The organism is Dickeya sp. ws52 (assembly GCF_007210685.1).
In the GTDB taxonomy this organism is placed as follows: domain Bacteria; phylum Pseudomonadota; class Gammaproteobacteria; order Enterobacterales; family Enterobacteriaceae; genus Dickeya; species Dickeya chrysanthemi.
In genome coordinates this window covers 1-56,834 of the sequence record NZ_SZVX01000009.1, presented here as the reverse complement: position 1 = coordinate 56,834, position 56,834 = coordinate 1, and the positions used below count along the sequence as shown (strand labels likewise).

Here is a 56,834-nt window from a genome sequence, read left to right as displayed (position 1 = left end):
CGTGGCCGGTTCAGCAATTTTCGGCCAGCCGGATTATCGTGCGGTGATTGACAGTATGCGGCAGGAACTGAAGGCAGTGCGTCATGACTGATTTTGCTGCGATTCGTGGGTTGGCGTTTGATCTGGATGGTACGCTGGTCAACAGTGCGCCGGGGCTGGCTAAAGCCGTGGATATGGCATTAGGTGCGTTGTCGCTGCCCCATGCGGGCGAAGAGCGGGTATCGACCTGGATTGGCAACGGCGCCGATGTGCTGGTGGAACGTGCATTACGTTGGGCGGGGATGGAGCCGACGGACAGGCAGATTCAGGACGCCCGAACGCTGTTCGATAAGTATTATGCCCGCACGGTAGACAGCGGCAGTCTATTGTTCCCAGAGGTGCAGGACACACTGGCCGAACTGGCCGGACGCGGTTTTCGTATGGCGGTGGTCACCAATAAACCGACGCCGTTTGTCGCGCCGCTGCTGGATATGCTGGGGATTGGGCGCTATTTCTCGCTGATTTTGGGCGGCGATGACGTAACCGAGAAAAAACCGCATCCGGCACCGTTATATATGGTGCTGGGTAAGTTGGGTCTACGGGTGAACGAATTGCTGTTTGTCGGCGACTCGCGTAATGATATACAGGCAGCCCGCGCTGCCGGATGTCCTTGCGTCGGTATGACGTACGGTTATAACTACGGCGAGGCGATCGCCCTGAGTCACCCTGACGTGGTGTTGGATCGCTTTGCGGATTTATTGACCCTTGACGGGTTACCCTTTTTAAACGATCAGGAAGCATGACATGAGTAAGCCCATTGTATTTAGCGGCGCACAGCCGTCAGGCGAGTTGACCATTGGTAACTACATGGGTGCGTTACGTCAGTGGGTCAATATGCAGGATGATTTTCACTGCATCTATTGCATCGTCGATCAGCACGCGATCACCGTACGTCAGGATCCGCAGCAATTACGCAAGGCGACGCTGGATACGCTGGCGCTTTATCTGGCCTGTGGCATCGACCCGCAAAAGAGCACGATTTTCGTTCAGTCGCATGTGCCGGAACACGCACAGTTGAGCTGGCTGCTGAACTGCTACACCTATTTCGGCGAGCTGAGCCGCATGACCCAATTCAAGGACAAGTCCGCCCGTTATGAGGAAAACATCAACGCCGGGCTGTTCGACTATCCGGTCCTGATGGCGGCCGATATCCTGCTGTACCAAACCAATCAGGTGCCGGTGGGTGAAGATCAGAAACAGCATCTGGAACTCAGCCGGGATATCGCCCAGCGCTTCAACGCGATTTACGGCGACGTTTTCCGTGTGCCGGAGCCGTTTATTCCTAAATCCGGCGCACGGGTGATGTCCCTGCTGGAGCCCACCAAAAAGATGTCCAAGTCGGATGATAACCGTAATAACGTCATCGGGTTGCTGGAAGACACGAAATCGGTGGTGAAGAAGATCAAACGTGCGGTAACCGATTCCGACGAGCCGCCGGTGGTGCGCTATGATCAGCAAAACAAGGCGGGAGTTTCCAACCTGCTGGATATTCTCTCCGGGGTGACGGGGAAATCCATCCCCGACCTGGAGAAAGAGTTTGAAGGGCAGATGTATGGTCACCTGAAAGGCGCGGTAGCCGATGCCGTATCCGGTATGTTGAGCGAGTTGCAGGCGCGTTATCACCGCTTCCGTGATGATGAAGCGTTCTTGCAGCAGGTGATGCGCGATGGCGCGCAAAAAGCCAGCGCGCGTGCGCAGGAAACTCTGCGTAAGGTGTATGACGTGGTGGGATTTGTCGCACGTCCGTAACCTGATTTGCGTTCGTCGCCGTTCAGACAGCGCCGTCTCCATACCAGGGGCGGCGTTTTTTTATGGATGAATGGCGGGCGCATAACTGAAAAAAGAGTGTAAATAGGGCAAATGCCTAATCATAGGGCGGATAATTTTCACAAATGTTATAAATTGCCTAATGACCTCACAGCAGACTTCCTCAATAATCGATATAAATAAAACGCAATTTTATTAAATCAGCACCGTGTTTTTATTATTACTGCATACATAAAAGCCCGTGCTGGTAGGCGCTCCACCTTCAGGCAGGTAATCAACGTGAAAATTGAATCGATCGACGTCACCGTCTTCACTTATCCCACTCGCCGCGTTTCCGACAGCGCCGGGCATTCCCATCCGGGCGATGAGCATCAGGCCAGCATGGCGCTCCTGACTGTCAGCACCGATGACGGGCACAAAGGCTATGCGTTTGCGCCGCCGGAAGTGGTTCGTCCGTATGTGGTGAACAGTTTTTTCCGCAAGGTGCTGATTGGGCAGGATCCGTTTGATCGTGAACGCCTGTGGCAGGATCTGGTGCACTGGCAGCGCGGCAGCGCCAACCAGTTGACCGACCGGGCGCTGGCCATCATCGAGCAGGCATTGTGGGATCTGGCCGGGCGGGCGCTGAACGTGCCGGTGTATAAGCTGCTGGGCGGCTACCGCGACAAAGTGCCGGCCTACGGCAGCACCATGTGCGGCGACGAGCTGAAGGGCGGCCTGTCGACGCCGGAGGAGTACGGCCAGTTCGCCGAAAAACTGGTACAGCGTGGTTACAAGGCCATCAAGCTGCACACCTGGATGCCGCCGGTGTCGTTCGCGCCGAGCCCGCAAATGGACGTGAAAGCCTGTGCGGCGGTGCGCGAGGCGGTGGGGCCGGATATCTGCCTGATGCTGGACGGCTACCACTGGTACAGCCGCAGCGAGGCGCTGTACATCGGCCGTGAACTGCAAAAACTGAACTTCACCTGGTTCGAAGAGCCGATGGAAGAGCAGAGCATGGCGTCCTACAGCTGGCTGAACAAGAATCTGGACATCGATGTGATCGGGCCGGAAAGTCTGGGCGGGAAATACTTCAGCCGTGCCGACTGGGTGAAGGAAGGGGCCTGCGACATTCTGCGCGCCGGGGTGCAGGGCGTGGGCGGAATCACGCCGTGCCTGAAGGTGGCGCATCTGGCGGAAGCCTTCGGTATGGATTGCGAAATCCACGGCAACGGCGCGCCCAATCTGGCGGTGGTGGGGGCGATTAAAAACTGCCGCTGGTACGAGCGCGGCCTGCTGCATCCGTTCCTCAACTACGATGAGCCCGTCGCTTATCTGAATTCGCTGGTAGATCCAATGGACGAAGACGGTTTTGTACACCTGTCGCAGCGGCCCGGCCTGGGCGAGGACATCAATTTTGACTGGATTGAGGCGCATACGTTGAGCCAGCACTAATCAGGCTTGCGGTGTATCTTCCTTTTGACCGTTTTCCTTCCCCGGTCACGCAATATGGGTGCCGGGGAAGTCTGATCGTGACCATCGCATTGTCATTCAGGCGGGCAATAGAGCAAATAGTGCTCTTTTTTTCGCCGATGGGTGGTCGGGATCGCGTAAAAAAAGGTAAATGGGTAGCGCAGAAAGGGACGGCTATTTAAAATCGGTACGCTTTCTGTCGTTGGTCCTCAAAAGGAATTCTTCATGTCAAAACGTATACTGGCAGCGGTAGTCACTGTACTTTCTCTGACCGCCTTTTCACCGGCTTTTGCCGCTACTCCCACGTCCACCCATGTGCTGCTGACAACCTCTGCGGGCAACATCGAACTGGCTCTGGATGATCAAAAAGCGCCGGTTTCTGTGAAAAACTTTGTTGATTATGTCAACAGTGGTTTTTACAACGGCACTATCTTCCACCGGGTGATCCCTGGGTTCATGGTTCAGGGTGGCGGTTTCAGCAGTGATATGAAACAGAAACCGACTAATCCGCCTATCAAGAATGAAGCGGACAATGGCCTGCGTAACCTGCGTGGCACCATATCCATGGCACGCACCAGCGAAAAAGACAGCGCTACCAGCCAGTTCTTTATCAATGTTGCGGATAACGCTTTTCTGGATCATGGCCAGCGTGATTTTGGCTACGCCGTCTTCGGTAAAGTGGTAAAAGGCATGGAAGTGGCTGACAAGATTTCTCAGGTTCAGACAGAAAATGTTGGGCCGTACCAGAATGTGCCTTCTAAACCGATTGTGATTCAATCAGTGAAGATTATTAAGAAATAACCACCTGCTGACCCGACATGTCCTGATGAGAGGTTAACCTGTCCCTTTGCTGTTAAACGGCAAGGGGACTTTTCATTTCAATCGACGCTATGCGTCCGCTTGCGCCTTTCTTTCCCCGGTTATTGCACCTGTATCGGCCAATCAAATAGGCTATGCCAGCCACGGGCGCGTGACTGGCATTTTCAATGGCAGAGAGTACCGGAGTAATTTATTCCAGCTCTTTAGCCATTTGCTGCAACCAGGCATCCACATTCGTGCTCGGGATCGTCAGCGCGCGTTTGGTGGCTGCGGCGGTCGGATACCCTCCCACTTCGCTCTGGCTGTTGACGAATGTGCCGCTGCGTTTCTGGAAGTCGTTAACGATGCGTTTATCCACCGTGTCGCGGTCTTTCGGACGAGCGCCGGCATGTTGTGTCACCTGATTGGCTACCGACGAGGCGCTGATCGCAGTCAACCCGGTGGGCCACACCGGCGCCGATTTCAGCAGGTTAATGCCCGTGCCGGAGGTTTGCGCCACGGCTTTGCCTGCTTTGTCGAAGGCCAGGTTATCGCTCATCCAGACATCGCCGCCGGTGGTATTGCTGCCAACCAGCGACAAGTCAGACTTGGTGTTGGCGCCGTGATACATCACGTTGCCGGCGATTGCTACTTTGGCGTTAACCGGCAGGGAACGACCTTCCCATTCGCTCTGAATTGCGCCAATACGAACGCCCCAAATACCTGGGTTGTAGATCAGGTTGTTGACGACAACGCCGGTGGTCGCGCCCTTGAACCACGGGTTACGCTCGTTGTTGTGGGCATACAGGTTGCCGATGATTGCCGCGTTGGTCACGTTATCGTGGACCAGCGTGCCCATCGAGTGAATGCCTTTAGAGTGGCTGGAGTCGTACAGACCTTCTGCAATGATGTTGTTGGAGAAGGTGACGTTATGCGCGGTGCCGGACTGGCCGTCGTAACGCGGGCCGGAAACCGACAGGTTTTCATCGGTGCCCCAGGCAAAGCTGCAGTGGTCCACTACCACGTTGTAGGCGTTCGGCCCGGTGAGCGACACGTCTTTTTCAAAGCCGCTCTTCTTGGCGTGGCCGTTATCGCCGATGCGGAAACGGATATGTTGCATCAGTACGTCATGGGTGGTGATCGACATACCGCCCTTAACCAGGGTGATGCCGGGCGATGGCGCTGTTTGCCCGGCAATGGTGACGTAGGGTTCGGCGAGCCGGATGTCTTGCTCGTTAAGATCAATAATACCGCCCACTTCAAACACGATAATACGCGGGCCTTTGGTAGCCAATGCTTCGCGCAGCGAGCCGGCGCCGCTGGATGCCAGAGTGGTGACGCGAATAACTTTGCCGCCGCTGCCGGCTACCGTCTCGGTGCCGAATCCTTTCAGGTCAGGGGCAGCAGTACTGGCGGCCTGAGCGGTCAGGACGCTGGTACTGAATAACAATGTGAATAACAGGGTGTGTTTCATCATGGCTTGATCCCTATGCCGGGGGGCTTGTCCTGCCTGATGGCGAGGCGTTGCTAAATAAAAAAACGGGCGAGTAAAGAGAACTCTCTCGCCCAGAATAAATCCTGCAATAACCGCCCGGCAGAGCCGGGCGGAGGGCGTTCCAGACATCAGCGATGCTGACGGGAACTGATTATTTACACGCTGAGCTGGCCAGCGTGGCCAGGTTTTTGCCTACACCGGCGTAGTTGGCCAGTTTGTCTTTCACGCACTGTGCGCTCACCGGGCTGTAGCTATAAGGCACGGCCGGGTAGGTGCCAGTGGAGGTCCAGGTGTCAGCATTGCGGTACTCTTTCGCATCCGGCGTCCAGGTAATTTTGTAGGTGGCGAAATCAGCCGGTTTGGTGATGTTGTTGCCTTTCAGTACCCAGGTGCCGAAGTTGCTGCCGTCATAGCGGGAAGTGATCGGGTTCACCGCGTTTTCGAACCAGTTGTTTTCGATCAGCGCCTTGCCGTTCTGGCGGACGTTCAGGCCGGAACTGGTGAGACCGGTGTACAGGTTGTTATACGCGTGGACATTACCACCGCGCTGCAACGGCAGACGCGCATTGACGTCGCTGTAGATGTTGTGGTGATAGGTGATGTTGCGTTCAGCCGTGTCGGAGGAACTGAAACCAGACAGGCCGACTTTCTTCACGCCGTGGATGTAGTTGTAAGAGATGGTGACGTAAGTCGCGCCTTTTTTGATATCGAACGCGGATTCGAAGGTGGTGTCGCCATCTTTAGTACCGTCGCACTCGTGGTTAGCGGCAAACAATTCGTTATGATCCAGCCAGACGTTCGGCGAGTTGTCGATACGGAACATGTCGCCGTCCTGAGCCCCGCCCGGCAGGTAGCCGATACGCATGTTGCGTACCACGACGTCGGAAGAGTTGACGATCCAGATACCGAAGTTAGCGGAAGAACCGTTGGCACCGATAATGGTGATACCTTTGGTGAAGTCTTTAATTTCCACAGCGCGGGCATCTTTGCTCCACTGGCCGCAGATATTCGCCGCTGCCGCGTTGATCAGCGAATCTTCGTTACCGGTATAGGTAATCACCAGCGGATAAGCCCCGCCTTTCACCTTCTTACCTTTGGCATCGACTTTTGCGGCTTCAATGATATTGATGATGTCCTGCATTGAGCTGGCTGTTTTCTTCACCGAACCGGAGACGTCACCACCGTCCGTTTTGGTATAACCGCCGGTATCCGCGGCCAGGCTGTATTGACTGAAGGCCAACAGCAGGCCGGCGGCAATCGGAGTAATGAGTGATTTCATGAGTCGTGTTCCTGTTTTTTAAAAATATGAGGTGGGCATTTATCGTTCCACATGCCCTTACTTATGGTTGGTGCGGTAGGGGTATTCCCGCCATGTTTCCTGTTAGTCGCATGAATCACGTCGGGTATAGATAAGTAAAACCGGATCACACGCATCAACCTGTGCTCAGTTTTAGCTCAAAAAGGACACATTTCAATAGTTGGAACGCCGGTTCATTATTAGTATCTATTATGTTTTTTCGAATTATGACAGGCGTCACTTTTTGTGGACGGAGTTCCGACCTGTCGCTTATAACCGTTAATAATTAAAAAGCTATTGATTATTAAATTTGTCTGAAAAGCGACGTCAGGCTCGCGCATCTTGCCGGGTTCTCAGTGGGTCGGTAGCAAAAAAAGAGCGGGCATTGAGCCCGCTCGAGGGTGGGATAACCCGGTGAGTCAGGCTGTGCGCCTGCCTCTGCGTGAGATTATTTACAGGCTGCGCTGGTCAGCGTGGCCAGATTTTTACCCACGCCGGCATAGCCAGGCAGTTTGTCCTTCACGCATTGTGCGCTGACCGGGCTGTAGTTGTAGGCCACGGTCGGGAAGGTGCCGGTGGAGGTCCAACTGTCGGCATTCACATAAGGCTTGGTGTCGGCCGTCCAGGTGATGCTGTAGGTAGAGAAGTCGGCCGGTTTGGTGATGTTGTTGCCCTTCAGCACCCAGGTACCGAAGTTTTTGCCGTCATAACGGGAGGTGACCGGGTTTATCGCCTTCTCGAACCAGTTGTTTTCGATCAGTGCCTGGCCGTTCTGGCGCACGTTCAGGCCGGAACCGGTGATGTTGGTGTACAGGTTGTTGTAAGCGTGAACCAGACCACCACGTTGCAACGGCAGACGGGCGTTAACGTCGTTGTAGTAGTTATGGTGATAGGTAATATTGCGGCCGGTATCACTGCTGCTGGAACCATCCAAACCTACTTTTTTCACACCGTGGATGTAGTTGTAGGAGACGGTGACGGTGTTCGACGCGCCCTTGATATCAACGGCGGATTCAAAGGTGGTGTCGTTGTCCGGCGTGCCGTCGCACTCATGGTTGGCGGCGAACAATTCGTTATGGTCAACCCAGACATTCGGCGAATCGTCGACGCGGATCATGTCGCCATCTTTAGCGCCGCCCGGCAGGTAACCGATACGCATGTTCTGTACCACCACATCGGAGGATTTCTTAATCCAGATGCCGAAGTTGGCGGAAGAACCGTTGGCGCCAATGATGGTGATGCCTTTGGTGAACTCTTTGATTTCTACGCCACGCGGGTCTTTGCTCCACTGGCCGCAGATATTGGCGGCAGCGGCGTTGATCAACGAGTCTTCGTTACCGGTATAGGTGATTACCAGCGGATAGGCGCCGCCTTTCACTTTTTTGCCGTTGGCATCCAGACGTGCGGCGTCGATGATATTGACGATATCCTGCATCGAGGTTGCGGTCTTGCTGACGGCACCCGTCACGTTGCCCCCCGCGGTAGCGGCGTAGCCGCCGGTATCGGTAGCGGCCAGCAAAGGTTGGCTGAGCGCCAGTAACAGTCCAGCGGTAATTGGGGTAATGAGTGATTTCATAGCCAGTATTCCTTTTCTCTAAACCATAAATATGTTGTGGGCATGAGTTATTCCCTGCGCCCGTAGTGGGTGTTGACCGGGATGCATGGGTAAGGCTTGCCAATCCATTCCGGTAACCCACGTCAGTCTTAGTGTAAAAATCAAACAATTCAATAATTGAAATGCCATTTCATTATCCGGATCGAATAGATTTTCTAATAGTTTTGAGCGAGCTCACGCTAACGGATTCCGCTAATGACACTGGATGAAACTGTTTAGTAAATCTTCATGGTTTTGGTTTGGTATGAATTGTGAAGCCGCTCACTGGCATGACGATGTGCCCATGATGGGGAATGTGCGGTGCGTGCTTTCCTTTCTCTCCCGCATTTCGCCGTATTTCCACGCTGAATAGCCGCGCTCGTTAATCGAGTGATTCCCTACCCTGCTGTTATCACTGAAATGAGCAGAGGGTGAAGATATGCAACCGGTTGATGAGCTGACGATTTTGGCCGAAGGGCTGCACGATGTGGTACGAAGGCGAATCTTGCGCACTTATATCGCACACATGGAGGAACAACGGCGGCATTTTGCCGGTTTTCAAACCAATCAGCAGGGGGAGTTCGACGCCGGGCTGCGCCCGCTGCTGGGGATGAACCTGTTAAACCTGGGAGACAGCATGGAACCCGGCGCTTATCAGGTGAACAGCAAGCGTTTTGAACGAGCGGTGCTGGATTATTACGCCAGGTTGTGGCGCCTGCCGTCGCCATACTGGGGATACCTGACGGCGATGGGGTCGACCGAAGGCAATCTGTTTGCGCTGTGGAATGCGCGCGATTTTCTGTGCGGAGCGCCCACTACGCAGTGGCCGGCCGCCGCAGGCGCACGCTACGCGCCGGTGGTACTGTATTCCGAACGCAGCCACTATTCGCTGGCCAAGGCGTGCCGGGTATTGCAATTAGCAACCCCCGCCGAGGCGGGCCCCTCGCTGGGGCGTTGCCCGATCAACGCTGGAGTATGGCCGCGGGCGTTGCCTTGCGATGACGCCGGTCGTGTGGATGTGGGGAGTTTGCTGCAATTGGCGACGTTTTTTTATCGCTACCGACGGCCGGTGGTTATTTGCCTCACCAGTGGGACCACGTTTAGCGGCGCCTGTGACGACTGGCGGCAGATTACGGCGCAATTACAGCGGCGATTGCCGCCGAATACGCCGCAACAACGTAGCTATTGGCTGCATGTCGATGGTGCGCTGTCGTCCAACTATCTGCCGTTTTGGCCCGAACCGGAAGGGCGCCGACTGGCGATTGATGCACAGGCGGCATCGCTGCATTCCATTTGCGCCAGTCCGTATAAATGGCTGAGTATGCCGTGGCCGTGCGGCGTGGTGATGCTGTCCGAGCCTTACCGTACGGTAGCGCTCAACCGGCCGACTTATATCGGCAGCGGGGATGCCACCTTATCCGGCTCGCGTCCCGGTTTGTCTGCGGTGGTGTTGTGGAACCAACTGTGCCGCCTCGGCGAGCAGGGGCAGCAGGACATGATCCGCCGCTGTCACGAGATACAGCGTTACGCTTACCAGCGGCTCCGCTATCTGTTTGAGCGGCTTGACCCCGAACGGGAGCGATTGTTTCTGCAACCGCTACTCAGCGGTTCGCTGATAGTGCAGTTCAGCGCGCCGCATCAATCGATTATCGATCGTTTCTCATTATCCAGCGACCAACTGATGGTGCAGGGAAAGCCCATGCTTTTCTGCCATCTGGTGGTGTTGCCGCATTGCCATCGAGCGCTGGTGGATAACCTGTTGTGGACGCTTGCGCAGCCCGGCGCTTTTCCCACAGAGAAGGAGGCGTGATATGCGAATACTGTGGATATTGCTCGGGCTTGGCGGGTTGCTGTGTGCGATGCAGACGTGGGCGGCAGGAGGAGATAATACTGCCGACGTCCGGCCGGTCGATGTGAGCGTGAGTATTTTCATCAATAAGATCTACGGCGTGAACACGCTGGAACAGACCTATAAAGTCGATGGGTATATCGTCGCGCAATGGACCGGTAAACCGCGTAAAACACCCGGCGATAAGCCTTTGATTATTGAAAATAACCAGATCGAGCGCTGGATCACCGGCGGTCTATGGGTTCCGGCGCTGGAGTTCATCAACGTGGTCGGCAGCCCGGACACCGGTAATAAACGCCTGATGCTGTTTCCCGATGGGCGGGTTATCTATAACGCCCGCTTTCTGGGAGCGTTCAGCAATGACATGGATTTTCGGCTGTTCCCGTTTGATCATCAACAGTTCGTATTGGAACTGGAGCCTTTTTCCTATAACAACCAGCAGTTGCGGTTCAGCAGCATCCAGGTCTACACCGAGAATATTGATAACGAAGAGATCGATGAATGGTGGGTCCGCGGTAAAGCGTCAACCCACATTAGCGATATCCGTTACGACCATCTGAGCAGTGTACAGCCCAACCAGAATGAGTTTTCCCGCATTACGGTGCAGATAGACGCGGTGCGTAATCCGTCGTACTACCTGTGGAGTTTCATTCTGCCGCTGGGGCTGATTATCGCCGCTTCCTGGAGTGTGTTCTGGCTGGAGTCGTTCTCCGAGCGGTTGCAAACCTCTTTTACGTTGATGTTAACGGTGGTGGCCTACGCGTTTTACACCAGCAACATTCTGCCGCGCCTGCCTTACACCACCGTCATAGACCAGATGATTATCGCCGGGTATGGCAGCATTTTCGCTGCGATTCTACTGATTATCTTTGCACATCATCGCCGGGCGAGCGGGCTGGAAGACGAGCGGTTGATACGTCGTTGCCGCCTGGCTTTCCCGCTCGGATTTCTGACGATTGGCGGCTGGCTGATTATACGGGGGCTCACGCTATGAACGCTTCACCTTCACGCACGGCGCTGGCAGAAGCGCTGTTCGCCAGCCTGATTTTTATCGGATTGCTGGGATTCTCGACTTACATGGTCTACCACAAGTCCATCAACGCGCTGGAGCAGGAAATCAAAATCGGGTTGCTGTCGAACGTGCGATCAGCGGCGACCACGCTGTCCGGCGACGACCATCAAAACATCACGGCGCGTACCGGGCGAGATGACCCGGTTTACCAGCAGCTTGCGGTGCAACTGGAGCGTATTCGTCAGGCATCGCAGGACGTGCGCTACATCTATACCACGGTGCTGGATCAGGACAAGGTGCGGTTCGTCGTCAATCCCAGTCCACAGAATGATAACGATGGCGACGGCCTACCGGACCTGCCTCCGGCATTAATGCAAGTCTATGACAATGCGCCGTCGGAGCTGGTTGATGCCTTGCGCGAGCACAAAACCGGCGTGTCGGTACAGCCCTATCGGGATGAATGGGGGGTTTTTATCAGCGCTTATGCGCCTTTTTACGATCGGCAAGGCGTATTTCGCGGCATCCTGGCGATGGATCTGGAGTTATCGAGCTTTTATCAGCGGCTGGAAGCGCTCAATCAGGTATTTCGTAAGGCCATTATTACTATTCTGTTTCTCGGTTTAGTCGTGGGGCTGGCGGTATGGTGGATGCGGCGCAGCAGCCAGCAGGTGCGTATGCAACTGACCAGCCGCGAACAGGCTTATTACGCGTTGTTGCAAGCCACATCGCCTTTGCAACTGGAACGCTTGTATGACTGGGCGCTACCGCTGCTGTTTCTGCGCGGCGGCACGCATACCCGGCCGCCGACGGGGATGATGCTCACCATCGTTGACCCGGCGGCGGAAAAGGATGACGCGTTGCAGGCAAACCTGGGCGAATGGTGGCAAAACGCCGCGCCATCATTGCTGCCTTGCCCGGATTCCACGTTGACGATCACGTCGCACGAGGTACTGGAGGCCCACTTCTCACCGGAGTATCACCACCGCTTCTGGTTGCAGAGCTTCCAACTGTGGCGGCAACTGGCACAACAACCGCTGATGATTGAGGTCAGCCTGAAGGAAGAAGGGCTGCTGTACTGGATGCTGGAGGTCCGCCTGACGCAAAGCGGCAACCCGAACAGTGTGGCGGATGAAGACCCGGACTGGTGGCTGCGCTTCCTGCACTGGCAGGCGGAAGCGGTATCCGCGCAGGTGACGGTCCGCCAGGTGGAGAAAGGACAGTTGTGGCTGAGCTGGCGGGTGCAGAAATATCCGGAGGCGCAATGATGCGGCGTTTATTACCGATCTTATTGATCATGCAGACCTTTTTGATCCAGTTAGTCTCCGGTATCAATTACGTCACCATCCCGGTGTTGATGAATTTGCAGGGTCACAACAATTTGTGGATTGGCGTCGCCATGGCCTGCGAAATCATTGGGGTGTTGCTGTTTCACCAACGACTCAGCCGGATCATTCAATGGATCGGGCTGACGTGGTCGACGCTGCTGCTGGTCTTGTTACGCTCGGCTCTCTGTATCAGCATGGCGTGGCAGCAATTTTATCCCGGCTGGCTGGTCAGCATTCTGGGGTATGGCCTGTGTACCGGGATGCAGTTGATCCTGTTGCAGACCTGGCTTAATCAATTGCCGTTACGGCGGCGCGGCGTGGTCATGGGGTTGTTTTCCGCGGCGCTATCGCTGGGGGTGGCGTTGGGGCCGGTGTTGTTGCAACTGACGCAGGTGTCGATGACGCAACGGTTCTGGTTGACCGCGTTGCTGAGCCTGAGCGCGCTGCTGCTGGTGTGGATTGCCCACATCAATCCGCAGTCGGGAACGGTATCCGCGGTGCGCTTTCGTTTTGTCTGCCGTCATGCCCGTGCCATTTTGGTGTCTGCGCTGGTTGGCGGCGTCAGTTTTTATGGTTTACCCAACTTTCTGACGTTGTATGGCATCAGCGACGGATTGACGGACGAGCGGGCATCGCTGCTGATGACCATGTTCATGCTGGGCAGCGTCACGCTTGGGATGGCGGTCAGCTTGCTATCGGACTGGGTGAACCGGCAGTGGATCGTCGCGTTCTGTATTTTCTGCTCAGTAGTGTGCGCGGTGTTTCTGGCGCTGGCGGTGTATGCCGATTACGGCGCTACGTTGGTGCTGCTGTATATCTGGGGCGGTAGCATGGGGGGTGTTTACAGCATCGGGTTGTCGTTGATTGGCGATCGTTTCCCCCCACAGCAGCAGATGTCCGCCAACATGAGCTACACCATGATGGATTCCCTTGGCGGCATTGCCGGTTTGATTGGCATCGGTTTCATGATGGACCGCATGGGGCCGGAAGGCATGACCATGGTGCTGGTGGTGGTCGGTTGTGCGTTCCTGTGTTATCTGGTGTGGGAATTGGTTGAGCACCAAACACCGTTTCAATAAACGCGGCTTCTCAATGCCGCCGCCTGATGAGAGCCGCCTGAGGCCCGCCTCTTGCCTTCCGTGATCCTCCGGTTTATTGCCGGGGGATCGTCATATCCATATTTCTTCCGATTTTGCTGCATGTTTCCCTGCTTTTTGCCGATGTTTGCCCAAGAGAGGGAACGTACTTCCTCTGCAAACTGACTGCGTCAAGCCATTGAGGAGGAAACCAAATGACTCTTGAAATTAGCCAGGAAAAATTAAAAAAGGTAATGACGGCAGCCAGTGCCGACGATCTCGCGCTGTTCCAGCCGGCACTACAGCAGGAGTGTAATACCGCGGGGATTAATACCCCGTTGCGTTTCGCACACTTCATCGCTCAGGTTGCGCACGAGAGTAATGAACTGCGCGCACGGGTAGAGAATTTGAATTACAGCGCCAAAGGTTTGCGATCGGTGTTCGGGCGTTACTTCACCACCGATGAGATGGCCGCGCAGTGCGAACGCAAACCGGAGTCGATCGCCAATATTGTTTATGCCAACCGGCTGGGTAATGGGGCGACGGAAACCGGCGATGGCTGGAAATATCGAGGCCGTGGTTTGATTCAACTGACTGGGCGGGATAACTACCGTACCTGTGGAAGCGCCATCGGTCAGGATTTGGTCACCAACCCGGATCTGATTAGCCAGAACCCGGAGGTTTCCGTGGCGGCGGCGATTTGGTTCTGGAAAAAGAATGGGCTAAGCGAATTCGCGGATCAGGACGACATCAATACCATTACCCGCCGAATTAATGGTGGTCTGAATGGTCTGGCGGATCGTAAAAACTATCTGGCGAAAGCGAAACGTGCTTTTGGCTGAGTCATCGCCGTCGGTTGATCCCGACCAGCGAAAAATACCGGGGTTGCAGAGGACTCCGGTTTTATCTGGGGGCGATATTCGCCATAACGGGTGAATACTGCTCTGTATAAAAAATAAACCGTAATTTAATGATTTTTAAGTATTGTATTTTGTGGTTCGATGCAACTGATTGAGTGATATAGAACTGATAAAACTGATACTAAAGTGATACCAAAATATTTTTTAAGTAAGGTTACTATAGATTTATTCGAGCAAGACAAATAAACGGTTCGTTGTCACGCGTTTAAATAATAAAACGGTAATGACGTTTATTAAGATATGTCGTGTTGGCTGTGTGAATGTTCTATGCCAGTTCCAAAGTAAAAGAAAATATAGCCGGAAAAGATTTTTGCTCACTCATGCGATAATCACGGTTGTTATTCTCTTGCGAGCGGAGTGGTCTAAAAACACCGGGGATTTTAAATTCCACATTCAGGAAAGAGAATGATGATGCACTCGTCGAACACTCATGAATTATTGATTGATGACCCGCTTTCTGGTTTACAGCAATTGGGGATAAATGGCGAGGGAATAAAAATCGGTATTATTGATGGCGCTATTGAAAATCATCATCCGATATTAAACCATTTAACCATTGAAGGCCTGTCTGCTCAGAAAGATAAAGGTACCTCTCACGGAACGGCGGTAAGCAGTATTATCGGTGGAAACGGTGTGGGTATTGCACCGGCGGTAACCCTGCTGAGTATTCCTGTCTTTCATGAGGATGAAAAGGGAAATATTCATGGCTGTTCTGAGCGCACGCTTGCCAAAGCGATCCGTGATGCACGTTTGAAGGGGTGCCGTATTATTAATGTCAGCGGTGCATCATTATCCGTTAATGGCCAGGGCACCGACGAATTACGTAAGGCTATCGACGATTGTGAAAAAGAGGGGGTATTGATCGTTGCGGCTGTCGGTAATGAAGGCCGTAATAGTGAATCATTACCCGCGTCGATGGATTTTGTCCTGGCTGTTGGCGCTTGTGATAAAGCAGGATTGCCGGCCTCATTTAATAACTACGGATTGAAACTGAGAAAGAAAATGTTGCTGGCATCCGGTGTCTCTATTCCTGTTGCTACGCCGAATTATGATCTGTCTGTTGTTTCTGGCAGCAGTTTTTCCGCCCCGGTGGTGTCGGCAATATCGGCATTAATCATGAGGGCGATGAATATAGCAAACGATCGTCGTGCGTCGAAAATGATTCGGGAGCGGCTGTTTAATACCGCGACCCCACTTGTGTTGTCAACGGCAGCTAATCGGGAGTCTGTTATATACCGATTAAATATTCAGAACTTATTCCGGCAAATAGCACAGGAATTTTATCACCAACCACCCAAAAGGATCATGACCATGTCAACTGAAGAAAAAAATATTGAGCCTGCCGCCGTGGAGCTGCTGGTTCCCTCTATTATCGATGCCCAGCAGGATATTCAGGATGTTGAATCTGACGATGATGCCGTACTGGCGCCTTCCAGCCTGAATACTGAAGTGAGCATTCCATCGCGCGATGCCGGTTTGTCATTACCCAAAATCCATGATCCGGCGGCCAATCATTATGTACATGTCCCGGCCCGCCGGATTATGCCGCAGTCTTCGTCATTGGATGCGCGCACGATACGTGATCAGGAAAAGATCTTTGTTATCGGTCAGGTCGGTTATGACTTCGGTACTGAAGCCCGGCTGGATTATTTCACCCAGGTGATGGGGAATAAAAGCGGTTATCCGTTTGATCCGGTGCAAATGGCCGAGCACTTGAATACCGGCGACAATGCGGAGCAATCCAACGCGTTAATCTGGACATTAAAAATCGATGGCATTCCGGTTTACGCCATTAAGCCCGATGCGCAATTCGCCGTGCTGGAATATGCCCGTTTGGTGGAATTCCTGTATGAACAGGAAACCAAAGGCGTGGAACGTGTTTCTATTGCCGGCATTATCAGTGGTGAAACCCGCTTGTTCAACGGCCAGGTGATTCCAACGATTAGCCCGGTACTGCGTGGCATGTTCAACTGGGAATCCCAGGATATTTCGAAGATGCTGATGGGGGAAAGCGCCATGGGTACGTCGAAATCCAAAGAATTGATCAACTTCATCAACCGTATTTATTACGAGCTGCGTAATCGGGGTTATGAGTCGAATGAACGCGCGATTAACTATGCGGCGACCAACGCCTATCAGATGAAAGAAATTTTTGATGATGCGTTTGCCGAAGGATTATTCCTGAACAAGATCAGCGCGGAACGCAGCCCGGTCAGCCGTCCGGAATCGGATTGCTGGGACGTGGTGCTGGAATTCTTCAACCCGAAAGAACGTCTTACCGCAGCGCGTAAACTCTATCGCTATACCATTGACGTAAGCGACGTTATGCCGGTCACCATCGGCACGCTGCGCAGCTGGCACGCTTATTAATATCAGCTGGCGATAACCGTTTATTTTCAGATTTGCCGCCGATTGGGGGCATTAACCTGGGGATATCCCCAAAATACCATGCAAATATACTCAAGGAGAAATAACCATGAAACTTCCAACTCAAGCACAGAATGTCAACCGCGCCAACCGTGTTGCCGAAGCCAAAGCTTCCGGCGTTAACCCGGCTTTCTGGGGTGAAGCGCTGAAACTGCTGAAAAAAGCAGGCCAGGGCGCACTGAGCGGCGTACTGAGTTAATCGGTAATGGTGCATGACCTTATGGTCATGCACCATTCTTCATAATAAAAATACTGAAATGTCGTTTGGCGTTAATTGTGTTGTCAAAATCAGGGGATATTACGTTCGGTCAATGTAAATTATAACGCATTAATAGGCTTTATTGTGGTTTGGCATGATTGAAGTGCATCGGTAACGGTGTACTGTGAGTACGATAGATAATGATACCCGTCATGCTTGAGATATGTGGTTCAGTACGCAAAGCATTCTGTCCCGCAACTCGAATTATTAGGGTATAGAAATAAAACCATGAAAAAGCGTATTGATGTTTATTACAGAGGGTAATGTATGTCTAATAATGGATTTCTGGTGAACACCGCAGTAATCAAAGACCTCAGGTTAAAAAAAAATTAAGTCAGGAGGAGTTATCAGAACTGAGCCTTGAATCGAAGTGTTATATCTCTATCTCTACAATAAAAAGAGCGGAGTTGGGTAAACCGATTTCCAGACAAACACTGTGTAAATTGGCAAGATTCTTTGACGTTGCCGAGGAAAACCTGGTATTGCAGTCACATGAACGGGTTTCTCGTGACGCGGATTATGAGGAATACCAATGTCTCGCTTTTATCTTTGCCGGTTTATATAAGATGTTAATAATCAATGAGGCGAGCAAGACCTGATTGTGGATATATACCCGTCATACTTCAAGTTGCAGATGTGTTGGCTGCGTTCGTTCACCCGAATCACTTACCTGAGTAAGCTCATCGGGATTTACTCTCTTGCCGCCTTCCTGCAACTCGAATTATTTTGGGTATAGAAATAATACTTTAATAGCCTGGGTTTTATCTCGAAAGCATTTTCATTGGTGTGTGATTATATAAAATCGCGAATTGTCTATGTTGGTAATGTAATAATATTGACGTTTTTCGATATACTAATTTTCGCAGGGGATGCATTTATTTTTTATCCCAATAAATACGGTGATGATAAGTAAAAATGAGTAAAGGGATTTACTTTATTTTACCAGGGGTTTATTCAACGCGTCTTCCAACAGCGTTTTTATTGTCGTAATAGCGGTTGAAATGAAATAACGATGTTATGCCTGCATCTATTTCCTGTACAGGCGCGTTGGCTTGTTCGCCTTAACTGGGAAACTATCCGATGGGCTGTGGCAAACAGCGTCATTTCTTATGAAGGAGCACATGATGCAATGTGCGCTGGCAGGAGTTAACGAAAGGATTTTCCCGTGAAAACAGAGAATATACTACCTGGTAAACTGAAAAATATTCCTGCCGAAAAAATACCCCTCACGGGTTATTCGGTTGGACGACATATTCCAGAATTCATCTTTTTACCCTCGGCGCTGCGTGAGCAGATCGATCGGTTAATGCTATCCGGCAGGCCGATTTTACTTTATGGCGAGCCTGGTGCTGATCTGTCCGATATCACGGGCTATATTCGCGCCAGACTCCAGGCCTCTCAGGAGCGTTATATCGAGCTGAGCGGCGAGGGTGACCCGATACAACGGCTGGCGGATATGCTTGGCGCCATTCCTGACGATCGTCGGCTGACGCTGTGTATCCCCGGTTTTGATACGCTGACTGAGCAGCAACAGCAGAAGCTGCTGGTGCAATTACAAAACGAGCATGTCGGGCGCAATGAGCTGCGTTTGGTGTTCGGGTTTCTCTCCCCCCAAGCTGAACGCGGGACATTGCCGACGCAACCCGGCGCGCAATGGGTATCGACGTTTGGATGCCAGTTGCTGTCGGTGCCGGCTCTGAAAGGCCGAATGCCGGATATTGCCGAACTGGTACATGCCGCCTGGCAGGCGTATCGCCAGTCGGTCCGGCAGACGTTGCATCCTGACGTGCTGTTCCATCTGCATCATTACGACTGGCCCGGCAATGTGCGGCAGTTATGGCACAGTGTCGCCCGGTTGTTGATGCTCAGCGATGACGAGGAAATTAGTCTGGCGCAGGCCGGCCGTATTCTGCCGCATATCGTGCCCCAGGAGGAAGCGACGCTGGCGCGTGAACATCGGCGGATTAACCGCTCACTGTGTGATGCGGTACTGGGTCGTGATCAGGACGCGTTACAACAGTTTCATCCGTCGGTCATCAAGGCGCTGTTGTATCTGGGCGAACATTTTCAGCGTGAAGTCACGCTGATTGAACTGGCGGAAAATTCTCACATTAGTCCGTCGCATCTCTCATATTTGCTCAAGCACAGCCTGGGGCTATCGTTTAAACAGATTTTGAATCAGGCCCGCATTTTCTATGCCTGCCAGCGGCTGGAATGCCACCCGATGAGCCGGATCACCAATCTCTATCTGGATTGTGGTTATGGCGATCTCAGCCATTTTGAAAAGATGTTTAAGCGCTATACCGGCGTTACGCCCATCGAGTTTCGAAAGCAATTCAACCCGGTGGTGCTGCGTAATGAAACCGGGTGATCGCCCGGTTTCCTCTCCCCGGGTGCCCGGTCGCACGATGACCGGGATTTCCCTCAATTTCTGCCCGCATTTTTTGCTTTCTCTCCATGTCATTGCCGGCGAAGCCGACATCGGCACATGCTTCATTTCGACATTGATTTCCCGCCCTTACTTGCAACTAGTCTGAAAAATTACTAAATTTAGCTAATTAGTAATTTTTAGGACCATCTACTGAAGGGAAATGCAATGATAAAATTCAAAGTAAGGATGTTGTCGGTAGCGCTCGGTTTGTTTACCAGCCCTGTTTTTGCTCATACCGTCTATGAAAACGGGCACATTTATACGGTTAATGAGCAACAGCCAACGGCGTCCGTCATGGTCGTGGGGCAAGGCAAGATTTTATATGTCGGTGGGAATGACGGTGCCCGGCAATTTAAAGCGAATGCTAGCGAAGTCGTTAATCTGGGTGGAAAAACGGTATTGCCCGGTTTTATTGAAAGCCATGCTCATCCCACAACGGTAGCGGTAATGCAGGCGGGTGATTTTGTGCATATTAACGGTGCGGCAAGTCTGCCGCAAATTATTACCCAATTAAAAGATTACTTAACCGCTCACCCGAAAGCCGATTATGTATTAGCACAAGGATTCAATGTGGTTTCGCTTGGCTTGCCGCAAGGCGTCCTGCCGACGGCGGCGGATTTAGATAACGTATCTAAAACTGTTCCGATTGTCGTTTATGACAGCGGTATGCACGCCGGTTGGGCAAATAGCGCAGCGTTGAAATTAGCCAAAGTCGATGCGAACACGCCTGATCCTATACCGGGAAAACACTATTTTGAGCGTGATAATCAAGGTAATCCAACCGGTTTCATGCATGAAAGTGCGATGCATAATGTGGTGAATGCACAGCAATTTAACTCGGTAGAAAACGTTGCCGGGCAACTTCAATCGATTTTAAATACCTACCACTCGCTTGGTTTTACCGCAATTACCGATGTCGGCGATACATTTAGCACTACACCCGCTGCAATTGCCCGTTTAAATGATCAGGGTAAATTGAAAATGTATTATCAGCGTGGTTATTTTTACGATGCGGCCAAGTCTACCGAACAAAATATCGCCAGCCTCAAAGCCTTGCATGAACAATACAGCAAAGGCGATTTATCGATGAATTTGTATAAACTATTTATGGACGGAACGATTGAAATGGATTCGGCGGCGATGTACAAGCCTTATCCTAATGGCAAGATCGTGGAGCCGTTTTTAAGCCGGAAAGACATTAACGATAATGTGGCGGCGGCGTTGAAAGCCGGTTTTTCTGTGCATGTCCATGCGATAGGTGACAAGGCGCAACAAGTCATTCTGGACGTATTTGACGCTAACAAAAGAATTAATCCGCACCTGGCGCGCGTGATTGCTCATAATCAAGTGTTCGAACCGCAGGGCGTACAAAAATTTGCGGCCATGAAAGACAATTTATTCCTGCAAACGACACCAAACTGGGCATTAATCAGCGAGTATGACGATACCAAGGTCAAAATCGGTAACGATGCCTACCGTCGCCAATTCCTGCTGGGACAGGCAGCACGCCGAGGCGTGGCTGTCACCTTCGGTTCAGATTATCCCGCCAATACCTTTGATGCGGTGAACCCGTTTAGCCAAATGTATCACGCTATTAAGCGCGGCAAACCCAATGCCGGCTATCTCACCCCAACCGAGGCGGCAATGAGTCTGAGCCAAAGTTTGCAGGCTTATACGATTAATGGTGCGAAGCAACTGGGTATCAACGAGATAACAGGCAGCCTTGAGAAGGGGAAAAACGCCGACTTTATTATTGTCGATACCGATATCGGCAAGGCAGGTTTGGAAGCATTGAAGAATACCAACGTGTTGGCGACTTATTTCAAAGGGGAAAAGGTGTATTAACGCACATGACCCGTCATACTTCACGCCTGCGTACCTGTAACCTGAAGTATGACGGGGAAAAATGCTGTGGTGATTGGTGTGCCATTTTCCTGTCGGTTTTGCGCGATTAGCCCATTTGTAGGATATTTTATATGCACCGATTAGACGAATTAGGTAGACAACTCAATCATCTCGACAACCTACTTCAGCAATGGATGAAGAAGCTGGATTTTAATTACAAAGCCTTTGCGGTGTTACATTCTTTGGTGACCTCACCGGACGGGCAATGCACGCAAAAGCAGATTTGCGAGCGATGGGGGTTGCCCAAACAGACCGTATTTAGCATCTGCAAGTTATTCAAGGAACAAGGCCTGATTGATATTAATGAGAGTCAGCATGACAAACGGGAAAGAATCCTGACGCTAACCGAGCAGGGGAAAAAACACAGCCAACCGATTTTGACTCAGTCGCAGATATTAAGTGAGCGTACCTTCCGTATTTTTGGCCAGGAACGAACTCAGCAACTCTTCAGTAATTTAGAAGAGTTTTGCCTGGTGTTTGAGCAAGAAATGGGCAACGTTCCGAAACTCAGCGAATAACGCCCGGCGGGAAGTGTGACTAGCCATGATGGTGACTCACCATGATTGTGACTCACCATATAGGTAACGCCGGCGCGCAAGAGATTACCGTCGTGGAACCTGTAAAACCGATGCCCTTTGTCGGCATGGTCGACGGTAATGTGGGTATCACCCGTTTGCCATCAGATAGGGGTACAATAGCCGATATCATCTTTGTTTTATGCCGCCGCCATCAGAAAAATTGTGGTTATCACAGGCATTTTTTTAATTAACTATCAATGTATTTACCTGATTATGCTGCTGATTATCGATAACTACGACTCCTTTACCTACAACCTGTATCAGTATTTTTGCGAACTCGGGGCGGAGGTGCAGGTCAAGCGTAACGATGTGCTGACGCTGGCGGACATTGAGCGGTTATCACCGCAGCAATTGGTGATTTCTCCGGGCCCCTGCACGCCGGATGACGCCGGCATTTCGCTGGCGGCGATTCGCCATTTTGCCGGTAAGCTGCCGATTTTGGGGGTATGTCTGGGGCATCAGGCGCTGGGGCAGGCGTTTGGCGCGCGGGTGGTGCGCGCCCGTCAGGTGATGCACGGTAAGACGTCGCCGGTACGGCATACCGATCGCGGCGTATTCGCCGGGCTGGCAAATCCGCTCACCGTTACCCGCTATCATTCGCTGATTCTGGAAAAAGATACCTTGCCCGACTGCCTTGAGGTGACGGCCTGGACCGAGAACGGCGGCGATATCGATGAGATCATGGGGGTGCGGCATCGTACGTTGCCGCTGGAAGGCGTTCAGTTTCATCCGGAAAGTATCCTTAGTCAGCAAGGGCACGCATTGCTGAAAAATTTCCTTGATTTATAGGTGGATAGCTAAGGTAAGTTCGCAGGCATCGGATTAATGATTGCCTATTTTTGATTTTTTATGCATATTTATTGACTATATTTTCATTCGTGACAACGGGATATGACAACGGGGCAGCAAATGGCGACAGAGAAAGCAGCAGTAACTCGGGATACTTACGATAAGGTAATTCTTCCAGTTTATGCACCCGCGCAGTTTGTGCCGGTAAAAGGCAAAGGGAGCCGTGTCTGGGATCAGCAGGGCAAAGAGTATATTGATTTTTCCGGCGGCATCGCGGTAACGGCGCTGGGCCATTGCCATCCGGCGCTGGTGGCGGCGTTGAAAGAGCAGGGTGAAACCCTGTGGCATACCAGCAACGTATTCACCAACGAACCGGCGCTGCGTCTCGCCACTAAACTGATCAACGCCACCTTTGCCGACCGCGTATTTTTCGCCAACTCCGGCGCGGAAGCCAACGAAGCCGCGTTTAAACTGGCGCGTCATTACGCCATTACCCGTCATAGCCCGTACAAAACCAAGATAATCTCGTTTTACCAGTCGTTCCACGGTCGTACGCTGTTTACCGTATCGGTCGGCGGTCAGCCGAAATACGCCGATGGTTTCGGCCCGAAACCGGCGGATATCGTGCATGTGCCGTTCAATGATCTGGCGGCGGTAAAAGCGGTGATGGACGACCACACCTGCGCGGTGGTGCTGGAGCCGATTCAGGGCGAAGGCGGCATTACGCCGGCAACGCCGGCCTTCCTCAACGGCGTGCGCGAGCTGTGCGACCAGTATCAGGCATTGCTGGTGTTTGATGAAGTGCAGTGCGGTATGGGCCGCAGCGGCAAGCTGTTCTCTTATATGCATTACGGCATCACGCCGGATATTCTGACCACCGCCAAAGCGCTGGGCGGCGGTTTCCCGATAAGCGCGATGCTGACCACGGAAGAGATAGCCTCGGTGATGGCGGTCGGTACGCATGGTACGACTTACGGCGGCAATCCGCTGGCTTGTGCGGTGGCGGAAGCGGCGCTGGATGTGATCAACACGCCGGAAGTATTGTCGGGCGTGGTCGATCGTCATGCGCGCTTCGTGTCTGCGCTGGAGCGGATCAACGCCCAGTATGACATTTTCGATGAAGTTCGCGGTATGGGGCTGCTGCTGGGGGCACAACTGAAACCTGCCTGGCATGGCCGCGCCCGTGATTTTCTGGCGGCCTCGGCGGATCTGGGGTTGATGATTTTGGTGGCGGGGCCGGATGTGATCCGTTTTGTGCCGTCGCTGGTGATTACCCCGGAAGAGATAGACCAGGGTATGGCGCTGTTCGAAAACGCGGTGGCGCAGGTGGTGAAAGGCGCGTAAGCGGCGTTTTTCCTCATTACGCCAGCACGTCCTGCGAAGAGTATGAAGCAAAAGAGGGTGGCCGACGGTCACCCTCTTTGTTTTATGCTGCCCCGCGCTGGTGGGGAACGGGTCACACCAACATGACCTTGACCCCTTTGTCACGCAGTTGGGCGATGACGTGTTGGTCGGCGTCTTTACCGGTGATGAGAATATTGATCCGGTCGGACGCGCAAAACAGCATACCGGCGCGTTGCCCTATCTTGCTGCTGTCTGCCAGCACCACCAACTGGCCGATGTGATTAAGCATTTTTTGCTCGGCCATGGCCGTCAGCATGTCCATTTTGTAGAGACCGTCCGCGGTGATTCCTTTACCGCTGGTGAACATCCAGTGCCCGGCGTAAAGGGAAGAGATTTCGTCCTGTGGCGCAAGGGTGATGGACTGGGATTTATTGTACTGGCCGCCGATAATCACCACGCCATCGTGATCGTGTTCAATCAGATAGTTCGCCAGCGGAAAATAGTTGGTGATGACTTGCACATCCTGCCCGCAAATTTCCTGGCCCAGCACGAAGGCGGTCGAGCCGCAATTGATAACTGCGCTTTCGCCCGGTTTGATCAGGGCGGCAGCCGCCTGAGCGATACGTACTTTTTCACTGTGATTGGAAAACTCACCGCGATTCACACTCTCATGGCTGTTGAGCGGCGACCAGTGGGCTTTGGTTTGCGTCAGTGCTTCCGCACCGTTGCGCACCTTACGCAGCTTACCGGAATCGTTGAGTTTATTGACATCACGGCGAGCGGTAGCCGGCGAAATATCAAAGGCCTGCATGATACCTGTGATCGACAGATGGCGTTTTTGATTGAGCAATTCCAGGATGGCGCTGTGGCGCTGAGCTTCTGTCATATCGTGCCTGATAGTGATTGAATCTGATTTTTTTATGATTATATCCTGCATACGCATGAATGACAGCCGTTCCTGAGATTCTTTTGACGACATCGAATTACGCCAACGCCAGACCGGCTTCACGACCTATTTCGGCCAGACGCGAACGTGCCAGTTTCAGGTTAGCGGCCCACTGCTCGTCTTTGGCCCACATCTCCAGTACCAGCGGGCCGTTGTAGCCCATTTCGGCCAGCGTCCGGAAGATAGCGGCAAAATCGACCTCGCCTTCGCCAATCACCAAATCACGGAATTGCCCCTGACTGTGCGTGGAGACCTTGCGGGTGTCTTTGAGGTGGATCTGCACGATGTGATCGCAACTCAGTTTCAGTTCGGTACAGATGTCGTAGTTCCAGCCGGTGATGTTGCCCACGTCCGGATAAGCCATAAAGTAAGGCGAAGGGATGGCTTTTTTCAGCACCTCAAATTTGCTCAGAGAATTGAGGTACGGCGTATCCATGATTTCAACCCCCAGCATGACGCCGGCGCGTTCGGCCATGCGGGTGGCGGTTTTCATTCCATCGATAAAATGCTGGTGAGTCTCGGCGGATGGCGACTCGTAGTAGACGTCATAGCCCGCCAGTTGGATGCAGCGAATACCCAGTTTGTAGGCGAGGTTGATCGCTTGTTCCATGATCTCATGGGCTTTTTTACGGATAGCCGGGTCGTGTGAGCCGAAGGGAAAACGGCGGTGGGCGCTCAGGCACATAGACTGGAGCGGGAAATTGTTTTGCTCGCACAGATGGCGGAGCTGGTAAGTTTCGCTATCACTCCACGCCAGCCGCTGCAACTTTTCGTCTGATTCATCGACTGAAATTTCAATGAAGTCAAAACCCAGTTCTTTGGCGACCAGAATCTTCTTTTCCCACGTCAGTGCGGCGGGTAACGCCTTTTCGTAGAGCCCGAGGCGAAAGGGCTTGTCAAAGTTATGCATGATGCTCGCTTCTTGCTGTTATGCCCGACTGTACGTGCCGCAAGGCCATGAATGTCCACATGGCCTGCGGCAGGGATGTGCTTTACAGGAAAGACTTGTAGGGCAACTCCGGTTCATCGACGAAGATGTCGTCAAAGCCGCGTGGGTGCTGGTAGTGCAGCGTGTTTTTATCGGTCGGGAAGGTGTATTTGCCGCCAACCTGCCAGAAGAACGGGCGGAAGTCGTAGCCGAGCCGGTCTTTCTTCATATTCCACAACACTTCGATTTCACGCGGGTCGCTCTGGAAGTTGGCCCAAATATCGTGATGGAACGGGATGACCACCTGGGCGTTGAGCGATTCGCCGGCGCGCAGAATGTCCGATGAGGTCATTTTGTCGGTCACGCCACGTGGGTTTTCGCCGTAGGAAAGCAGAGCGACGTCGATCTGATAGTCGTTGCCGTGTTTGGCGTAGTAGTTGGAGTAGTGGGAATCGCCGGAGTGATACAGGTTGCCGCCGGAGGTTTTGACCAGATAGTTGACGGCCCGATCGTCCATGCCATCGAGAATGCTCTTGTCTTTTGACGATACGCCGGCCGGCAGCGTCACCAACGCGGTGCGGTCAAACGCATCCAGAACCTGAATCACGATGTCGCCGACCGGAATCTCATCGCCGACTCGCGCCACGATGCAGCGTTCAGCCGGAACGCCCCAACGTTGCCAGAGTTCTACGCAGGCTTTGGGGCCGATGAACTTCACGTGGGAACCGCAGTTTTTCAATACGGCGGCCGCGACATTGACATCGATGTGATCGGCATGATCGTGAGTCGCCAGTACCGCGTCGATCTGTTTGATCCCGAATGGATCGAGTACGAACGGCGAAGTTCTCAGGTTGGGTTGCAGCTTGCGAACCCCGCCCATGCGCATCATCTGGTGCTGTTTGTTCATATAGGGATTGGCGTGCGTTTTCTTGCCGGTGCCGCACCAGAAATCGATGGAGATATGGGTATTGCCGGCTGATTTCAGCCAAATGCCGGTGCACCCCAACCACCACATGGCAAAGGTATCCTGCTTAACCTCTTCCTGCTCAATCTCTTCGTTTAACCACGTGCCCCATTCAGGGAAGGTGCTCAGTATCCAGGATTCACGGGTGATCTCATCAATCTTGCTCATCGGACGTACCTTTCTGGTTTGGATGCCGCACCGCGATAGCGAACCCGGCAGCGGGTCATCGGATAATGACATGGCGCACATGACTGCGCGTCTATGATTGGTTGTGATTTTTCGTGACTATATCAATGGCATTTTTGATTATCAATGATTGTCGTGATTATTTTGTGATATGGACGAAACTTTTCCCGGATGAAGCCAGAGGGTTTTTATTTATTATTTTGTTTTATTTGATTTTTTATTTATTGGATAAGCAGGAAAAAGCGTGCGATATCGCTGGATGACAGGAAAAATCATTCGCAAATGTGAGCTTTTTACAATCGGAATAGCGCAGTGAAGAGATTTTTATGCGCAAGACATTCATCACAAAAAATCATTTTTTGATGAAATATGATTGTTTTTGAGTTTATCAGGGCGGGGGCCAATGTTGTCCACCGCCCACGGAATGAAAGCAAGCCATATCTGGACGGGTGGGGACGTAGTCCACTACTCCAATAGCAATCCAATAGCCGTGTCATTGTCCTCATTTTGGACGGAGCAACGTTATGGAAACCCTCTACAGCATTTTTTACATTTTCTACAGCCAGGTGATGACTAAAGCCCCGTTATTGCTGGGGCTGGTAACGTGCATCGGTTATCTGCTGCTCCGGCGTGACGGTACGACGGTGATTAAAGGAACGGTCAAAACCATCGTCGGCTTTATGCTGGTGCAAGTCGGGTCGACCACGCTGGTATCCGGTTTCAAGCCGGTGATCGACAAAATCTCCGAGTATCACCACCTGACCGGTTCGGTTATCGACCCTTACACCACCATGATGGCGACCATGGAAACCATGGGGAGCCGTTACTCCTGGGTGGGGTATGCGGTGTTGCTGGCGCTCGGCCTGAATATCCTGCTGGTGGTATTCCGGCGCATCACCGGCATTCGCACCATCATGCTGACCGGCCACATCATGTTTCAGCAGGTGGGGCTGGTGGCCGTGTTCTACGTGGTGATGGGGGCTTCCATGTGGGAAACCATCCTCTATACCGCGGTGATCATGGCGCTCTATTGGGGGATCTCGTCCAACATCATGTTCAAGCCGACCCAGGCTGTGACCGGCGGGGCGGGGTTTTCTATCGGTCACCAGCAGCAGGTGGCTTCCTGGGTAGCCACCAAGCTGGCCCCCAAACTGGGAAACAAAGAAGACAGCGTTGATCAGCTCAAACTGCCGAAATGGCTGCACATTTTCCACGACAGCATTACCGCTACCGCCATTGTGATGACGGTTTTCTTCGGCATCATTCTGTTGTCGTTCGGTCTTGATAACCTGCAGAAAATGGCGGGTTCGACTCACTGGACCATTTATATTCTGGAAACCGGCCTTCGGTTTGCGGTGGCGATTCAGGTGATTGTGGCTGGGGTGCGTATGTTCGTGGCCGAGCTGTCCGAAGCGTTCAAGGGGATCTCCGAGCGCGTCATCCCCAATGCCGTATTGGCGATTGATTGCGCCGCTATTTATGCCTATTCCCCCAATGCGATGGTGTTCGGTTTCATTTGGGGCACGCTGGGCCAGTTCCTGGCGGTGATCGGCCTGCTGTTGTTTAACTCATCCATCATGATTATCCCCGGCTTTATTCCGATGTTCTTCTCTAACGCCACCATCGGGGTGTTTGCCAACCACTTCGGCGGCTGGCGGGCGGTAATGAAGATCTGTTTCGTTATGGGGATTATTGAAGTATTGGGTTCCGCCTGGGCGATTCAGTTGTTTGCCCATAACGGCACCAGTTTTAACGGCTGGATGGGTATGGCGGACTGGGCGCTGGTGTTCCCGGCCATTATGCAGGGGCTGTCGTTCTCATCCCTGTTCTTCTTTGTGTTGCTGGCCGGCGCCGGCGTTTATATGTACTTCGCATCACGCACCCTGCGTCAGGAAGAAGACAACGCACAACCTGCCGCCGCCGTTGCTGATGCCGAGCCGGTCGAATCACAACCGGCCATGCCGGCCGACGGACGCGCCGTGCGCATTCTGGCCGTGTGCGGCAACGGACAGGGCTCTTCCATGATGATGAAAATGAAGATCGGCAAGTTTCTCGAACAACGGGGAGTGCCGCACATCATGGACTCCTGCGCCGTGGCAGATTACAAATCCAAACTCCCGACCACCGACATCATCGTCTCGTCCAAACATCTGGCCGGAGAAATGCACCCCGGTGAAGGTAAATTCGTATTGGGAGTACAAAACATGCTTAATCCGCAGTCGTTTGGCGACGAGTTGCTGGGGCTTATCAAGAAAAATTTCGCCGGTTAACCAATGGCGCCGTCCCTGCGGAGCGGGGAACGGTCAAGGAGAGAAGGTATGAAATTCAAACAATCTTTAATCGACAATGATTCCGTGCTGCTGAACGCCACCGCCATGGACTGGCGCGAGGCCATCAAGCTTGGCACCGATATGCTGATTGCGTCCGGTGCCGTCGAGCCCCGCTATCACGAAGCGATTATCAGCAGTATCGAGAAAATGGGGCCTTATATCGTGATCGCTCCGCAATTCGCCATGCCCCATGCGCGGCCGGAAAACGGCGTCAACCGTACGGCGTTTGCGCTGGTGACGCTCACCGCGCCGGTTAAATTCGATGGTGAAGACGAGCCGGTGGATGTGCTGATTACTCTGGCGGGCAGTACCTCCGATGAGCATATGGAAGGGCTGATGGAAGTGACTCAGGTACTTGAAGACGAGCACAGCGACAGCGGAATCAACCTCGACAAGCTGCGGGCCTGCACCAGCCGGGAAGAGGTGTTCAGCGTCATCGATAAGGCGCTGGCCCAAACGGCATAAGCGGTAACAAGGCGCTCTGTAAGGAGCGCAGGAGAGAAAGAGATGTATCAGCAACTGAAAGCTATCGTACTGGACGCCAACCTGCTGCTGCCGCGTCACGGTTTAGTGACGCTGACCTGGGGCAATGTGTCGCAGATTGACCGCGATCAGGGGGTTATCGCCATCAAACCCTCGGGGGTTTCCTACGAGCAGATGACCATCGACGATATCGTGGTGGTAGATATGGATGGGCGAGTGGTGGAAGGGCGCCTTAATCCCTCCAGCGATACCGCTACCCATCTGGCGCTCTACAGCGCGTTCGGCAGTATCGGCGGTATTGTGCACACCCATTCGCGCCACGGCACCATCTGGGCACAGGCCGGTCGGGATATTCCGGCGCTCGGCACCACCCATGCCGATTATTTCTACGGTGATATTCCCTGTACCCGCCCGTTGAGCGAGGGCGAAATAGCCGATGATTATGAAAAGAATACCGGCCTGGTGATCGTGGAAGAATTTCAGCGCCGCGGTCTTGACCCGCTGGCGGTGCCGGGCGCGGTGATTACCGGCCATGCGCCGTTCTGCTGGGGGAAAAATGCGCTGGATGCGGTACATAATGCGCTGGTGCTTGAAGAAGTCGCCGCCATGGCGTTTTCGACCCGGCTGCTTAATGCGGACATTCATCTTGATCAGGCGCTTTCTGACAAACACTATTTCAGGAAACACGGTGCCAATGCCTATTACGGCCAGCGCTGAATAGCCCGCACACGTAACATGATGTCATTGCAATAACGGCTTGAAATAAACAGTGGCAATCGGCCACGGGCTGCGCTCGCCCTCAAGTCAGAGATCCCGATATTTTCACGATTGGAAAGGAAATCGCATTATGACCAAACCTATGCTGCAAATTGCCCTTGATTCGACGGATTTGAGTACCGCTGTAGAGATTGCCGAACGTGTCGGCGGCTTTGTCGATATTATCGAAGTCGGGACGATTCTGGCTTTTGCCGAAGGGATGGCGGCAGTGCGTACCCTGCGTGAGCGTCATCCGAACCACATTATCGTTTGCGACATGAAAACCACCGACGGCGGCGCAATTTTGGCGCGCATGGCGTTTTCCGCCGGTGCTAACTGGATTACGGTGTCCGCCGCCGCGCACGTGGCTACTATCGCGGCCTGTAAGAAAGTGGCTGATGAATTCGGCGGGGAGATCCAGATTGAGCTGTACGGCAACTGGAATCTGGATGACGCCAGACAGTGGGTCGCGATGGGGATTACCCAGGCTATCTACCACCGTTCCCGCGATGCGGAGCTGGCCGGCGTCAACTGGACTTCCGCCGATCTTGGTAGAATGCGTGCGCTGTCTGAGCTGGGGCTTGAGCTGTCGATTACCGGCGGCATCGTGCCGGAGGATATCCACCTGTTTGACGGCATCAGCGCCAAGGCGTTTATCGCCGGTCGCGCCCTCGCGTCTGAGAGCGGCAAAGCCACCGCAGAGGCGTTGCGTACCGAGATCAACAAGTACTGGTAAGACGCGAACGTGGATGCCAGACAGGTGAGTGAGGATGGCACAACGGTCTGAAACAAGAAGGGCGGCCCGATGGCCGCCCTGTAGGATGAGAGATGGGGATCAGCGCGTACCGTACACCACGATGGTTTTACCGTGGGCGGAGATCAGGTTCTGATCTTCCAGCATCTTCAGGATACGGCCGACGGTTTCGCGGGAACAACCGACGATCTGGCCGATTTCCTGACGAGTGATCTTGATTTGCATACCGTCCGGGTGCGTCATGGCATCCGGCTGTTTAGCTAGGTTCAGCAAGGTCTGCGCGATACGACCGGTTACATCGAGGAACGCCAGATTACCGACTTTCTGCGATGTAACTTGCAGGCGACGCGCCATCTGCGATGACAACCGCATCAGAATATCCGGGTTGACTTGAATCAGCTGGCGGAATTTCTTATAGGAAATCTCAGCAACTTCACAGGCGGTTTTCGCCCGCACCCACGCACTGCGTTCCTGCCCATCTTCAAATAAGCCAAGTTCGCCAATAAAATCGCCCTGATTCAGGTAAGACAGAATCATTTCCTTGCCTTCTTCATCCTTGATCAGCACGGCAACCGAGCCTTTCACGATGTAGTAAAGCGTCTCTGCTTTTTCACCCTGATGAATAAGGGTGCTCTTCGATGGGTACTTGTGAATGTGGCAATGAGAAAGGAACCATTCGAGAGTCGGGTCTGTTTGCGGTTTGCCGAGAACCATTCGCTGTTATCCTCTGTTTGTAATTCACTGCGCAAATCACAGGGCTCAGAGTTCCCTGTACGGCGTGATAACATAGTTATAATTCAATTCCGTCCTGGCGGAATGACGTCAGGGAATATACTGAGGCTGTCTATACACGTCATATTCAGATTGCGGATGCGTTGGTCTGAATCATTCAGCGTATATCGGATGACGCCAGTAAGCCGGTGGCGGGTCTGACAGAGACTCAACACACGCCGGTTACGCTTTCGTTTGTAACACAGGTTGAGTGTAGTGTCTCGTGTTGTCTCGCTTCAGCATGATTAAGCTCTGATTATCAGGCTTTTTTGTACATAAGCGGTGCAAAATTTCAAAAATAATTGATTGAGGGCAAATTTATGCAGGCTCGGGTGAAATGGGTTGAAGGGTTGACGTTTCTGGGTGAGTCCGCGTCCGGGCATCAACTGCTGATGGACGGCAACGCCGGCGACAAAGCGCCCAGCCCGATGGAAATGGTGCTGATGGCGGCAGGCGGATGCAGCGCCATCGATGTGGTGTCTATTTTGCAAAAAGGCCGTCACGACGTGGTGGATTGCGAGGTTCGCCTGACGTCGGAACGCCGTGAAGAGGCGCCGCGGCTGTTCACCGCCATTAACCTGCACTTTGTTGTGACCGGCAAAGGATTGAGCGATAAAGCCGTGGAGCGCGCGGTATCGCTGTCGGCGGAAAAGTACTGCTCGGTGGCGCTGATGCTGGAAAAAGCGGTTAACGTGACCCACAGCCATGAAGTGATCGCGCTGGACTAATGCGCCTGACTGCGGCGGTGTGCTCCTGTTGCCGCCGCACCCTGCAAAGCCGTATTAATCAATCTTATTGCCTTCGATCAACCGCTGCACCAGCGGCATCATGATTAACTCCATCGCCAGCCCCATTTTGCCGCCCGGCACCACCAGCGTATTGATGTGGGAAATGAATGAGCCTTGCAACATCGCCAGCAGGTAAGGGTAATCAATATGGTCCAGACCCTGAAAGTGGATCACCACGAAACTTTCGTCCATCGACGGAATGGCTTTGGCGGCGAACGGATTAGAGGTGTCTACCGTCGGCACGCGCTGGAAGTTGATGTGGGTACGGGAAAACTGCGGCGTGATGTGGGTGATGTAATCTTCCATTGAACGCACGACGGAATCCATCACCGCCTCGCGGGAGTGGCCGCGCTCGTTGATATCGCGCACCAGTTTTTGGATCCACTCCAGGTTGACGATCGGCACCACGCCGACCAGCAGGTCGACATGCCGGGCAACATCATGCTGGTCGGTGACCACGCCGCCGTGCAACCCTTCGTAGAACAGCAGGTCGGTCGGTTCCGGCATCGGTTCCCAGGGCGTGAAGGTGCCCGGCACCTGATTGTAGGGAATGGCCTCGTCGTAGGTGTGCAGGTATTTGCGGGTCTGGCCGGTGCCGCTGCGGCCGTATTCAATAAACGTGTGTTCCAGTTGGCTGAAATCGTTCGCTTCCGGCCCGAAATAACTGATGTGGCGCCCCAGATCCCGTGCCTTGCGGATAGCCATGTCCATTTCCGGCCGGGTATAGCGGTGATAGCTGTCGCCATCCACCAGTGCGGCGCGCAGATTCAGTTGCTGGAAAATTTTGCGAAACGCCAGACTGGTGGTGGTGGTTCCCGCGCCGCTGGAGCCGGTGACCGCGATAATCGGATGCTGGTGCGACATGGTGTGTAACCTCCGGTGAATGGGGTAATCTCCGGTAATCCGGTAATCCGGTAATCCGGTAAATAGGAGCAACCCCGGCCAGAGATATCTGTTAATTGTTAGCATGTTTATACCGAGGTGACACGCCAATTTACGTTTTTAACCGATTGATTCAGGGCTAATACCGCTCACCGCTGCCGAGCTGGCTGCGGGGCATGATATTGACGGTTTCATGCAGTTCCGACCATACCAGCACGACCTCGCCGTGTGCCAATTGTTGGCGTACGTCCGCGACTTTTTCGTCGAGCGTGCGCTCCTGCTCGCCGTAGTCGGTGCCTTCGCGCAGGACGAACGATTCAATCAGATTTTGCAGTGTTTCCGGCGCCAGTTCTTGCCAGGGAATGATCATGCGATCTGCTCCAGATAAGGGGTGAACCAGTTGGGGAGCCGCTGTTCCAGCCACAACTCAGGCTGGTGCCATGTGCCGCCGACAAAACCGACGTGACCGCCGTGCTCCGTCAACTGGTAGTCGATATTGGCCGGTAATTGCGACGGCTCCGGTATCACCGCCGGCGTCATAAACGGATCGTCTTTAGCATGGATAATCAGTAACGGCTGACGGATGCGCGGCAACAAGGGCAGGGCGCTGTTGCGCCGGTAATAATCGGTTGCGTCGGTAAAACCGTGCAGTCGTGCGGTGATCAATTCGTCAAATTGTCGTAAACGACGCACCTGACGCAACTGTCCGGCGGAAATGGGCAGGCAATCAGGGAACATCGCCAGCTTGTGCAAGGCGTTGCGACGCAGCGAATGCAGCAGGTAGCGCTGGTAGAAACGTGAAAAGCCGCGCTCCAGCCGATAACTACAGGGCTCCAGCATTAACGGGGCGGACACTACCGCCGCCGCATTCAGCAGGCTTTCCCTCGGCTGCGCCAGCAGACAAGCCAGCATGTTGCCGCCCAGCGAAAACCCCACCGCGACGGTGGGTGCGGCACCGAAGGTCCGGCGCAACCAATGCAGGAAGTAGCGTGCGTCTTCGGTTTCACCGGCGTGATACGCGCGCGGCAGGAGATTGGGTTGTCCGCTACAGCCGCGAAAATGCATCACCACCGCCAGCCAACCGCGTTGCCGGCAGGCGGCCATCAGGCCGTGGGCGTAAGGGCTGTGAAAGCTGCCTTCCAGCCCGTGGAACAATACCACGCGCGGCTTGTGCGCCGCCTGCGCCGGCGCTTCACTCCAGGCGAGATCGACAAAATCCCCGTCCGGCAGGGTTAGCCGTTGCCAGACGGGTTGCAGAGCCGGACGGCGGCGAAGCAGGCGCGGCAGCAGCGTCTGAACATGTGGGTTGTGCGCGCCCGACAAGGGCTGAAAACATGTATTACGATAAGAAGAATGATTCATAAAAAGAGCGCCATGATGAAAAGAGGCCGCGATGCCTGTTGCCGCATGGCGAAATACTTGTCTGCATCTTGTCTCGCTGCTAGGTTGAACGTCCCTTCAGTTAAAGGATCGCCGTTTCATGGAGCACGTCAGCCTGTTTCTTTCAATGCTCGGTTTCTTGTGGGTCGCCGCCATTACGCCGGGTCCCAATAATATGCTACTAACCGCCTCTGCCGCCAACTTTGGCGTATTACGCTCCATGTCGTTGATGTTGGGCATCATGATCGGGATGCAGATCATGCTGCTGCTGGTGGCGTTGGGGCTGGGCAGCCTGATCCTGCTTTATCCGTCGCTGCATCTGGCGTTGAAGGTGTTGGGCAGCGTGTATCTGCTGTGGCTGTCGTGGAAAATTGCTACGGCGGCTTATGAAAAACTCGACACGGATACCGCGCCGCCGAAGCCGATTCCGCTGTATCAGGGCGGTTTGCTGCAATTTCTCAATCCCAAAGCCTGGTTGATGTCGCTGGGCGCCGTCGCGGGGTTCAGCCTGTCTGGTGATGGTTATGTCGGGTCGGTGGTGGCCATCAGCGTTGCGATGGTGTGCGTTAATTTCGTGTCCGGGATTATCTGGCTGGGGTTCGGCGCGATGATCGGCCGTTTGTTGCAAAGCCCACGCGCCTGGAAGATATTCAACCTCGTCATGGGGTTACTGACGGCGACCTGCGTGCTGATGATCTGGCATTAATCATTATTCGGTATAACGTGAAACGAACGGCGGGCCGTTTTATTGCACCCGCCGTTTTATCATCACTGCGGGATTTACCCCTGGCTTTCCGCATCACGCAGCAACTGTTCCAATTGTTCCTGCGCATCCAGCCAGGCCATTTCGGCATTTTCCAGCGCCGTCTTGGTCGCGCTTTGTTTTTGCAGGCACTCGGTCAGTTCATTTTTACGGCTGGCGTCATAGAGCGCGCTGTCGGCAAGGCGTTCTTCTACTGTCGTCAGCGCGGCCTGCAGTTTCTCCATCTGTTGTTCCAGTTGGGTAATCTGTTTGCGCACCGGTTGGGTCAGCGCGCGTAGCTCGGCATCGCGCCGCTTTTGATCTTTTCTCGATTGCGCACTGTTGGCGGCGTTTTCTTTGGGGGCGGAATCCCCGGCATTATCCTGCTTCTGCGCATCCAGCAGCCATTGCTGATAATCCTCCAGATCGCCGTCGAACGGCTCGACCTTGCCGTCGTGCACCAGATAGAGATCGTCGGTGGTGGATCGGATCAGGTGACGATCGTGAGACACCACCACCAGCGCGCCTTCGAAGTCGATCAACGCTTCGGTCAGCGCCTGACGCATATCGAGATCCAAATGGTTGGTCGGTTCATCAAGCAGCAACAGGTTAGGGCGCTGCCAGACGATCAGCGCCAGCACCAGGCGCGCTTTCTCGCCGCCGGAAAAGCGCTCGGTGGATTCGGTCACCTTGTCGCCCCGGAAGCCGAAACCGCCGAGATAGTCGCGCAACTGTTGTTCGGTCTCCCGTTCCGCCAGCCGGGTTAGGTGCTGCAACGGCGATTCGTCGGGACGCAGAAACTCCAGTTGATGCTGGGCGAAGTAACCGAGGCGCACGCCTTTGGCCAGCCCGATGTCGCCGTTGAACGGCTGAAGTTCGCCCGCCAGCAGTTTGATGAGCGTCGATTTGCCGGCGCCATTGTGACCCAATAACCCGATGCGCGAACCAGGCACCAGATTCAGCTTGATGGAGTCCAGAATCAGGCGGTCGCCGTAGCCGGCGCTGACTTTTTCCATTCGCAACAGCGGATTCGGCAACGCTTCCGGTTCACGAAAACTAAAGCGAAACGGGTTATCGACATGCGCCGGAGCGATAAGCTCCATGCGTTCCAGCATCTTGATGCGGCTCTGCGCCTGTTTCGCTTTACTGGCTTTGGCGCGAAAACGGTCGATGTAGTGTTGCAGATGGGCGACCCGTTCCTGCTGATGCTGATACATGGCCTGTTGCTGGGCCAGACGGGTAGCGCGTTGCTGTTCAAACGAGGTGTAGTTGCCGGTGTATTCGAACAGCGTTTCCTGCTCAATATGCAGGATCCGGTTGGCGATGGGATCGAGGAAATCCCGATCATGGGAGATCAGTACCAGCGTGCCGGGATAATTCTTCAGCCATTTCTCCAGCCAGATCACCGCATCCAGATCCAGATGGTTGGTGGGTTCGTCGAGCAGCAACAAGTCGGAACGGCAAATCAGCGCCTGCGCCAGATTCAGGCGCATACGCCAGCCGCCGGAAAAATCGCTGACGGAACGTTGCAACTGTTCTTGCTGAAAGCCCAGTCCGTTGAGCAGGCTGGCGGCGCGGGACTGTATCGACCAGGCCTGAATCGCATCCAGTTTTCCGTGCAGTGTGGCGATGGCGTGGCCGTCGTTGCGGGCATTCGCCGCATCCAGATCCGCTTCCAACTGGCGGAATTCGCGGTCTCCGTCTATCACGTAATCAATAGCCGAACGCGCCAGCGCCGGGGTTTCCTGATTGACCCATGCCAGCGCCCAGTTTTGCGGGAAGGTGACGCTGCCGCCGTCGGCGCTGATTTCCCCTTTTAACAGTGACAACAGGGTTGATTTGCCACAGCCGTTTTTACCGACCAGACCGACTTTTTGACCGGGATTGACGGTAGCGGTGGCGTTGTCCAGCAGTACCCTTGTACCGCGTCGAATTTGCAAGGAGGAGAAAACAATCATAACGCGCCAAATGTTCAAATATGTTAAATTAACGATCGGGTATCAGGACTGCCGTGTCCTGTTTATTGCTGTACCGCATGGTAGCCGAAAATACCTGCAATGACGACGCCCTGGAGGGGAATGATGTCGCAGCCACCAAAGATTTTGCTGCTGTTTGCCCATCCGGAATCTCAGGATTCTGTCGCGAATAAGCTGTTATTACACTCCGCCCGGCAGCTTGGGCATGTCACTGTGCACGATCTTTACGCTCACTACCCTGATTTTTTTATCGATATTCATCATGAGCAGCAGTTGCTGCGCGAGCATCAGTTGATCGTGTTTCAGCATCCGCTTTATACCTACAGTTGCCCGGCATTACTGAAAGAGTGGCTGGACAGGGTGTTGACGCGTGGTTTTGCCAACGGGGTAGGCGGTAATGCGCTGGCCGGAAAGTACTGGCGTTCGGTGGTGACGACCGGCGAGCAACAAGACGTGTACCGTGCGTCAGGTGTGAATCGTTATACGATGGATGAAGTCTTAAGGCCCTTTGAAATGACCGCCGCCATGTGTCACATGCACTGGCTGTCGCCGCTGGTTATCTATTGGGCGCGGCGCTTGCCGCCTGATGTGCTACGCGAACAGGCTAAAGCCTATAGCAACTGGCTGACGTCGCCGTTTCCGCATGGGGAACCCTAAACATGGAAACCTCTTCTCTCTTGAACGCCGGGGTGCTGTTCCTGTTTGTTGCCGTGCTGATGGTGCCGATTGCGGCGCGGCTGGGGATTGGTGCGGTGCTGGGGTATTTGCTGGCGGGGATCGCCATCGGCCCGTGGGGGCTGGGATTTATCCGTGACGTGGAAGCCATCCTGCATTTTTCCGAATTGGGCGTGGTATTCCTGATGTTTATCATCGGTCTGGAGCTGGACCCGGCCAAATTGTGGCGATTACGGCGGTCTATTTTCGGCACCGGTGCGGCGCAGGTGTTGCTGAGTGCGGCGGCGCTGGGCGGGGTGTTATATCTAAGCCGGTTTTCCTGGCAGGCGGCGCTGATTGGCGGCATTGGGTTGGCGATGTCTTCCACCGCCATCGCGCTGCAACTGATGCGTGAAAAAGGCATGAACCGCAACGAGTCCGGCCAGCTTGGTTTTTCGGTGCTGCTGTTTCAGGACCTGGCGGTGATCCCGGCGTTGGCGCTGATTCCGGTGCTGGCCGGGGTTCAGGGTGAACTGGATGACTGGAATCAGGTGGGGCTGAAGGTCGTGGCGTTCGGCGGGATGCTGATTGGCGGGCGTTATCTGGTGCGTCCGTTGTTCCGTTTTATCGCTGCGTCGGGCGTGCGCGAAGTGTTCACCGCCGCCTCGCTATTGCTGGTGCTGGGGTCGGCGTTGTTCATGGATGCGCTGGGCCTGTCGATGGCGCTCGGCACGTTTATTGCGGGCGTACTGCTGGCGGAAAGTGAATACCGCCATGAGCTGGAAATCGCCATTGAACCGTTCAAGGGCCTGCTGCTGGGGCTGTTTTTCATCTCGGTCGGTATGTCGCTCAATCTCGGCGTGCTGTATGCCAACATTCTGATGGTGTTGGCGGGCGTGGCGATGCTGGTCGTCGTGAAAGGGATAATCCTGTATCTGCTGGCGTGGTTGTACGGGTTGCGCTCCTCTGAGCGTCTGCAATTTGCCGGGGTGCTTAGTCAGGGCGGCGAATTTGCCTTTGTGCTGTTTTCCTCCGCGGCGACGTACAAGGTCTTGAAAGGCTCGCAATTGCCGTTGTTGCTGGTGACGGTCACGCTGTCGATGATGGTCACGCCGTTACTGATGACGCTTATCGACAAACTGTTATCGCGTCGCTTCAACCATCCGGAGGAAGAGGATGAAACGCATTATGTCGAGAATGATCGCCCCCAGGTGATAGTGGTGGGATTCGGCCGGTTTGGGCAGGTTGTCGCCCGTTTGTTGATGGCGAATAAAATGCGTATCACGGTGTTGGACCGCGACATCAGCGCGGTGCGTTTGATGCGCACCTATGGCTATAAAGTGTATTACGGTGATGCGACCCAGCTCGAACTCCTGCGCGCCGCCGGCGCGGATCAGGCGCAGTCCATCGTGATTACCTGTGTGAGCCCAGAGCACTCGATGACGATTGTGCACTTGTGCCAACAGCATTTTCCTCATCTGGAGATTCTGGTGCGGGCCCGCGGCCGTGTGGAAGCCCATGAGTTGCTGAAGGCCGGCGTGACGCAATTCACGCGCGAAACATTCTCGAGTGCGCTGGAGTTGGGACGTAAAACCCTGGTTTCATTAGGGATGCATCCTCATCAGGCTTACCGGGCGCAACAGCATTTTCGGCGGCTCGACATGCGTATGCTGCGTGAGCTGATGCCTCAGCATCAAGGCGATGTGGCGCAGATTTCCCGCGTCAAGGAGGCTCGCCGCGAGCTTGAGGAGATCTTTGAGCGAGAAATGCAGCGCGAACGGCGTCGGCCGGATGACTGGGACCAACACGAAGAACACTAGGCGAATGTGCGGCGTACCGTGGTATGCCGCGAATGCAACAGGCTAACAGAGAATAACCATGCGTAAACGTTTTATTGCCGGAGCCGTGTGCCCGAAGTGCCATACGCAGGATACGCTGGCGGTGGGGCGCGAAGGCGACGATGACGTGGTGGTGTGTGTGCACTGCGGCTATCAGCAAAGTCAATCGGAAACGCCGCCTAAGGCCGCCACGCCGCCCGCCGGCGAGATAATCGGCCTGTTTCGGCCTGAATAGGGCGGCAGGGGCGTGGGCGATTGCGGCTGGCCGTGGGGATATTCGCGTTGTGATCTGCGGTGTTTATCCCAGACGGTTTTTTATCCCAGGCAATACTTTTATCCCAGGCAATACTATCCCAGGCAATACATGGGGACGTTTTTCCGCTACAATTTGCGCAAAATTGATTTCCAACGCTAGGAGATATCATGAAAGTAGCAAAAGACCTGGTGGTCAGCCTGGCCTATCAGGTACGTACGGAAGATGGTGTATTGGTTGATGAGTCTCCGGTGAGTGCGCCGTTGGACTATCTGCATGGTCATGGTTCGCTGATTTCCGGTCTGGAAAAAGCGCTGGAAGGCCGTGATGTGGGCGAGCGTTTTGACGTCAGCGTCGGCGCTAACGATGCCTACGGCGAATACGACGACAATCTGGTTCAGCGTGTGCCGAAAGACGTGTTCGTCGGTGTGGACGAGCTTCAGGTCGGAATGCGTTTCCTGGCTGATACCGATCAAGGTCCGGTACCGGTAGAAATCACCGAAGTACAGGATGACCACGTCGTGGTTGATGGTAACCACATGCTGGCGGGCCAGAACCTGAAATTCAACGTAGAAGTGGTCGCTATCCGTGAAGCAACGGAAGAAGAGTTGGCGCACGGTCATGTACACGGTGCGCATGATCATGACCACGATCATGACGGTTGCTGCGGCGGCCACGGCCATGATCACGACCATGAACACGGTAAAGGGGGTTGCGGCGGTAACGGTGGTTGTGGTTGCCACCACTGATTTGCCCTTCCCTGAAAAGGCCGCGTTTGCGGCCTTTTTTCTTGTCGGCCCATCACCACTGCCTTGGGCGGTGGTGATGGTTTAACGTCGGCTACTCCTTCCCTACCAGCATGGCGTCCTGCGGGGCGTTGTCGCGCTGGGTTCGGGTCATCAGGAAATAGCTGTAACCCGCCAGCATCAGCACAATAAACAAACCGCCGATCACCGGGTTGAACCACAGCATAGCGATCAGACACACCACCGACAGCACCAGCGCGACAGCCGGAATGAACGGATAACCCGGCGCGTGGAAAGTACGATGCAACTCAGGTTCGGTACGACGTAAACGAAACAGGCTCAGCATACTCATCAGGTACATCACGTTGGCGCCGAATACCGCCATGGTGATCATCGCGGCGGTCAGGCTCATCCCTTGCAGGTTGATCCAACTGTCGCTGAAGATGGTGGCGATGCCGATCACGCCGCCGGTCAAAATAGCGCGGTGCGGTGTCTGGAAACGCGACAATTTCGCCAGACCGGCAGGCAGGTAGCCGGCGCGAGCCAGCGCGAAGAACTGACGCGAATAGCCAAGGATGATGCCGTGGAAACTGGCGATGAGCCCGAACAGACCGATCCACACCAGCATGTGCATCCAGCCGGAGTTTTCGCCTACCACCGCTTTCATCGCCTGCGGCAGCGGGTCGTTGATGTTGGATAAGGTCCGCCAGTCGCCGACGCCGCCGGCCATGATCATCACCCCGAGCGCCAGCACTACCAGCGTGATAATACCGCTGATGTAAGCTTTGGGGATGGTGCGTTGTGGGTCTTTGGCTTCTTCGGCCGCCATGGCGGCGCCTTCTATTGCCAGAAAGAACCAGATGGCGAAAGGAATGGCCGCGAAGATACCCGAAATCGCCGGGCCGCCGAAATCATTGCTGCCGGCCCAGCCGTTGGCAACGAAATGGCTGATGCTGAAACCCGGCGCGACGACGCCCATGAACACCAGCAATTCGATGACCGCCAACACGGTAACAAACAGCTCAAACATCGCCGCCAGCTTGACGCCCAAAATGTTCAGGCTCATGAAGATCAGATAAGCGCCGGTAGCCGCGTAGCGCGGGTCCAACGACGGGTACTGCACGTTGAGATAAGCGCCGATAGCCATGGCGATCGACGGCGGAGCGAACACGAACTCAATCAAGGTCGCCATACCGGCAATCAGACCGCCGGTTTCGCCAAAGGCGCGACGGCTATACGCGAACGGGCCGCCGGCATGAGGAATGGCGGTGGTCAGCTCGGTAAAGCTAAAAATAAAGCAGGTATACATGGCGGCGATAATCAGCGTGGTAACGAGAAAGCCCAGCGTTCCCGCCACGCCCCAGCCGTAACTCCAGCCAAAGTACTCGCCGGAAATCACCAGGCCGACGGCAATTCCCCACAGATGAAGCGTACCCAGGGTGGGTTTTAACTGCGTGGGTTTTAACTGCATTGTCATGACGGTCTCCCCTACAAAATGTGGGATGAAAACGGCTGCTTTTCATCACCTCTATTTATGAAAATCATGTGGTTAGAATTGCCGGTACCGAAAGCAGCATTGTTATCCGAAACAGCATTGTTATCCGGAACAACATTGTTATCCGGAACAACATCGTCATCCGGCGGCCGGCAGGTCTGTAGGTTTCGATAATGCCGCCGACGGTTCACCGGCGACTTGACAGCCGCATGGAGATTTTTGCGCTCTGCGGTCAAACCGGGAGGATCCGGCTGGCGGGTGCCGCGTAAGGTCAATTTGCGGCATTGCGGCGTCAAGCATCGTAACGGGAGTGATCACATCCTGAAGGCTGAGCGGGTTCTTTTATCCAGATACCCCCGCTACCGAGATAACCCCAGGATGAGATAAGACCTATGGCAGAACAGGTTATGGCTGAACAGTACGATACCCTTGATAACACCACGCTGGACCATTTGGCCGCATTGGCGATGCAACGTTACCCGTCGGCGCAACAAGGTGAACTTACCCTACTGTGCCGATCGGAAAACGCCACCTATCGGCTGATTGCCGGCGGTAAACGTTATGCGATGCGTATTCACCGACCCGGTTACCATCAGCGTGAAGACATCGCCGGTGAGCTGGCCTGGCTGGACGCGCTGCGCGAAGAAGGGATTACCGTACCGCAGGCGCTCCATGGGCTGGATGGCGAAGCGGTGCAAACGGTGACGATGGCGGATGGCACTACGCGCAATGTGGTGCTGTTCCACTGGATTGAAGGGGAAATGCCGACCACCGCCGTCGATGCCGCCGCTTTTGAACAACTGGGTATGATCACCGCGCGTTTGCATCAGCACAGCCGCCGTTGGGAACGACCGGCCGGTTTTCGTCGGCTGGTCTGGGATCATGACACCATGGTCGGCCCGCAAGGACACTGGGGGCGCTGGCAAGATGCCCCCAATCTGAAAGCGCATGATCATGGCATTATCGAAGAAACGCTGGCGCAGGTGCGTCAGGCGCTGGCGCACTACGGTAAAGATCGCCAGCGTTATGGTTTGATTCATGCGGATTTGCGCCTGACCAACCTGCTGCTGCAAAACGGCGAAACCCGGGTGATTGATTTTGATGATTGTGGTTTTAGCTGGTATCTGCACGATCTGGCGGCGGCGATCAGCTTTGTGGAGCATCATCCCAGTGCGCCAGCATGGGTGGAGGGGTGGCTCAGCGGCTACCAGAAAGTTTGCCCGCTCGGCGAGGTGGACCGTGCGGTAATCCCATCGTTGCTGATTCAGCGTCGTATTCAGTTGATGGCGTGGGCGGGATCGCACAGCCAGACGGAACAGGCCATCAGTCTGGGTGTGGACTGGAGCGATCACACCGTGCGGTTGTGTCGTCGCTATCTGGAGAAAGAGACTTTGCCGGTGGGAGCCTGAGCGCCGCCGTGCGTTTACTGCACCACGACAGCGCACCATGGGATCGCCATGGTGCTGCTTTACCTTACGACAACCGTTAAATCAGTCACTTGCGAATGGTATGGAATTTGCAGGTTTACGGCATTGAGTAGGTTGTGTGAGGCAGAAATCATGGAAACCACGTCTTTTCGGTTGCCGCCGGTCGCCGAGTTATCCATCGGGCACCGGGGGGTTCTGGCTGCCGCCGCATCGGGGCTGACCGACTTCATCGGTGAAAAAGGCGGCGATGCGGATCGCATTCTTGGCATCAGCGGTATTGACCCGGAAATGCTGGCCTGCCCGACGCTCAGCGTCGGACTGGTGAATTATTGCCGGGTGCTGGAAGAGGCGGCCCGTTATTCTGACTGCGATAATTTCGGGTTGCACTATGGGCGACAATTCAAACCGCAGGCGTTGGGGTTGATAGGCTATGTTGGGTTATGCAGTGCCACTCTGGAGCAGGCATTGCATAACGTAGTCAATGCCTTTCCCTTTCACCAGCACGATACGCTGATTCGCCTGGTGGACAAAGGCGACTGCTGGCGTTTTGATTATCAGGTACGCCACGGCGCTATCCTGCATTGTCGCCAGGATGCGGAACTGACGTTGGGGATGATGTTAAACCTGATTCGCCATGCGGCAGGAAAGAACTGGGCGCCGCGGGAAGTTCATTTTGAACATCCGCGCCCCGAGCAGTGGCACGAGCACTGCAAAGCGTTTGATGCGCCGGTGTATTTTGACCAGCCGTTCAATTCGTTGCTGATCCCGAAACGGGACCTGATGCGCGCCATGCCGGATCATGACCCGTTGCTATTACTGGTGGTGCAGGATGCCCTGCGTCGGCTTAACAACGACGCCCCCCAGCAAAGCGTGGTGGATCTGGCGCGCGCCCGGTTGCGCCAGGTGTTGTCGCAAGGTGAACCGGCGCTGGAAGAAGTCGCGGAGAATATCGGTTTATCGAGCTGGTCGCTGCAACGTCGCCTGAAAGAAGAAGGCATGACTTTCACTCAGTTGGTGGAGAAAGTGCGTTGCGAGATGGCAACCCATTATTTGCGGCAACGCCAGTTGTCGATTTCCGAGATGGCATTCCTGCTGGGCTACTCTGAAGTCAGCGCGTTTTCCCGCGCCTTCCGCCGCTGGTTTGGCATCAGCCCGCGGCAGTGGCGCAAGGCATAGCGCGTTTGCGGGCCTGCATCAATAATGCGGCGGCGGTGTTTCTTCCGCCTGCGAGGCAATCATCGACGGCGATGTCGCCCGAAGTTTCTCGGTTAACAACCGTAACTGTTCGCGCAACCGGGTCATTTCCAGCTCGTGTTGCACGACGGTGTGGTTCAATTCCTCAATCGTTACCTCCTGAAAAGCCAGGCGACTTTCCAGCAACTCAAGCCGTTGTTCCAGTGGTGACTGTGACATCGTTTTTCCTCCCGTGCAGTGAGCGCAAAGTGTGTCAGAAAGTGTAAAGTTCTGGTAGTAAAACCGCACGCCGTCGGGCGTAAATCCTGGTATTCAGAATTTTTCGCTATCTGGTGCGGCACGTCGTTGTATTGTCTTTACGCGCAACGTTATAGTAGCTGGCGAAATGTTAATGTTGCCGGGGCATGGTGCTCCGAATGTTGGAGAGATGGATGAAATCACTGTTTAAAGTCACACTGCTGACGGCGGCCATGGGACTGGCGCTGAGTACGGGTGTTATGGCGGCGGATGCAGCCAAGACCACTGATGCGGCGGCGGCCCCTGCCGCGGCAGACGCAGCGAAAGCCGCGGCCGGTAAATTCAAGAGCGATGAAGAAGCGGCAGCGTACGCACTGGGCGCATCTCTGGGTCGCTATATGGACAACTCCCTGAAAGAGCAGGAAAAGCTGGGCATCAAGCTGGACAGACAGCAGTTGATCCTGGGTGTTCAGGATGCGTTCGCCGATAAGAGCAAATTGTCTGACGAAGAAATTGAAAAAACCCTGCAGTCGTTTGAAGGCCGTGTGAAAGAAGCGGCTCAGGCGAAAATGCAGCAGGACGCCAAAGATAACGCGGATAAAGGCACCCAATTCCGTGATGCTTTTGCCAAAGAAAAAGGTGTGAAGAAAACCGAATCCGGCCTGCTTTACCAGGTAGAAAAGGAAGGGACCGGCGCGACGCCTAAAGACAGCGATACCGTCGTTGTGAACTACAAAGGGGCGCTGGTTGACGGTTCCGAGTTTGACAATTCCTACAAACGCGGCGAGCCGCTGTCTTTCCGTCTGGATGGCGTGATCCCAGGCTGGACCGAAGGCCTCAAGCATGTGAAGAAAGGCGGTAAGATCAAGCTGGTAATCCCGCCGGCACAGGCTTACGGCGAAGCCGGCGTGCCGGGGATCCCGGCGAATTCTACGCTGGTGTTCGACGTTGAACTGCTGGACATCAAATCCGATGCCGACGCGAAAGGCGCTGCGCCGAAAGCGGAAAAGCCGGCTGACGACAAGGCGAAGAAAGCCGCTCAGTAATCGATGGTTGCCGCCGAGGGTGGCGCCAGCACCCGATTGCGATACCGCCGCTCATGCGAGTCGGCGGTATTTTTTTGTGGTAAAACAGCGTCAAAGATCGTGGTTGGGTTGGTCAGTGAAAGCGGTCATGCCGTGCGATTGTCAGCGAGGGCTTCGAGGTCACTCTCTTCGTCGTTGCACGTATCATCCGTACGTTGTCGGAACACCACGCGGGCCTGAGTACCGGTACGATCACGCCGGTTTTCTAGGAAGAATTCGCCGTGGTGTAACTGCACGATGCGGGTCACGATGCTCAGCCCAAGTCCGATGCCGCCATAGCGTGTGTCCAGGCGCACAAACGCTTTGGTCAATTCCCCCACCTGCGATTCGTTGATGCCTGCGCCCTCATCTGCAACGATCAATTCACAGCCGCCGTCAGGGAAGTCGGTGATTTTGATGCTAATCGTGCTGTGTTCCGGGCTGTATCGATAGGCATTCTCTACCAGATTGCGCACCAACAACTGTAGTAGTGTGGCGTTACCGGGGACGTTGCCGTCCTGAAAATCTGACTGCCAGTCGAGCCGTTGGTGACGAGTGGCCGCCATTTCCTCCAACTCTTCCCGCTTCGGCGTAATCACATCGTCGACCAACGACACCGACTCGTAGTGGCCGGCGGCAAGTTCGTTGCCGACACGGGCCAGCAACAGCAACTGTTCAATGGTTTTGGTCAGGTGGTCGACGCGCTTGATTAATGGCTGGCAGTCGATATGGTGCGTTTGTTCATGTAATTCCAGACTGAGCCGGATGCCTGCCAGCGGGGTACGCAACTCATGCGCGACATTCGAGGCGAACAGCCGATCGCGGCGCAGTGATTCGCTAAAACGTATGAATAATTGATTCATGCTGGCGATGACCGCCGCCACTTCGGTCACATCGCTGCGTTGCTGGAGCGGTTCAAGATTTTCCGCCGTGCGGTTGTGCAGTTCTTCCTGCAGCGTAATGAGTGGACGAGTGATACGGTTAACCGCATGAGTACACATCACCAGCGACGCGATAATCATCACCAGGCTGGGAAGACTTAATGAGGCGATGGCCTCGTTAATCTCGAAGTCAATATCGCCACCCAGAGATTTGGCGGTCAGGGTTTGTTCTACCAGCAGTTCGATCTGCTCTTTGCTCTCATGCCAAAGCCAGATTACGCTGATCAACTGGCAGGCTAAAAGGATGCAGCCTAACGTCAGGATAAGCCGGGTACGAATGCTTGCCGTGTGCTCGAATGGGGCGGAATGAGAGATTTGACTCATGGCTGCTCCTCCCTGGATTGTTCGTCTTTGGATTGGTCGTCCTTGGTCAGCAAGTAACCGAAACCGCGCAGCGTTTTAATGCGATTCTTGCCGATCTTTTGCCGCAGGTTGTGGATGTGTACTTCCAGCGAATTCGACGACGGGTCATCATCCCAGCTGTAAAGATCCTGATGCAATACTTCGCGGTGTACCTGCGAACCGGCCTTGAGGATAAGGCGCGATAAAATGGCGAACTCCTTCGGCGTCAGTACGATCGGTTTGTCGTCCAGCATGACCTGCTGATTGTTGAGATCGAGCGTAATGTTGTCCACCCGAATCCAGCTATCGCTGGATCCCTGATGTCGACGGATTAATGCACGCACGCGAGCCTGAAACTCGCTCAGCGCAAAGGGTTTGATCATGTAATCGTCTGCGCCGACGTCCAGCCCGGTTACGCGGTCGTCCACCGTATCCCGCGCGGTGAGGATCAACACCGGTTGCTGGTAATGGTTTCGGCGCCAACGGCCAAGCAAGGTGAGGCCGTCTTCGTCCGGTAAGCCTAAATCCAGTACGACCAGGCTGTAGTGGGCGCTGGCAATCAGGGCATCTGCTTCTTTGGCCGTGGACGCGCAATCGCAGACATAACCCTCGTTGCGCATCGCCTGCAATAATCCTTCCTGTAACAACGCATCATCTTCAACAATCAAGAGTTTCATGAAGTGCCCCGACACGGTTGAAGAATATCAAGCGGCGCCTGATATTCTTTTGTCGCAATGTTAAACATGCCCAGAACGGTATGGAAAAGATTGTCCTGAGAAAAACGCTGCTGGTCGGCTTGTTTGCGCATACAACTGTCATTGATGGCAAACTGTTGCTGGTAGCCGCCGGAAAACCACATCAGCATCGGGATATGAGTTTGTTGTGTGGGCGCGACGGCATACGGCATACTGTGCAGGTAAATCCCGTCTTCGCCCAGTGATTCGCCATGGTCGGAGAGGTAAACCAAAGCGGTGTTAAATTTATCCTGATGCTCTTTCAAGACATTAATCGCCTTATCAACAATATAGTCTACGTAGAGAATCGTATTATCGTAAGTATTGATTAATGATTCTTGCGAGCACGTCTGGATCTGATTGGTATCGCAGGTCGGGGTGAATTTTCTAAACGCCTCCGGGTAGCGCTGATAATAGGCTGGACCGTGGCTGCCCATGGTATGCAGTACGATGATGCCATCATTGTTCAACTGGTTGATATAGTTATCCACACCCTGGAACAGCGCCTCATCATGACACTCGCCGTCAATACACAGCCCGGGGAGATTCAGGGTCGTTACATCTTGAGTCGGTACGCGGTTACAGACGTCTTTGCAGCCGCCGTCGTTATCTTGCCAGCGAACGCTGACGCCGGCGCGTTGCAGTATATCCAGCAATCCTTCCTGATGAGCGGCCAACTGATCGTCATAGCCGGTGCGCGGCATACCGGAAAACATGCAGGGAACCGAAACGCCGGTAGCGGTGCCGCAAGACGACGTCTGTTTGAAATAGATAACGTTGTCGTTGGTCAGGCGCGGGTTATTGGGTTTGCTGTAGCCGCCGAGGGCAAAATTCTCGGCGCGCGAGGTTTCTCCCACCACCAGAATCACCAGATTCTTTTTGCCATCGCCGGTTGACGGTGAATTTTTATGCGCATCCAACCCGATTTGTACCAACGGCAAATTCGCCTGAGCGTGATGACGATAATACGAGATGCCGGCGAGAATAATATTGCTGGGCGTTAGCGACTTCACCAGTTCTTTGTTATTTCGCATCAGCGAGGCGTAATCTTTATAGAAAAACGTGGCGACCAGCAGAATAGCGACAATCGACATCATGATGCTGAATACGCGGGAGCCGACCGCTATCCAGCTTAGCGGCGTCGGCCGAATCTTAATCCACAACGCGCCAATCGCCGGAACGATACCCAGCAGCGTCAGCCATAACAGATATTGCGGCGTCACCAGCGCCATGGATTCCGCCATGTTGGTTTCGAACACGTTCTGCATCATGGTGCGGTCAATAATGATGCCGTAATTAATCATGAAATACTGTACTGCCGCGCCGCCGATGAGCAGCAGGGCGACCACTCCCTGACGCAACCAGCGGATAATCAGTAACGTGAACAGGATATTCAGTACGGCGAAAATAACGATAGGCATGGTGGCGAGAAATAACCCGTCCCGCCAGGATTCGACCGCGACCAGGTGTGAGACCTGGCGATAATAGGCGATATTCTGTATCAGAGTGATGAACGTAGCGAATACCAGATTATAAGTAAAGCAGCTCCAGGTAGGGCGGGAGATAAGGGGAATTTTGAACATTGCAGGCAAGCCATCCATGCGAGAAAGTATGATGTGTCGCACTCTAAACCCCATAAATTAACTCAACCTTAAGAAGGAAAACACCCCGCCGGTCTCGAAATACAAAGGACGACACAAGGGTTATTTGGTAAACTGACAATCTTGTCAATACGATGATAAATGACGTTGAGGGTGGTGCCTGCCATGTCTACTTCGCTTGTTAATGGCGAATCCAATGACCTTGATTTGCTGGACCAACGTCCGTTCATGCAGACGGATTATGAAATCCTGAAATCGTATGAAGCCGTGGTTGACGGCCTGGCGATGCTGATTGGCGATCATTGCGAGATAGTCTTGCACTCGCTGGACGACCTGAAATGTTCAGCGGTCCGCATCGCCAACGGCGAGCACACTGGACGCAAAATCGGCTCACCCATTACCGATCTGGCATTACGCATGTTGCATGATATGGCAGGCGAAGACAGCAGCGTTTCCCGAGCGTATTTCACCCGCGCCAAAAGCGGCGTATTGATGAAGTCGGTAACCATTGCCATTCGTAATCGCGAGCAGCGCGTTATCGGACTATTGTGCATCAATATGAATCTCGACGTCCCCTTCTCGCAGATCATGCAAACCTTCCTGCCGCCTGAAATCAAGGAAGTGGCGTCTTCCGTCAACTTTGCCTCGTCGGTGGATGAGCTGGTGGCGCAGACGCTGGAGTTCACTATTGAAGAAGTGAATGCCGATCGCAATGTCTCCAACAATGCCAAGAACCGCCAGATAGTGCTTAATCTTTATGAAAAAGGCATCTTTGATATCAAGGATGCCATCAATCAGGTGGCCGATCGGCTGAATATTTCCAAGCACACCGTCTATTTATATATCCGCCAGTTTAAAAGCGGCGATTTCAGCGGGCACGATCGTTAATGCTGAGTTATTGCCTGTTGGTGACCGGCCCTGCCTACGGAACACAGCAAGCCAGCAGCGCGTTTCAGTTTGCGCAGGCTTTAGTGGCGCAAGGGTATCGCCTGCAGAGCGTTTTCTTCTACCGTGAAGGGGTGCTGAACGCCAATCAGTTCACTGCGCCGGCCAACGACGAGTTTGATCTGGTGCGCGCCTGGCAGCAACTGGCGCAGACGCATCAGGTAGCACTGAACGTGTGTGTGGCGGCCGCGTTGCGTCGCGGCGTGACGGATGCGCAGCAAGCGGAGCAACTGCATCTACCGGGGGCGAATCTCCAGCCAGGGTTTACTTTGAGTGGATTAGGCGAGCTGTCGCAGTCGATACTGCGCTGTGATCGCGTCGTCCAGTTTTAGTCGCGGGAAACATAAGATGAAGCGCGTTGCTTTTGTATTTACCCAGGCGCCTCATGGCTCGGCCTCGGGCCGGGAAGGGCTGGATGCGCTGCTGGCCATGTCGGCGCTGACCGAGGATATCGGGGTCTTCTTTATCTCTGACGGCGTATTTCAGCTTCTCCCCAACCAACAGCCAGACTTGATTCTGATGCGCAACTATATTGCGACGTTCGGGGTGCTGCCGTTGTACGACATCGAGCGCTGTTATGTCTGCGAGGCGTCGCTGCGCCAGCGTGGATTGCCTGTGGAAACCCGCTGGGTACTGGATGTAGAGCCGCTGGCTGCCGATGCGCTGCGCGCAATGCTCAATACTTACGATACTGTGCTGACCTTTTGACCGGTGACCCTATGCTGCATACTCTGGCGCATTCGCCTTACCATACCGATCTGGATGCCTTGCTGCGTAATATCGGCGAGGGCGACGTTATTTTGTTATTACAGGATGGCGTGATTGCTGCGTTGAGCGGTGTCTCCGTCAACGAACGCATACTGACTTCCGGCGTACCGGTTTATGCCTTGCAAGAGGATGTTGCGGCACGCGGACTTTCTGGTCAAATTTCTACCACAGTTGTACTGATTGACTATACTCAATTCGTGCAATTAACTGCCCTGCATTCCCGGCAACTGGCCTGGTGATTTCGCCTTTTTGTATATTTCTTGACTCCTTACCCGGCCAGCCCTAAAATTCTGCGTCCTCATACTTTGCCTCTGTCAAAGTCATGGGGTGATTTATTACGTGTTTACGAAGCAAAAACCAGGAGCTTTTTGAATGGCAACAATTAACCAGCTGGTTCGCAAGCCGCGCTCCCTGAAGGTTGCTAAAAGCAACGTTCCGGCGCTGGAAGCCTGCCCGCAGAAACGTGGCGTATGTACCCGTGTATATACCACCACCCCGAAAAAACCGAACTCCGCACTGCGTAAAGTTTGCCGTGTTCGTTTAACCAACGGTTTTGAAGTTACCTCCTATATCGGCGGTGAAGGTCATAACCTGCAGGAACACTCCGTGATCCTGATCCGTGGCGGTCGTGTTAAAGACCTGCCAGGTGTGCGTTACCACACCGTCCGCGGCGCGCTGGACTGCTCTGGTGTTAAAGACCGTAAGCAATCCCGCTCCAAATACGGCGTGAAGAAGCCGAAGGCTTAATGGTTCTCCGTTAAGTAAGGCCAAACGTTTTAACTTTAATGTCAAACTAAACTCGTAGAGTTTTGGACAATCCTGAATTAACAACGGAGTATTTCCATGCCACGTCGTCGCGTCATTGGTCAGCGTAAAATTCTGCCGGATCCGAAGTTCGGATCAGAACTGCTGGCTAAATTTGTCAATATCCTGATGGTAGATGGTAAAAAATCTACTGCAGAAGCAATCGTCTATACCGCGCTGGAGACCCTGGCTCAGCGTTCTGGTAAAAGCGAGCTGGAAGCTTTCGAAGTCGCTCTGGACAACGTTCGTCCGACTGTCGAAGTTAAGTCCCGCCGTGTAGGTGGTTCAACTTATCAGGTTCCGGTTGAAGTCCGTCCGGTTCGTCGCAATGCTCTGGCTATGCGTTGGATCGTTGAAGCTGCTCGTAAACGCGGTGATAAATCCATGGCTTTGCGCCTGGCGAACGAACTTTCTGATGCAGCAGACAACAAAGGTACTGCTGTGAAGAAACGTGAAGACGTTCACCGTATGGCTGAAGCCAACAAGGCGTTCGCTCACTACCGCTGGTAATCCCTGCGTAGACGTTAATACCCTGGCGGGCGCTCAACAGTTGACCCGCCCGGGTTTACTACTTTGAACGCCCTAGGAATAGAGGAAACAAATGGCTCGTACAACACCCATTGCGCGCTATCGTAATATCGGTATCAGCGCACATATCGACGCCGGTAAAACCACCACTACTGAACGTATTCTGTTCTACACCGGTGTGAACCACAAAATCGGTGAAGTTCATGATGGCGCCGCTACTATGGACTGGATGGAGCAGGAGCAGGAGCGTGGTATTACTATTACCTCCGCTGCGACCACTGCCTTCTGGTCTGGTATGGCTAAGCAGTATGAACCGCATCGCATCAACATCATCGACACCCCGGGACACGTTGACTTCACCATCGAAGTAGAACGTTCCATGCGTGTTCTGGATGGCGCAGTTATGGTTTACTGTGCGGTAGGTGGTGTTCAGCCGCAGTCTGAAACCGTATGGCGTCAGGCGAACAAATATAAAGTTCCGCGTATTGCGTTCGTTAACAAAATGGACCGTATGGGCGCGAACTTCCTGAAAGTTGTTGATCAGATCAAAGTCCGTCTAGGTGCGATCCCGGTTCCGTTGCAGCTGGCTATTGGCGCAGAAGAAAACTTCACTGGTGTCGTTGACCTGGTGAAAATGAAAGCCATCAACTGGAACGAAGCTGATCAGGGTACTACCTTCGTTTACGAAGATATCCCAGCTGACATGCAGGATCTGGCCGCTGAATGGCACCAGAATCTGATCGAATCCGCAGCTGAAGCTTCTGAAGATCTGATGGAAAAATACCTGGGCGGCGAAGAGCTGACCGAGGAAGAGATCAAAAAAGCACTGCGCCAGCGCGTGCTGAACAACGAAATCATTCTGGTTACCTGTGGTTCTGCGTTCAAGAACAAAGGTGTTCAGGCAATGTTGGACGCCGTTATCGATTACCTGCCTGCGCCGACCGATGTTCCGGCAATCAAGGGTATGCTGGATGACGGTAAAGATACGCCTGCTGAGCGTCATGCCAGCGACGACGAGCCGTTCTCTGCTCTGGCGTTCAAAATCGCAACCGACCCGTTTGTGGGCAACCTGACGTTCTTCCGCGTGTACTCCGGCGTAGTTAACTCCGGCGACACCGTACTGAACTCAGTAAAATCTGAGCGCGAGCGTTTTGGCCGTATCGTTCAGATGCACGCTAACAAACGTGAAGAAATTAAAGAAGTTCGCGCCGGTGATATCGCGGCTGCGATCGGTCTGAAAGACGTGATCACCGGTGATACCCTGTGTAACCCGGATCATCCGATCATTCTGGAGCGTATGGAATTCCCGGAACCGGTTATCTCCATCGCTGTAGAACCGAAAACCAAAGCCGACCAGGAAAAAATGGGTCTGGCTCTGGGCCGTCTGGCTAAAGAAGACCCGTCTTTCCGCGTATGGACTGATGAAGAATCCAACCAGACCATCATTGCAGGTATGGGTGAACTGCACCTGGACATCATCGTTGACCGTATGAAGCGCGAATTCAACGTAGAAGCAAATGTGGGTAAACCGCAGGTTGCTTACCGTGAAGCGATTCGTTCTAAAGTTACCGACGTTGAAGGTAAACACGCCAAGCAGTCTGGTGGTCGTGGTCAGTACGGTCATGTTGTTATCGACATGTACCCGCTGGAGCCGGGCTCGAATCCGAAAGGTTACGAGTTCGTCAACGATATTAAAGGCGGCGTGATTCCTGGTGAATACATTCCGGCTGTTGACAAAGGCATCCAGGAACAGCTGAAAGCGGGTCCGTTGGCTGGCTTCCCGGTAGTGGATCTCGGCGTGCGTCTGCACTTCGGTTCTTACCATGACGTTGACTCCTCCGAGCTGGCGTTTAAACTGGCTGCTTCTATTGCCTTTAAAGCCGCGTTCGGTAAAGCGAATCCTGTTCTGCTTGAGCCGATCATGAAGGTTGAAGTAGAAACGCCGGAAGAGAACACGGGTGACGTCATCGGTGACTTGAGCCGTCGTCGTGGTATGCTGCGTGGTCAAGAATCCAACGTAACTGGCGTTGTGATTCACGCTGAAGTTCCGCTGTCTGAAATGTTCGGATATGCAACTCAGCTGCGCTCTCTGACCAAAGGTCGTGCTTCTTACTCCATGGAGTTCCTGAAGTACGATGATGCGCCGAACAACGTAGCCCAGGCCGTTATTGAAGCCCGTCGTAAGTAATAAACCTATAGTAAGTTACTTAGGTTTAACAAAACATTGATCCCGTGCTCTCTCCATCAGGGGAGAGCATTTGAGTAAGGAATATAGCCGTGTCTAAAGAAAAATTTGAACGTACAAAACCGCACGTTAACGTCGGTACTATCGGCCACGTTGACCATGGTAAAACAACGCTGACCGCTGCCATCACTACCGTTCTGGCAAAAACCTACGGTGGCCAGGCTCGTGCATTCGACCAGATCGACAACGCGCCGGAAGAAAAAGCACGTGGTATCACCATCAACACCTCTCACGTTGAATACGATACCCCGACCCGTCACTACGCGCATGTTGACTGCCCAGGGCACGCCGACTACGTGAAAAACATGATCACCGGTGCTGCCCAGATGGACGGCGCGATCCTGGTTGTTGCTGCGACTGACGGCCCGATGCCGCAGACCCGTGAGCACATCCTGCTGGGTCGTCAGGTAGGTGTTCCGTTCATCATCGTGTTCCTGAACAAATGCGACATGGTTGATGACGAAGAGCTGCTGGAACTGGTTGAGATGGAAGTGCGTGAGCTGCTGTCTCAGTACGACTTCCCGGGCGACGACACGCCGGTTATCCGCGGTTCCGCGCTGAAAGCGCTGGAAGGCGAAGCCGAGTGGGAAGCGAAAATCATCGAACTGGCCGAAGCACTGGACAGCTACATTCCGGAACCGGAGCGTGCGATTGACAAGCCGTTCCTGCTGCCGATCGAAGACGTATTCTCTATCTCTGGCCGTGGTACAGTTGTGACCGGTCGTGTAGAGCGCGGTATCGTGAAAGTGGGTGAAGAAGTGGAAATCGTGGGTAT

General features: G+C 53.9%; 56 protein-coding genes (1 of these 56 running past the window's edge). 40 read left to right on the top strand and 16 right to left on the bottom strand.

Annotated features, from left to right (window positions below; translation table 11 throughout):
• The 5 genes from rpe to ppiA form a co-directional block, all read left to right on the top strand.
• Window positions 1-91 carry the final stretch of a ribulose-phosphate 3-epimerase gene (gene rpe / locus FDP13_RS10415; protein ID WP_012768045.1) on the top strand. 587 nt of this gene lie to the left of the window's left edge, so 91 of the gene's 678 nt are visible here — the last part of the coding sequence; its start codon lies off the left edge, out of view; it ends in the stop codon at window positions 89-91.
• Window positions 84-782, top strand: coding sequence for a phosphoglycolate phosphatase (locus FDP13_RS10410; RefSeq protein ID WP_012768046.1), 699 nt, complete (start codon window positions 84-86; stop codon window positions 780-782). The genes rpe and FDP13_RS10410 overlap by 8 nt, the downstream gene beginning before the upstream one ends.
• A 1-nt stretch (window position 783) precedes the next feature.
• Window positions 784-1,788 (top strand): tryptophan--tRNA ligase, encoded by a 1,005-nt coding sequence (gene trpS, locus FDP13_RS10405; protein WP_012768047.1) that lies wholly within the window; start codon window positions 784-786, stop codon window positions 1,786-1,788.
• 297 nt (window positions 1,789-2,085) lie between these two features.
• Window positions 2,086-3,240 carry a mandelate racemase family protein gene (locus FDP13_RS10400; protein ID WP_143839397.1) on the top strand — a complete coding sequence of 385 codons (1,155 nt, stop codon included), beginning with the start codon at window positions 2,086-2,088 and terminating at the stop codon, window positions 3,238-3,240.
• A gap of 243 nt (window positions 3,241-3,483) precedes the next feature.
• Window positions 3,484-4,059, top strand: a complete 576-nt coding sequence (ppiA, locus tag FDP13_RS10395) for a peptidylprolyl isomerase A (RefSeq protein ID WP_033577034.1) — start codon at window positions 3,484-3,486, stop codon at window positions 4,057-4,059.
• A 208-nt stretch (window positions 4,060-4,267) separates the two neighbouring features.
• Here the strand turns inward: ppiA and pelZ are convergent, their stop codons facing one another.
• From pelZ to pelC, 3 genes are all read right to left on the bottom strand, one after another.
• Window positions 4,268-5,530 carry a pectate lyase PelZ gene (pelZ, locus tag FDP13_RS10390; RefSeq protein ID WP_143839457.1) on the bottom strand — a complete coding sequence of 421 codons (1,263 nt, stop codon included), beginning with the start codon at window positions 5,528-5,530 and terminating at the stop codon, window positions 4,268-4,270.
• 172 nt (window positions 5,531-5,702) lie between these two features.
• A complete protein-coding gene (gene pelB / locus FDP13_RS10385) occupies window positions 5,703-6,830 on the bottom strand; it encodes a pectate lyase PelB (RefSeq protein WP_143839396.1) in 1,128 nt (375 codons plus the stop codon).
• 466 nt (window positions 6,831-7,296) lie between these two features.
• Window positions 7,297-8,424 carry a pectate lyase PelC gene (gene pelC, locus FDP13_RS10380; RefSeq protein ID WP_012768052.1) on the bottom strand — a complete coding sequence of 376 codons (1,128 nt, stop codon included), beginning with the start codon at window positions 8,422-8,424 and terminating at the stop codon, window positions 7,297-7,299.
• Window positions 8,425-8,881: 457 nt separating this feature from the next.
• Here pelC and FDP13_RS10375 point away from each other — a divergent pair, with 457 nt between their 5' ends.
• The 14 genes from FDP13_RS10375 to FDP13_RS10315 all read left to right on the top strand — a co-directional run bounded on the left by FDP13_RS10375 (window position 8,882) and on the right by FDP13_RS10315 (window position 24,357).
• A complete protein-coding gene (locus FDP13_RS10375; protein WP_143839395.1) occupies window positions 8,882-10,252 on the top strand; it encodes a pyridoxal-dependent decarboxylase in 1,371 nt (456 codons plus the stop codon).
• A 1-nt stretch (window position 10,253) separates the two neighbouring features.
• Window positions 10,254-11,285, top strand: a complete 1,032-nt coding sequence (locus FDP13_RS10370) for a gamma-aminobutyric-acid receptor subunit beta (protein WP_143839394.1) — start codon at window positions 10,254-10,256, stop codon at window positions 11,283-11,285.
• A complete protein-coding gene (locus FDP13_RS10365) occupies window positions 11,282-12,568 on the top strand; it encodes a PDC sensor domain-containing protein (protein ID WP_143839393.1) in 1,287 nt (428 codons plus the stop codon). The genes FDP13_RS10370 and FDP13_RS10365 overlap by 4 nt, the downstream gene beginning before the upstream one ends.
• Window positions 12,565-13,707, top strand: a complete 1,143-nt coding sequence (locus tag FDP13_RS10360) for an MFS transporter (protein WP_027710731.1) — start codon at window positions 12,565-12,567, stop codon at window positions 13,705-13,707. Before FDP13_RS10365 ends, FDP13_RS10360 begins: the two co-directional genes overlap by 4 nt.
• A 212-nt stretch (window positions 13,708-13,919) precedes the next feature.
• Entirely contained in the window at window positions 13,920-14,546 is a 627-nt protein-coding gene (locus FDP13_RS10355; protein WP_012768057.1) for a glycoside hydrolase family 19 protein, read from the top strand.
• A 483-nt stretch (window positions 14,547-15,029) separates the two neighbouring features.
• Complete coding sequence (locus FDP13_RS10350) at window positions 15,030-16,994, top strand: PatA/PatG family cyanobactin maturation protease (RefSeq protein WP_033577028.1); 1,965 nt, start codon at window positions 15,030-15,032, stop codon at window positions 16,992-16,994.
• 106 nt (window positions 16,995-17,100) lie between these two features.
• A complete protein-coding gene (locus FDP13_RS21660) occupies window positions 17,101-17,250 on the top strand; it encodes a hypothetical protein (RefSeq protein ID WP_012768059.1) in 150 nt (49 codons plus the stop codon).
• Window positions 17,251-17,591: 341 nt separating this feature from the next.
• Window positions 17,592-17,909, top strand: coding sequence for a helix-turn-helix domain-containing protein (locus FDP13_RS10345; protein WP_143839456.1), 318 nt, complete (start codon window positions 17,592-17,594; stop codon window positions 17,907-17,909).
• A gap of 566 nt (window positions 17,910-18,475) precedes the next feature.
• Window positions 18,476-19,681 (top strand): AraC family transcriptional regulator, encoded by a 1,206-nt coding sequence (locus tag FDP13_RS10340; protein ID WP_143839392.1) that lies wholly within the window; start codon window positions 18,476-18,478, stop codon window positions 19,679-19,681.
• Window positions 19,682-19,906: 225 nt separating this feature from the next.
• Window positions 19,907-21,586: an amidohydrolase gene (locus tag FDP13_RS10335; protein WP_234424400.1), complete on the top strand. Its 1,680-nt coding sequence runs from the start codon at window positions 19,907-19,909 to the stop codon at window positions 21,584-21,586.
• A gap of 131 nt (window positions 21,587-21,717) precedes the next feature.
• Complete coding sequence (locus FDP13_RS10330; protein WP_033577645.1) at window positions 21,718-22,164, top strand: MarR family winged helix-turn-helix transcriptional regulator; 447 nt, start codon at window positions 21,718-21,720, stop codon at window positions 22,162-22,164.
• Between the two features lie 41 nt (window positions 22,165-22,205).
• Window positions 22,206-22,415: a hypothetical protein gene (locus FDP13_RS10325; protein WP_143839390.1), complete on the top strand. Its 210-nt coding sequence runs from the start codon at window positions 22,206-22,208 to the stop codon at window positions 22,413-22,415.
• Between the two features lie 22 nt (window positions 22,416-22,437).
• A complete protein-coding gene (locus tag FDP13_RS10320) occupies window positions 22,438-23,013 on the top strand; it encodes an aminodeoxychorismate synthase component II (RefSeq protein WP_143839389.1) in 576 nt (191 codons plus the stop codon).
• Between the two features lie 120 nt (window positions 23,014-23,133).
• Window positions 23,134-24,357, top strand: a complete 1,224-nt coding sequence (locus FDP13_RS10315; RefSeq protein WP_033577644.1) for an aspartate aminotransferase family protein — start codon at window positions 23,134-23,136, stop codon at window positions 24,355-24,357.
• 112 nt (window positions 24,358-24,469) lie between these two features.
• Here FDP13_RS10315 and ulaR read toward each other — a convergent pair whose 3' ends face one another.
• The 3 genes from ulaR to ulaG form a co-directional block, all read right to left on the bottom strand.
• The gene (gene ulaR / locus FDP13_RS10310; protein ID WP_012768065.1) at window positions 24,470-25,243 is read right to left on the bottom strand and encodes an HTH-type transcriptional regulator UlaR; all 774 of its coding nucleotides are present in this window, start codon (window positions 25,241-25,243) and stop codon (window positions 24,470-24,472) included.
• Between the two features lie 97 nt (window positions 25,244-25,340).
• Window positions 25,341-26,213 carry an L-ribulose-5-phosphate 3-epimerase gene (locus FDP13_RS10305; protein ID WP_143839387.1) on the bottom strand — a complete coding sequence of 291 codons (873 nt, stop codon included), beginning with the start codon at window positions 26,211-26,213 and terminating at the stop codon, window positions 25,341-25,343.
• An 82-nt stretch (window positions 26,214-26,295) separates the two neighbouring features.
• The gene (gene ulaG, locus FDP13_RS10300; RefSeq protein ID WP_012768067.1) at window positions 26,296-27,363 is read right to left on the bottom strand and encodes an L-ascorbate 6-phosphate lactonase; all 1,068 of its coding nucleotides are present in this window, start codon (window positions 27,361-27,363) and stop codon (window positions 26,296-26,298) included.
• A gap of 542 nt (window positions 27,364-27,905) precedes the next feature.
• Here ulaG and FDP13_RS10295 point away from each other — a divergent pair.
• The 4 genes from FDP13_RS10295 to FDP13_RS10280 all read left to right on the top strand — a co-directional run bounded on the left by FDP13_RS10295 (window position 27,906) and on the right by FDP13_RS10280 (window position 31,686).
• Complete coding sequence (locus FDP13_RS10295; protein WP_033577642.1) at window positions 27,906-29,651, top strand: PTS ascorbate-specific subunit IIBC; 1,746 nt, start codon at window positions 27,906-27,908, stop codon at window positions 29,649-29,651.
• A gap of 48 nt (window positions 29,652-29,699) precedes the next feature.
• Window positions 29,700-30,176, top strand: a complete 477-nt coding sequence (locus FDP13_RS10290; RefSeq protein ID WP_012768069.1) for a PTS sugar transporter subunit IIA — start codon at window positions 29,700-29,702, stop codon at window positions 30,174-30,176.
• Window positions 30,177-30,218: 42 nt separating this feature from the next.
• Window positions 30,219-30,911 (top strand): L-ribulose-5-phosphate 4-epimerase, encoded by a 693-nt coding sequence (locus tag FDP13_RS10285; RefSeq protein WP_143839386.1) that lies wholly within the window; start codon window positions 30,219-30,221, stop codon window positions 30,909-30,911.
• Between the two features lie 130 nt (window positions 30,912-31,041).
• Complete coding sequence (locus FDP13_RS10280; protein WP_012768071.1) at window positions 31,042-31,686, top strand: 3-keto-L-gulonate-6-phosphate decarboxylase UlaD; 645 nt, start codon at window positions 31,042-31,044, stop codon at window positions 31,684-31,686.
• 99 nt (window positions 31,687-31,785) lie between these two features.
• Here the strand turns inward: FDP13_RS10280 and crp are convergent, their stop codons facing one another.
• Window positions 31,786-32,418 (bottom strand): cAMP-activated global transcriptional regulator CRP, encoded by a 633-nt coding sequence (gene crp, locus FDP13_RS10275; protein ID WP_012768072.1) that lies wholly within the window; start codon window positions 32,416-32,418, stop codon window positions 31,786-31,788.
• Between the two features lie 377 nt (window positions 32,419-32,795).
• Between crp and FDP13_RS10270 the strand changes: the two genes are divergently transcribed.
• Window positions 32,796-33,203 carry an OsmC family protein gene (locus tag FDP13_RS10270; protein ID WP_012768073.1) on the top strand — a complete coding sequence of 136 codons (408 nt, stop codon included), beginning with the start codon at window positions 32,796-32,798 and terminating at the stop codon, window positions 33,201-33,203.
• A 54-nt stretch (window positions 33,204-33,257) separates the two neighbouring features.
• On the opposite strand, the gene FDP13_RS10265 is transcribed toward FDP13_RS10270, so the two are convergent.
• The 3 genes from FDP13_RS10265 to FDP13_RS10255 all read right to left on the bottom strand — a co-directional run bounded on the left by FDP13_RS10265 (window position 33,258) and on the right by FDP13_RS10255 (window position 35,507).
• Window positions 33,258-34,127: a phosphoribulokinase gene (locus FDP13_RS10265; RefSeq protein ID WP_012768074.1), complete on the bottom strand. Its 870-nt coding sequence runs from the start codon at window positions 34,125-34,127 to the stop codon at window positions 33,258-33,260.
• A 157-nt stretch (window positions 34,128-34,284) separates the two neighbouring features.
• Window positions 34,285-34,515 carry a YheU family protein gene (locus FDP13_RS10260; protein ID WP_012768075.1) on the bottom strand — a complete coding sequence of 77 codons (231 nt, stop codon included), beginning with the start codon at window positions 34,513-34,515 and terminating at the stop codon, window positions 34,285-34,287.
• The gene (locus tag FDP13_RS10255) at window positions 34,512-35,507 is read right to left on the bottom strand and encodes a hydrolase (protein WP_033577638.1); all 996 of its coding nucleotides are present in this window, start codon (window positions 35,505-35,507) and stop codon (window positions 34,512-34,514) included. The genes FDP13_RS10260 and FDP13_RS10255 overlap by 4 nt, the downstream gene beginning before the upstream one ends.
• Before the next feature lie 118 nt (window positions 35,508-35,625).
• Here FDP13_RS10255 and FDP13_RS10250 point away from each other — a divergent pair, with 118 nt between their 5' ends.
• Window positions 35,626-36,231: a LysE family translocator gene (locus tag FDP13_RS10250; protein WP_033577637.1), complete on the top strand. Its 606-nt coding sequence runs from the start codon at window positions 35,626-35,628 to the stop codon at window positions 36,229-36,231.
• Window positions 36,232-36,305: 74 nt separating this feature from the next.
• Here the strand turns inward: FDP13_RS10250 and FDP13_RS10245 are convergent, their stop codons facing one another.
• The gene (locus FDP13_RS10245; protein ID WP_143839384.1) at window positions 36,306-38,225 is read right to left on the bottom strand and encodes an ABC transporter ATP-binding protein; all 1,920 of its coding nucleotides are present in this window, start codon (window positions 38,223-38,225) and stop codon (window positions 36,306-36,308) included.
• Window positions 38,226-38,348: 123 nt separating this feature from the next.
• Between FDP13_RS10245 and kefG the strand changes: the two genes are divergently transcribed.
• The 4 genes from kefG (at window position 38,349) to slyD (ending at window position 41,737) form a co-directional block, all read left to right on the top strand.
• Window positions 38,349-38,900, top strand: a complete 552-nt coding sequence (gene kefG / locus FDP13_RS10240) for a glutathione-regulated potassium-efflux system ancillary protein KefG (protein ID WP_012768079.1) — start codon at window positions 38,349-38,351, stop codon at window positions 38,898-38,900.
• A 2-nt stretch (window positions 38,901-38,902) separates the two neighbouring features.
• Window positions 38,903-40,717, top strand: coding sequence for a glutathione-regulated potassium-efflux system protein KefB (gene kefB, locus FDP13_RS10235; protein ID WP_012768080.1), 1,815 nt, complete (start codon window positions 38,903-38,905; stop codon window positions 40,715-40,717).
• Window positions 40,718-40,775: 58 nt separating this feature from the next.
• Window positions 40,776-40,970: a YheV family putative zinc ribbon protein gene (locus tag FDP13_RS10230; protein WP_012768081.1), complete on the top strand. Its 195-nt coding sequence runs from the start codon at window positions 40,776-40,778 to the stop codon at window positions 40,968-40,970.
• 188 nt (window positions 40,971-41,158) lie between these two features.
• A complete protein-coding gene (gene slyD, locus FDP13_RS10225) occupies window positions 41,159-41,737 on the top strand; it encodes a peptidylprolyl isomerase (protein WP_012768082.1) in 579 nt (192 codons plus the stop codon).
• A 91-nt stretch (window positions 41,738-41,828) separates the two neighbouring features.
• On the opposite strand, the gene eat is transcribed toward slyD, so the two are convergent.
• Window positions 41,829-43,211: an ethanolamine permease gene (gene eat, locus FDP13_RS10220; RefSeq protein ID WP_143839383.1), complete on the bottom strand. Its 1,383-nt coding sequence runs from the start codon at window positions 43,209-43,211 to the stop codon at window positions 41,829-41,831.
• Window positions 43,212-43,621: 410 nt separating this feature from the next.
• On the opposite strand from eat, the gene FDP13_RS10215 reads away from it, so the two are divergent.
• Both FDP13_RS10215 and FDP13_RS10210 read left to right on the top strand, forming a co-directional pair.
• The gene (locus FDP13_RS10215; RefSeq protein WP_143839382.1) at window positions 43,622-44,638 is read left to right on the top strand and encodes a phosphotransferase enzyme family protein; all 1,017 of its coding nucleotides are present in this window, start codon (window positions 43,622-43,624) and stop codon (window positions 44,636-44,638) included.
• Window positions 44,639-44,788: 150 nt separating this feature from the next.
• Entirely contained in the window at window positions 44,789-45,832 is a 1,044-nt protein-coding gene (locus FDP13_RS10210; protein ID WP_143839380.1) for an AraC family transcriptional regulator, read from the top strand.
• An 18-nt stretch (window positions 45,833-45,850) separates the two neighbouring features.
• On the opposite strand, the gene FDP13_RS10205 is transcribed toward FDP13_RS10210, so the two are convergent.
• Entirely contained in the window at window positions 45,851-46,069 is a 219-nt protein-coding gene (locus tag FDP13_RS10205; protein WP_012768086.1) for a protein SlyX, read from the bottom strand.
• Between the two features lie 212 nt (window positions 46,070-46,281).
• Between FDP13_RS10205 and fkpA the strand changes: the two genes are divergently transcribed.
• On the top strand, window positions 46,282-47,133 hold the full coding sequence (gene fkpA, locus FDP13_RS10200; RefSeq protein WP_143839378.1) for an FKBP-type peptidyl-prolyl cis-trans isomerase: 852 nt from the start codon (window positions 46,282-46,284) through the stop codon (window positions 47,131-47,133).
• A 125-nt stretch (window positions 47,134-47,258) separates the two neighbouring features.
• Here fkpA and pmrB read toward each other — a convergent pair whose 3' ends face one another.
• From pmrB to eptA, 3 genes are read right to left on the bottom strand one after another with little or no spacing between them, the layout of a single operon-like run.
• Window positions 47,259-48,416, bottom strand: a complete 1,158-nt coding sequence (gene pmrB / locus FDP13_RS10195) for a two-component system sensor histidine kinase PmrB (RefSeq protein ID WP_143839377.1) — start codon at window positions 48,414-48,416, stop codon at window positions 47,259-47,261.
• Window positions 48,413-49,111: a two-component system response regulator PmrA gene (pmrA, locus tag FDP13_RS10190; RefSeq protein ID WP_012768089.1), complete on the bottom strand. Its 699-nt coding sequence runs from the start codon at window positions 49,109-49,111 to the stop codon at window positions 48,413-48,415. The genes pmrB and pmrA overlap by 4 nt, the downstream gene beginning before the upstream one ends.
• The gene (gene eptA, locus FDP13_RS10185) at window positions 49,108-50,751 is read right to left on the bottom strand and encodes a phosphoethanolamine transferase EptA (RefSeq protein ID WP_143839376.1); all 1,644 of its coding nucleotides are present in this window, start codon (window positions 50,749-50,751) and stop codon (window positions 49,108-49,110) included. The genes pmrA and eptA overlap by 4 nt, the downstream gene beginning before the upstream one ends.
• 183 nt (window positions 50,752-50,934) lie before the next feature.
• Here eptA and FDP13_RS10180 point away from each other — a divergent pair, with 183 nt between their 5' ends.
• From FDP13_RS10180 to FDP13_RS10145, 8 genes are all read left to right on the top strand, one after another.
• Window positions 50,935-51,657, top strand: coding sequence for a transcriptional regulator (locus FDP13_RS10180; protein WP_012768091.1), 723 nt, complete (start codon window positions 50,935-50,937; stop codon window positions 51,655-51,657).
• Complete coding sequence (tusD, locus tag FDP13_RS10175; protein ID WP_012768092.1) at window positions 51,657-52,046, top strand: sulfurtransferase complex subunit TusD; 390 nt, start codon at window positions 51,657-51,659, stop codon at window positions 52,044-52,046. The genes FDP13_RS10180 and tusD overlap by 1 nt, the downstream gene beginning before the upstream one ends.
• A 16-nt stretch (window positions 52,047-52,062) precedes the next feature.
• Entirely contained in the window at window positions 52,063-52,422 is a 360-nt protein-coding gene (tusC, locus tag FDP13_RS10170) for a sulfurtransferase complex subunit TusC (RefSeq protein WP_012768093.1), read from the top strand.
• 11 nt (window positions 52,423-52,433) lie between these two features.
• Complete coding sequence (gene tusB, locus FDP13_RS10165) at window positions 52,434-52,721, top strand: sulfurtransferase complex subunit TusB (RefSeq protein WP_027710757.1); 288 nt, start codon at window positions 52,434-52,436, stop codon at window positions 52,719-52,721.
• Window positions 52,722-52,854: 133 nt separating this feature from the next.
• The gene (gene rpsL / locus FDP13_RS10160; RefSeq protein ID WP_012768095.1) at window positions 52,855-53,229 is read left to right on the top strand and encodes a 30S ribosomal protein S12; all 375 of its coding nucleotides are present in this window, start codon (window positions 52,855-52,857) and stop codon (window positions 53,227-53,229) included.
• A gap of 96 nt (window positions 53,230-53,325) precedes the next feature.
• Window positions 53,326-53,796, top strand: coding sequence for a 30S ribosomal protein S7 (rpsG, locus tag FDP13_RS10155; protein ID WP_012768096.1), 471 nt, complete (start codon window positions 53,326-53,328; stop codon window positions 53,794-53,796).
• Window positions 53,797-53,887: 91 nt separating this feature from the next.
• Complete coding sequence (gene fusA / locus FDP13_RS10150) at window positions 53,888-56,002, top strand: elongation factor G (RefSeq protein WP_143839375.1); 2,115 nt, start codon at window positions 53,888-53,890, stop codon at window positions 56,000-56,002.
• Between the two features lie 89 nt (window positions 56,003-56,091).
• A partial coding sequence (locus FDP13_RS10145; RefSeq protein ID WP_143839374.1) for an elongation factor Tu occupies window positions 56,092-56,834 on the top strand: 743 nt, incomplete at its 3' end.

What these genes read in the sequence shown, in the direction of transcription:
- FDP13_RS10410 (WP_012768046.1), top strand. Translation starts at nt 84, where the DNA reads ATGACTGATTTTGCTGCGATTCGTGGGTTGGCGTTTGATCTGGATGGT.
- trpS (WP_012768047.1), top strand. Translation starts at nt 784, where the DNA reads ATGAGTAAGCCCATTGTATTTAGCGGCGCACAGCCGTCAGGCGAGTTG.
- ppiA (WP_033577034.1), top strand. Translation starts at nt 3,484, where the DNA reads ATGTCAAAACGTATACTGGCAGCGGTAGTCACTGTACTTTCTCTGACC.
- pelZ (WP_143839457.1), bottom strand. Translation starts at nt 5,530, where the DNA reads ATGAAACACACCCTGTTATTCACATTGTTATTCAGTACCAGCGTCCTG.
- pelB (WP_143839396.1), bottom strand. Translation starts at nt 6,830, where the DNA reads ATGAAATCACTCATTACTCCGATTGCCGCCGGCCTGCTGTTGGCCTTC.
- pelC (WP_012768052.1), bottom strand. Translation starts at nt 8,424, where the DNA reads ATGAAATCACTCATTACCCCAATTACCGCTGGACTGTTACTGGCGCTC.
- FDP13_RS10375 (WP_143839395.1), top strand. Translation starts at nt 8,882, where the DNA reads ATGCAACCGGTTGATGAGCTGACGATTTTGGCCGAAGGGCTGCACGAT.
- FDP13_RS10370 (WP_143839394.1), top strand. Translation starts at nt 10,254, where the DNA reads ATGCGAATACTGTGGATATTGCTCGGGCTTGGCGGGTTGCTGTGTGCG.
- FDP13_RS10365 (WP_143839393.1), top strand. Translation starts at nt 11,282, where the DNA reads ATGAACGCTTCACCTTCACGCACGGCGCTGGCAGAAGCGCTGTTCGCC.
- FDP13_RS10360 (WP_027710731.1), top strand. Translation starts at nt 12,565, where the DNA reads ATGATGCGGCGTTTATTACCGATCTTATTGATCATGCAGACCTTTTTG.
- FDP13_RS10355 (WP_012768057.1), top strand. Translation starts at nt 13,920, where the DNA reads ATGACTCTTGAAATTAGCCAGGAAAAATTAAAAAAGGTAATGACGGCA.
- FDP13_RS10350 (WP_033577028.1), top strand. Translation starts at nt 15,030, where the DNA reads ATGATGATGCACTCGTCGAACACTCATGAATTATTGATTGATGACCCG.
- FDP13_RS21660 (WP_012768059.1), top strand. Translation starts at nt 17,101, where the DNA reads ATGAAACTTCCAACTCAAGCACAGAATGTCAACCGCGCCAACCGTGTT.
- FDP13_RS10335 (WP_234424400.1), top strand. Translation starts at nt 19,907, where the DNA reads ATGATAAAATTCAAAGTAAGGATGTTGTCGGTAGCGCTCGGTTTGTTT.
- FDP13_RS10330 (WP_033577645.1), top strand. Translation starts at nt 21,718, where the DNA reads ATGCACCGATTAGACGAATTAGGTAGACAACTCAATCATCTCGACAAC.
- FDP13_RS10325 (WP_143839390.1), top strand. Translation starts at nt 22,206, where the DNA reads ATGATTGTGACTCACCATATAGGTAACGCCGGCGCGCAAGAGATTACC.
- FDP13_RS10320 (WP_143839389.1), top strand. Translation starts at nt 22,438, where the DNA reads ATGCTGCTGATTATCGATAACTACGACTCCTTTACCTACAACCTGTAT.
- FDP13_RS10315 (WP_033577644.1), top strand. Translation starts at nt 23,134, where the DNA reads ATGGCGACAGAGAAAGCAGCAGTAACTCGGGATACTTACGATAAGGTA.
- ulaR (WP_012768065.1), bottom strand. Translation starts at nt 25,243, where the DNA reads ATGACAGAAGCTCAGCGCCACAGCGCCATCCTGGAATTGCTCAATCAA.
- FDP13_RS10305 (WP_143839387.1), bottom strand. Translation starts at nt 26,213, where the DNA reads ATGCATAACTTTGACAAGCCCTTTCGCCTCGGGCTCTACGAAAAGGCG.
- ulaG (WP_012768067.1), bottom strand. Translation starts at nt 27,363, where the DNA reads ATGAGCAAGATTGATGAGATCACCCGTGAATCCTGGATACTGAGCACC.
- FDP13_RS10295 (WP_033577642.1), top strand. Translation starts at nt 27,906, where the DNA reads ATGGAAACCCTCTACAGCATTTTTTACATTTTCTACAGCCAGGTGATG.
- FDP13_RS10290 (WP_012768069.1), top strand. Translation starts at nt 29,700, where the DNA reads ATGAAATTCAAACAATCTTTAATCGACAATGATTCCGTGCTGCTGAAC.
- FDP13_RS10285 (WP_143839386.1), top strand. Translation starts at nt 30,219, where the DNA reads ATGTATCAGCAACTGAAAGCTATCGTACTGGACGCCAACCTGCTGCTG.
- FDP13_RS10280 (WP_012768071.1), top strand. Translation starts at nt 31,042, where the DNA reads ATGACCAAACCTATGCTGCAAATTGCCCTTGATTCGACGGATTTGAGT.
- crp (WP_012768072.1), bottom strand. Translation starts at nt 32,418, where the DNA reads ATGGTTCTCGGCAAACCGCAAACAGACCCGACTCTCGAATGGTTCCTT.
- FDP13_RS10270 (WP_012768073.1), top strand. Translation starts at nt 32,796, where the DNA reads ATGCAGGCTCGGGTGAAATGGGTTGAAGGGTTGACGTTTCTGGGTGAG.
- FDP13_RS10265 (WP_012768074.1), bottom strand. Translation starts at nt 34,127, where the DNA reads ATGTCGCACCAGCATCCGATTATCGCGGTCACCGGCTCCAGCGGCGCG.
- FDP13_RS10260 (WP_012768075.1), bottom strand. Translation starts at nt 34,515, where the DNA reads ATGATCATTCCCTGGCAAGAACTGGCGCCGGAAACACTGCAAAATCTG.
- FDP13_RS10255 (WP_033577638.1), bottom strand. Translation starts at nt 35,507, where the DNA reads ATGAATCATTCTTCTTATCGTAATACATGTTTTCAGCCCTTGTCGGGC.
- FDP13_RS10250 (WP_033577637.1), top strand. Translation starts at nt 35,626, where the DNA reads ATGGAGCACGTCAGCCTGTTTCTTTCAATGCTCGGTTTCTTGTGGGTC.
- FDP13_RS10245 (WP_143839384.1), bottom strand. Translation starts at nt 38,225, where the DNA reads ATGATTGTTTTCTCCTCCTTGCAAATTCGACGCGGTACAAGGGTACTG.
- kefG (WP_012768079.1), top strand. Translation starts at nt 38,349, where the DNA reads ATGTCGCAGCCACCAAAGATTTTGCTGCTGTTTGCCCATCCGGAATCT.
- kefB (WP_012768080.1), top strand. Translation starts at nt 38,903, where the DNA reads ATGGAAACCTCTTCTCTCTTGAACGCCGGGGTGCTGTTCCTGTTTGTT.
- FDP13_RS10230 (WP_012768081.1), top strand. Translation starts at nt 40,776, where the DNA reads ATGCGTAAACGTTTTATTGCCGGAGCCGTGTGCCCGAAGTGCCATACG.
- slyD (WP_012768082.1), top strand. Translation starts at nt 41,159, where the DNA reads ATGAAAGTAGCAAAAGACCTGGTGGTCAGCCTGGCCTATCAGGTACGT.
- eat (WP_143839383.1), bottom strand. Translation starts at nt 43,211, where the DNA reads ATGACAATGCAGTTAAAACCCACGCAGTTAAAACCCACCCTGGGTACG.
- FDP13_RS10215 (WP_143839382.1), top strand. Translation starts at nt 43,622, where the DNA reads ATGGCAGAACAGGTTATGGCTGAACAGTACGATACCCTTGATAACACC.
- FDP13_RS10210 (WP_143839380.1), top strand. Translation starts at nt 44,789, where the DNA reads ATGGAAACCACGTCTTTTCGGTTGCCGCCGGTCGCCGAGTTATCCATC.
- FDP13_RS10205 (WP_012768086.1), bottom strand. Translation starts at nt 46,069, where the DNA reads ATGTCACAGTCACCACTGGAACAACGGCTTGAGTTGCTGGAAAGTCGC.
- fkpA (WP_143839378.1), top strand. Translation starts at nt 46,282, where the DNA reads ATGAAATCACTGTTTAAAGTCACACTGCTGACGGCGGCCATGGGACTG.
- pmrB (WP_143839377.1), bottom strand. Translation starts at nt 48,416, where the DNA reads ATGAGTCAAATCTCTCATTCCGCCCCATTCGAGCACACGGCAAGCATT.
- pmrA (WP_012768089.1), bottom strand. Translation starts at nt 49,111, where the DNA reads ATGAAACTCTTGATTGTTGAAGATGATGCGTTGTTACAGGAAGGATTA.
- eptA (WP_143839376.1), bottom strand. Translation starts at nt 50,751, where the DNA reads ATGTTCAAAATTCCCCTTATCTCCCGCCCTACCTGGAGCTGCTTTACT.
- FDP13_RS10180 (WP_012768091.1), top strand. Translation starts at nt 50,935, where the DNA reads ATGTCTACTTCGCTTGTTAATGGCGAATCCAATGACCTTGATTTGCTG.
- tusD (WP_012768092.1), top strand. Translation starts at nt 51,657, where the DNA reads ATGCTGAGTTATTGCCTGTTGGTGACCGGCCCTGCCTACGGAACACAG.
- tusC (WP_012768093.1), top strand. Translation starts at nt 52,063, where the DNA reads ATGAAGCGCGTTGCTTTTGTATTTACCCAGGCGCCTCATGGCTCGGCC.
- tusB (WP_027710757.1), top strand. Translation starts at nt 52,434, where the DNA reads ATGCTGCATACTCTGGCGCATTCGCCTTACCATACCGATCTGGATGCC.
- rpsL (WP_012768095.1), top strand. Translation starts at nt 52,855, where the DNA reads ATGGCAACAATTAACCAGCTGGTTCGCAAGCCGCGCTCCCTGAAGGTT.
- rpsG (WP_012768096.1), top strand. Translation starts at nt 53,326, where the DNA reads ATGCCACGTCGTCGCGTCATTGGTCAGCGTAAAATTCTGCCGGATCCG.
- fusA (WP_143839375.1), top strand. Translation starts at nt 53,888, where the DNA reads ATGGCTCGTACAACACCCATTGCGCGCTATCGTAATATCGGTATCAGC.